At 71.6% G+C, this 54,739-nt stretch carries 59 protein-coding genes (1 of these 59 cut by a window edge); 39 read left to right on the top strand and 20 right to left on the bottom strand.

Annotation, left to right across the window (positions count from 1 at the left end; genetic code table 11):
* The 3 genes from DEJ17_RS11850 to DEJ17_RS18165 form a co-directional block, all read left to right on the top strand.
* Positions 1–392 carry the 3' portion of an SMP-30/gluconolactonase/LRE family protein gene (locus tag DEJ17_RS11850; RefSeq protein WP_110894129.1) on the top strand. 472 nt of this gene lie to the left of the window's left edge, so 392 of the gene's 864 nt are visible here — the last part of the coding sequence; its start codon lies beyond the left edge, outside the window; its stop codon occupies positions 390–392.
* Between the two features lie 7 nt (positions 393–399).
* Positions 400–1,551, top strand: a complete 1,152-nt coding sequence (rlmC, locus tag DEJ17_RS11845; protein WP_110894093.1) for a 23S rRNA (uracil(747)-C(5))-methyltransferase RlmC — start codon at positions 400–402, stop codon at positions 1,549–1,551.
* Between the two features lie 302 nt (positions 1,552–1,853).
* Positions 1,854–2,558: a transglycosylase family protein gene (locus DEJ17_RS18165; protein WP_110894091.1), complete on the top strand. Its 705-nt coding sequence runs from the start codon at positions 1,854–1,856 to the stop codon at positions 2,556–2,558.
* Between the two features lie 74 nt (positions 2,559–2,632).
* On the opposite strand, the gene DEJ17_RS11835 is transcribed toward DEJ17_RS18165, so the two are convergent.
* Positions 2,633–3,676 carry an LCP family protein gene (locus tag DEJ17_RS11835; protein ID WP_110894090.1) on the bottom strand — a complete coding sequence of 348 codons (1,044 nt, stop codon included), beginning with the start codon at positions 3,674–3,676 and terminating at the stop codon, positions 2,633–2,635.
* A gap of 75 nt (positions 3,677–3,751) precedes the next feature.
* Complete coding sequence (locus DEJ17_RS11830) at positions 3,752–4,159, bottom strand: MarR family winged helix-turn-helix transcriptional regulator (protein WP_110894088.1); 408 nt, start codon at positions 4,157–4,159, stop codon at positions 3,752–3,754.
* Positions 4,160–4,236: 77 nt separating this feature from the next.
* Between DEJ17_RS11830 and DEJ17_RS11825 the strand changes: the two genes are divergently transcribed.
* The 4 genes from DEJ17_RS11825 to DEJ17_RS11810 all read left to right on the top strand — a co-directional run bounded on the left by DEJ17_RS11825 (position 4,237) and on the right by DEJ17_RS11810 (position 9,478).
* Complete coding sequence (locus DEJ17_RS11825; RefSeq protein WP_110894085.1) at positions 4,237–6,351, top strand: efflux RND transporter permease subunit; 2,115 nt, start codon at positions 4,237–4,239, stop codon at positions 6,349–6,351.
* A 12-nt stretch (positions 6,352–6,363) separates the two neighbouring features.
* Complete coding sequence (locus DEJ17_RS11820; protein ID WP_110894083.1) at positions 6,364–7,014, top strand: GntR family transcriptional regulator; 651 nt, start codon at positions 6,364–6,366, stop codon at positions 7,012–7,014.
* A gap of 146 nt (positions 7,015–7,160) precedes the next feature.
* Positions 7,161–8,657: an LCP family protein gene (locus tag DEJ17_RS11815; protein ID WP_110894081.1), complete on the top strand. Its 1,497-nt coding sequence runs from the start codon at positions 7,161–7,163 to the stop codon at positions 8,655–8,657.
* A gap of 38 nt (positions 8,658–8,695) precedes the next feature.
* Positions 8,696–9,478 carry an endonuclease/exonuclease/phosphatase family protein gene (locus DEJ17_RS11810; protein ID WP_110894079.1) on the top strand — a complete coding sequence of 261 codons (783 nt, stop codon included), beginning with the start codon at positions 8,696–8,698 and terminating at the stop codon, positions 9,476–9,478.
* A 32-nt stretch (positions 9,479–9,510) separates the two neighbouring features.
* Here the strand turns inward: DEJ17_RS11810 and DEJ17_RS11805 are convergent, their stop codons facing one another.
* A complete protein-coding gene (locus DEJ17_RS11805) occupies positions 9,511–10,257 on the bottom strand; it encodes a hypothetical protein (RefSeq protein WP_110894076.1) in 747 nt (248 codons plus the stop codon).
* A gap of 198 nt (positions 10,258–10,455) precedes the next feature.
* On the opposite strand from DEJ17_RS11805, the gene DEJ17_RS11800 reads away from it, so the two are divergent.
* Positions 10,456–11,382 carry an SDR family oxidoreductase gene (locus DEJ17_RS11800; RefSeq protein WP_027467175.1) on the top strand — a complete coding sequence of 309 codons (927 nt, stop codon included), beginning with the start codon at positions 10,456–10,458 and terminating at the stop codon, positions 11,380–11,382.
* Positions 11,383–11,512: 130 nt separating this feature from the next.
* On the opposite strand, the gene DEJ17_RS11795 is transcribed toward DEJ17_RS11800, so the two are convergent.
* A complete protein-coding gene (locus DEJ17_RS11795) occupies positions 11,513–11,830 on the bottom strand; it encodes a hypothetical protein (protein WP_110894073.1) in 318 nt (105 codons plus the stop codon).
* 169 nt (positions 11,831–11,999) lie between these two features.
* Here DEJ17_RS11795 and DEJ17_RS11790 point away from each other — a divergent pair, with 169 nt between their 5' ends.
* Both DEJ17_RS11790 and DEJ17_RS11785 read left to right on the top strand, forming a co-directional pair.
* Positions 12,000–12,683 (top strand): TetR/AcrR family transcriptional regulator, encoded by a 684-nt coding sequence (locus DEJ17_RS11790; RefSeq protein WP_110894071.1) that lies wholly within the window; start codon positions 12,000–12,002, stop codon positions 12,681–12,683.
* 91 nt (positions 12,684–12,774) lie between these two features.
* Entirely contained in the window at positions 12,775–12,969 is a 195-nt protein-coding gene (locus tag DEJ17_RS11785; RefSeq protein WP_110894069.1) for a DUF2795 domain-containing protein, read from the top strand.
* A gap of 94 nt (positions 12,970–13,063) precedes the next feature.
* Here the strand turns inward: DEJ17_RS11785 and DEJ17_RS11780 are convergent, their stop codons facing one another.
* The 3 genes from DEJ17_RS11780 to DEJ17_RS11770 form a co-directional block, all read right to left on the bottom strand.
* Complete coding sequence (locus tag DEJ17_RS11780) at positions 13,064–14,581, bottom strand: threonine/serine exporter ThrE family protein (RefSeq protein WP_110894067.1); 1,518 nt, start codon at positions 14,579–14,581, stop codon at positions 13,064–13,066.
* A gap of 58 nt (positions 14,582–14,639) precedes the next feature.
* The gene (locus tag DEJ17_RS11775; RefSeq protein ID WP_110894065.1) at positions 14,640–14,894 is read right to left on the bottom strand and encodes a hypothetical protein; all 255 of its coding nucleotides are present in this window, start codon (positions 14,892–14,894) and stop codon (positions 14,640–14,642) included.
* Positions 14,895–14,990: 96 nt separating this feature from the next.
* Positions 14,991–15,431, bottom strand: a complete 441-nt coding sequence (locus tag DEJ17_RS11770; RefSeq protein ID WP_027467170.1) for an OsmC family peroxiredoxin — start codon at positions 15,429–15,431, stop codon at positions 14,991–14,993.
* Positions 15,432–15,676: 245 nt separating this feature from the next.
* On the opposite strand from DEJ17_RS11770, the gene DEJ17_RS11765 reads away from it, so the two are divergent.
* Entirely contained in the window at positions 15,677–16,720 is a 1,044-nt protein-coding gene (locus tag DEJ17_RS11765; protein ID WP_110894062.1) for an NAD(P)-dependent alcohol dehydrogenase, read from the top strand.
* Between the two features lie 129 nt (positions 16,721–16,849).
* On the opposite strand, the gene DEJ17_RS11760 is transcribed toward DEJ17_RS11765, so the two are convergent.
* Positions 16,850–18,718, bottom strand: a complete 1,869-nt coding sequence (locus DEJ17_RS11760; RefSeq protein WP_110894060.1) for a gamma-glutamyltransferase family protein — start codon at positions 18,716–18,718, stop codon at positions 16,850–16,852.
* Between the two features lie 159 nt (positions 18,719–18,877).
* On the opposite strand from DEJ17_RS11760, the gene DEJ17_RS18160 reads away from it, so the two are divergent.
* The 10 genes from DEJ17_RS18160 (at position 18,878) to DEJ17_RS11710 (ending at position 27,030) form a co-directional block, all read left to right on the top strand.
* Positions 18,878–20,074 (top strand): peptidoglycan DD-metalloendopeptidase family protein, encoded by a 1,197-nt coding sequence (locus DEJ17_RS18160; RefSeq protein WP_146239708.1) that lies wholly within the window; start codon positions 18,878–18,880, stop codon positions 20,072–20,074.
* A 159-nt stretch (positions 20,075–20,233) separates the two neighbouring features.
* Entirely contained in the window at positions 20,234–21,037 is an 804-nt protein-coding gene (locus DEJ17_RS11750; RefSeq protein ID WP_110894056.1) for a sulfite exporter TauE/SafE family protein, read from the top strand.
* Positions 21,034–21,675 carry a DNA alkylation repair protein gene (locus DEJ17_RS11745; RefSeq protein ID WP_110894054.1) on the top strand — a complete coding sequence of 214 codons (642 nt, stop codon included), beginning with the start codon at positions 21,034–21,036 and terminating at the stop codon, positions 21,673–21,675. Before DEJ17_RS11750 ends, DEJ17_RS11745 begins: the two co-directional genes overlap by 4 nt.
* A gap of 26 nt (positions 21,676–21,701) precedes the next feature.
* Complete coding sequence (locus tag DEJ17_RS11740) at positions 21,702–22,619, top strand: aminoglycoside phosphotransferase family protein (protein ID WP_110894052.1); 918 nt, start codon at positions 21,702–21,704, stop codon at positions 22,617–22,619.
* Between the two features lie 145 nt (positions 22,620–22,764).
* Positions 22,765–23,958, top strand: coding sequence for a zinc-dependent alcohol dehydrogenase (locus tag DEJ17_RS11735; RefSeq protein WP_110894050.1), 1,194 nt, complete (start codon positions 22,765–22,767; stop codon positions 23,956–23,958).
* Positions 23,958–25,046 carry an NAD-dependent epimerase/dehydratase family protein gene (locus DEJ17_RS11730; RefSeq protein ID WP_110894048.1) on the top strand — a complete coding sequence of 363 codons (1,089 nt, stop codon included), beginning with the start codon at positions 23,958–23,960 and terminating at the stop codon, positions 25,044–25,046. Before DEJ17_RS11735 ends, DEJ17_RS11730 begins: the two co-directional genes overlap by 1 nt.
* Positions 25,047–25,253: 207 nt before the next feature.
* Positions 25,254–25,610, top strand: a complete 357-nt coding sequence (locus tag DEJ17_RS11725; protein ID WP_110894046.1) for a hypothetical protein — start codon at positions 25,254–25,256, stop codon at positions 25,608–25,610.
* Between the two features lie 14 nt (positions 25,611–25,624).
* A complete protein-coding gene (locus DEJ17_RS11720; RefSeq protein ID WP_146239707.1) occupies positions 25,625–25,861 on the top strand; it encodes a hypothetical protein in 237 nt (78 codons plus the stop codon).
* 9 nt (positions 25,862–25,870) lie between these two features.
* On the top strand, positions 25,871–26,329 hold the full coding sequence (locus tag DEJ17_RS11715) for a DUF6314 family protein (RefSeq protein WP_110894042.1): 459 nt from the start codon (positions 25,871–25,873) through the stop codon (positions 26,327–26,329).
* Positions 26,330–26,364: 35 nt separating this feature from the next.
* The gene (locus DEJ17_RS11710) at positions 26,365–27,030 is read left to right on the top strand and encodes a pentapeptide repeat-containing protein (RefSeq protein ID WP_110894040.1); all 666 of its coding nucleotides are present in this window, start codon (positions 26,365–26,367) and stop codon (positions 27,028–27,030) included.
* A gap of 60 nt (positions 27,031–27,090) precedes the next feature.
* Here DEJ17_RS11710 and DEJ17_RS11705 read toward each other — a convergent pair whose 3' ends face one another.
* On the bottom strand, positions 27,091–28,086 hold the full coding sequence (locus DEJ17_RS11705) for an NAD(P)/FAD-dependent oxidoreductase (RefSeq protein WP_110894038.1): 996 nt from the start codon (positions 28,084–28,086) through the stop codon (positions 27,091–27,093).
* A 58-nt stretch (positions 28,087–28,144) separates the two neighbouring features.
* Here DEJ17_RS11705 and DEJ17_RS11700 point away from each other — a divergent pair, with 58 nt between their 5' ends.
* Positions 28,145–28,762 carry a helix-turn-helix domain-containing protein gene (locus tag DEJ17_RS11700; protein WP_110894036.1) on the top strand — a complete coding sequence of 206 codons (618 nt, stop codon included), beginning with the start codon at positions 28,145–28,147 and terminating at the stop codon, positions 28,760–28,762.
* Between the two features lie 9 nt (positions 28,763–28,771).
* Here DEJ17_RS11700 and DEJ17_RS11695 read toward each other — a convergent pair whose 3' ends face one another.
* Together DEJ17_RS11695 and DEJ17_RS11690 are read right to left on the bottom strand one after the other, a co-directional pair.
* Positions 28,772–29,401: a hypothetical protein gene (locus DEJ17_RS11695; RefSeq protein ID WP_110894034.1), complete on the bottom strand. Its 630-nt coding sequence runs from the start codon at positions 29,399–29,401 to the stop codon at positions 28,772–28,774.
* A gap of 80 nt (positions 29,402–29,481) precedes the next feature.
* Entirely contained in the window at positions 29,482–30,267 is a 786-nt protein-coding gene (locus DEJ17_RS11690; protein ID WP_110894032.1) for a glycosyltransferase family 2 protein, read from the bottom strand.
* Between the two features lie 147 nt (positions 30,268–30,414).
* Between DEJ17_RS11690 and DEJ17_RS11685 the strand changes: the two genes are divergently transcribed.
* The 9 genes from DEJ17_RS11685 to DEJ17_RS11645 all read left to right on the top strand — a co-directional run bounded on the left by DEJ17_RS11685 (position 30,415) and on the right by DEJ17_RS11645 (position 37,128).
* A complete protein-coding gene (locus DEJ17_RS11685) occupies positions 30,415–31,266 on the top strand; it encodes a hypothetical protein (RefSeq protein WP_110894030.1) in 852 nt (283 codons plus the stop codon).
* Positions 31,263–31,706 carry a phage holin family protein gene (locus tag DEJ17_RS11680; protein ID WP_051597109.1) on the top strand — a complete coding sequence of 148 codons (444 nt, stop codon included), beginning with the start codon at positions 31,263–31,265 and terminating at the stop codon, positions 31,704–31,706. Before DEJ17_RS11685 ends, DEJ17_RS11680 begins: the two co-directional genes overlap by 4 nt.
* Positions 31,703–32,275 (top strand): DUF3618 domain-containing protein, encoded by a 573-nt coding sequence (locus DEJ17_RS11675; RefSeq protein WP_110894028.1) that lies wholly within the window; start codon positions 31,703–31,705, stop codon positions 32,273–32,275. Before DEJ17_RS11680 ends, DEJ17_RS11675 begins: the two co-directional genes overlap by 4 nt.
* Positions 32,276–32,354: 79 nt before the next feature.
* Positions 32,355–32,780, top strand: coding sequence for a MarR family winged helix-turn-helix transcriptional regulator (locus tag DEJ17_RS11670; RefSeq protein WP_110894026.1), 426 nt, complete (start codon positions 32,355–32,357; stop codon positions 32,778–32,780).
* 58 nt (positions 32,781–32,838) lie between these two features.
* Positions 32,839–33,480, top strand: coding sequence for an MBL fold metallo-hydrolase (locus tag DEJ17_RS11665; RefSeq protein ID WP_110894024.1), 642 nt, complete (start codon positions 32,839–32,841; stop codon positions 33,478–33,480).
* 54 nt (positions 33,481–33,534) lie between these two features.
* Entirely contained in the window at positions 33,535–34,224 is a 690-nt protein-coding gene (locus tag DEJ17_RS11660) for an HAD family hydrolase (protein ID WP_110894022.1), read from the top strand.
* A gap of 75 nt (positions 34,225–34,299) precedes the next feature.
* Positions 34,300–34,782, top strand: a complete 483-nt coding sequence (locus DEJ17_RS11655) for a GNAT family N-acetyltransferase (protein ID WP_258366782.1) — start codon at positions 34,300–34,302, stop codon at positions 34,780–34,782.
* 52 nt (positions 34,783–34,834) lie between these two features.
* Entirely contained in the window at positions 34,835–35,455 is a 621-nt protein-coding gene (locus DEJ17_RS11650; protein ID WP_258366781.1) for a TetR/AcrR family transcriptional regulator, read from the top strand.
* Complete coding sequence (locus DEJ17_RS11645) at positions 35,452–37,128, top strand: MDR family MFS transporter (protein WP_110894020.1); 1,677 nt, start codon at positions 35,452–35,454, stop codon at positions 37,126–37,128. Before DEJ17_RS11650 ends, DEJ17_RS11645 begins: the two co-directional genes overlap by 4 nt.
* A 241-nt stretch (positions 37,129–37,369) precedes the next feature.
* Here DEJ17_RS11645 and DEJ17_RS11640 read toward each other — a convergent pair whose 3' ends face one another.
* Positions 37,370–38,368 (bottom strand): LacI family DNA-binding transcriptional regulator, encoded by a 999-nt coding sequence (locus tag DEJ17_RS11640; RefSeq protein WP_258366780.1) that lies wholly within the window; start codon positions 38,366–38,368, stop codon positions 37,370–37,372.
* Between the two features lie 162 nt (positions 38,369–38,530).
* Between DEJ17_RS11640 and DEJ17_RS11635 the strand changes: the two genes are divergently transcribed.
* Genes DEJ17_RS11635 through DEJ17_RS11620 form a run of 4 tightly spaced genes read left to right on the top strand, consistent with a single transcriptional unit; the run spans position 38,531 to position 42,890 of the window.
* Positions 38,531–39,607, top strand: coding sequence for a nucleoside hydrolase (locus DEJ17_RS11635; protein ID WP_258366779.1), 1,077 nt, complete (start codon positions 38,531–38,533; stop codon positions 39,605–39,607).
* A gap of 5 nt (positions 39,608–39,612) precedes the next feature.
* Positions 39,613–41,043, top strand: coding sequence for an MFS transporter (locus DEJ17_RS11630; RefSeq protein WP_110894018.1), 1,431 nt, complete (start codon positions 39,613–39,615; stop codon positions 41,041–41,043).
* Positions 41,040–41,900 (top strand): ribokinase, encoded by an 861-nt coding sequence (locus DEJ17_RS11625; protein ID WP_110894016.1) that lies wholly within the window; start codon positions 41,040–41,042, stop codon positions 41,898–41,900. The genes DEJ17_RS11630 and DEJ17_RS11625 overlap by 4 nt, the downstream gene beginning before the upstream one ends.
* Before the next feature lie 48 nt (positions 41,901–41,948).
* The gene (locus DEJ17_RS11620) at positions 41,949–42,890 is read left to right on the top strand and encodes a Ppx/GppA family phosphatase (RefSeq protein WP_110894014.1); all 942 of its coding nucleotides are present in this window, start codon (positions 41,949–41,951) and stop codon (positions 42,888–42,890) included.
* 12 nt (positions 42,891–42,902) lie between these two features.
* Here DEJ17_RS11620 and DEJ17_RS11615 read toward each other — a convergent pair whose 3' ends face one another.
* Positions 42,903–43,547, bottom strand: a complete 645-nt coding sequence (locus tag DEJ17_RS11615; RefSeq protein ID WP_110894012.1) for an antibiotic biosynthesis monooxygenase — start codon at positions 43,545–43,547, stop codon at positions 42,903–42,905.
* 81 nt (positions 43,548–43,628) lie between these two features.
* Between DEJ17_RS11615 and DEJ17_RS11610 the strand changes: the two genes are divergently transcribed.
* Entirely contained in the window at positions 43,629–44,138 is a 510-nt protein-coding gene (locus tag DEJ17_RS11610) for a DUF6328 family protein (RefSeq protein WP_110894010.1), read from the top strand.
* A gap of 42 nt (positions 44,139–44,180) precedes the next feature.
* Here the strand turns inward: DEJ17_RS11610 and DEJ17_RS11605 are convergent, their stop codons facing one another.
* A complete protein-coding gene (locus DEJ17_RS11605; protein ID WP_110894008.1) occupies positions 44,181–45,188 on the bottom strand; it encodes a Ku protein in 1,008 nt (335 codons plus the stop codon).
* A gap of 135 nt (positions 45,189–45,323) precedes the next feature.
* Between DEJ17_RS11605 and DEJ17_RS11600 the strand changes: the two genes are divergently transcribed.
* The 3 genes from DEJ17_RS11600 to DEJ17_RS17810 all read left to right on the top strand — a co-directional run bounded on the left by DEJ17_RS11600 (position 45,324) and on the right by DEJ17_RS17810 (position 49,059).
* A complete protein-coding gene (locus DEJ17_RS11600) occupies positions 45,324–46,214 on the top strand; it encodes an SDR family oxidoreductase (protein WP_110894006.1) in 891 nt (296 codons plus the stop codon).
* Complete coding sequence (locus DEJ17_RS11595) at positions 46,211–48,745, top strand: ATP-dependent DNA ligase (protein WP_110894004.1); 2,535 nt, start codon at positions 46,211–46,213, stop codon at positions 48,743–48,745. Before DEJ17_RS11600 ends, DEJ17_RS11595 begins: the two co-directional genes overlap by 4 nt.
* 158 nt (positions 48,746–48,903) lie before the next feature.
* Positions 48,904–49,059 (top strand): hypothetical protein, encoded by a 156-nt coding sequence (locus tag DEJ17_RS17810; protein WP_181421150.1) that lies wholly within the window; start codon positions 48,904–48,906, stop codon positions 49,057–49,059.
* 302 nt (positions 49,060–49,361) lie between these two features.
* On the opposite strand, the gene DEJ17_RS17805 is transcribed toward DEJ17_RS17810, so the two are convergent.
* From DEJ17_RS17805 to DEJ17_RS11575, 6 genes are all read right to left on the bottom strand, one after another.
* Positions 49,362–49,538, bottom strand: coding sequence for a hypothetical protein (locus DEJ17_RS17805; RefSeq protein ID WP_181421149.1), 177 nt, complete (start codon positions 49,536–49,538; stop codon positions 49,362–49,364).
* 10 nt (positions 49,539–49,548) lie between these two features.
* On the bottom strand, positions 49,549–50,523 hold the full coding sequence (locus DEJ17_RS11590) for a sugar phosphate isomerase/epimerase (RefSeq protein WP_181421148.1): 975 nt from the start codon (positions 50,521–50,523) through the stop codon (positions 49,549–49,551).
* Positions 50,524–50,676: 153 nt separating this feature from the next.
* Positions 50,677–51,360 carry a fumarylacetoacetate hydrolase family protein gene (locus DEJ17_RS11585; RefSeq protein WP_110894000.1) on the bottom strand — a complete coding sequence of 228 codons (684 nt, stop codon included), beginning with the start codon at positions 51,358–51,360 and terminating at the stop codon, positions 50,677–50,679.
* A gap of 33 nt (positions 51,361–51,393) precedes the next feature.
* The gene (locus DEJ17_RS11580) at positions 51,394–51,609 is read right to left on the bottom strand and encodes a hypothetical protein (protein WP_110893998.1); all 216 of its coding nucleotides are present in this window, start codon (positions 51,607–51,609) and stop codon (positions 51,394–51,396) included.
* A 157-nt stretch (positions 51,610–51,766) separates the two neighbouring features.
* Positions 51,767–51,919 (bottom strand): hypothetical protein, encoded by a 153-nt coding sequence (locus DEJ17_RS17800; protein ID WP_181421147.1) that lies wholly within the window; start codon positions 51,917–51,919, stop codon positions 51,767–51,769.
* Between the two features lie 93 nt (positions 51,920–52,012).
* Positions 52,013–54,469, bottom strand: coding sequence for a phosphoketolase (locus tag DEJ17_RS11575; RefSeq protein WP_110893996.1), 2,457 nt, complete (start codon positions 54,467–54,469; stop codon positions 52,013–52,015).
* Positions 54,470–54,739: the final 270 nt, after the last annotated feature.

Here is a 54,739-nt window from a genome sequence, read left to right as displayed (position 1 = left end):
TGGCGACCGACCTGGACGAGCCGAACGGCCTGGCGTTCGCCCCGGACGAGCGGGTGCTGTACATCGCGAGCTCGTCGGGCGACGAGCCGGTCATCCGCGCGTACGACCGCCGTGGCGACCTGCTGAAGAACGGCCGGGTGTTCGCGCGTCTCGAGCCCGGAGAAGGAGCGCCGGACGGCATCCGGGTCGACGTGCACGGGAACGTCTGGTCGTCCACCCACCGCGGCGTCGTCGTGTTCGACCCCGAGGGAGCCCGGATCGGAGAGGTCGCAGTGCCGGAGGTCACGTCGAACCTGTGCTTCGGCGGCGACGACGGCACGACGCTCTTCCTGACCGCGACGACGTCGGTGTACCGGATCGCCACGACGACGCGGGACGCTGCCGTATCCTGACTCGGCCATGCAGTGCGACTACTTCGACCGCGGGGTGTGCCGGTCGTGCACGCTCATGGGTCAGCCCTACGCCGACCAGGTCCTCGACAAGGAACTCCGGACGCGCGAGCTCCTGCACGACGCGGTCGAGGCTGCCGGGGGCCCCGGTACGGTCTCCTGGGCGCCCGCGATCACGAGCCCGGAGTCGGGGTACCGGAACAAGGCGAAGATGGTCGTGGGCGGATCCGTCCAGCACCCGACCGTCGGCATCCTCGACCACCGGCAGCGCGGGGTGGACCTGCGGCACTGCGGGATCTGCTCGCCCGGCATCCGGCACGCCTTGCCCGTGCTGGCCGAGTTCGTCTCGACCGCGGGGCTGATCCCGTACGACGTCGCCGCGCGCCGGGGCGAGCTGAAGTACGTCCTGGTCACCGAGTCGCCCGACGGCGAGCTGATGATCCGGTTCGTGCTGCGCTCCGAGGGACAGCTGCCGCGGCTCCGGCAGCACCTCGGTGCCCTGCACGCAGCACTGCCGAACGCGGTCGTGGTGACCGTCAACCTGCTGCCCGAGCACAAGGCCGTCACGGAAGGCGACCGCGAGATCGTGCTGACCGAGCAGGAGACGCTGCCGATGCGGCTCGGCGGGATCACGATGCACCTGCGGCCACAGAGCTTCTTCCAGACGAACACCGGCGTCGCGACCGAGTTGTACGCGCAGGCGACGGCCTGGATCGACGAGCTCGATCCCGCGACGATGTGGGACCTGTACTGCGGCGTCGGCGGGTTCGCGCTGCACGCAGCCCGCCCCGGCCGCGTGGTGACCGGCATCGAGACGAGTGCCGAGGCGATCCGCTCCGCCGAGCAGTCCGCTCGTGAGGCCGGCCTCGAGGGCCTCCGGTTCGCCGCCGACGACGCGACCGAGCACGCACTCCGGGCCCGTCCGGACGCGGTGCCCGAGCTCGTCGTGGTGAACCCGCCGCGTCGCGGGATCGGAGAGCGGCTGTCGACCTGGCTCGAGGAGTCGGACGTGCAGCACGTCGTGTACTCGAGCTGCAACCCGGTGACCCTGGCGAAGGACCTGGCACGCATGCCGTCGTTCCGGCTGCGTCGGGCCAGGGTGCTCGACATGTTCCCGCAGACCGGTCACCTCGAGGCCGTGACCCTGCTCACACGGGGTTGATCCCGAGCACCAGGCGGCATTGCCAGCGAATTGCCAAGGACACGTACCCGGGTACGGCTCGATCACCATGCCCATGGGGATGCGCCCGTTCAGGTTCGGGGTAGGGGTACATAGCATACACGGGTAGAACCGTTTGTCTCGGTTTGATAACGGTCAAGAGTTTCCTATGGTTGCCGACCGAGGTGCCGCCGGCCCGATGACCACTGCCCCCGGTGGCGCACCCCCACAATTGACCGCGATCGGTCGGGGTGGGCAGTGGATTCCGCAGCAGATGCGGCTCGTGACCCCGGTGGAGCAATCACATGAAGAAGCTTTCCCGTACCCGCACCATCGTCGGTGGCCTGGCGTTCGCAGGCATCGCCGCGACCGGTGTCGGCCTCGCGGCAGCCCCCGCGAACGCAGCGGCCGGTTCGACCTGGGACCAGCTCGCGCAGTGCGAGTCCGGCGGCAACTGGGCCATCAACACCGGCAACGGCTACTACGGCGGCCTGCAGTTCAACCTCGGTACCTGGCAGGCGAACGGTGGCGCGGGCAACCCCGCCTCCGCCAGCCGCGAGGCCCAGATCGCCGTCGCCGAGCGTGTCCTCGCCTCGCAGGGTTGGGGTGCATGGCCCGCCTGCTCCGCCCAGCTCGGGCTGAGCGGCACCAGCGGCGCAGCCCCCGCCGCGGCGGCTCCGGCCCCCGCACCGGCTCCGGCCCCCGCCGAGCAGGCCGCCCCGCAGCCGGCCGCTCCGGCTCCGGCTCCTGCCGAGCAGGCCGCCCCGCAGCCGGCCGCGCCGAGCACGACCGAGTCGACGCCCGCCCCGGCGGCGACGACGCCGAGCAAGCCGGCCCCGGTCAAGACGAGCGGCAAGACGTACACGATCGCCTCGGGTGACACGCTCGACACGATCTCGACGAAGCTCGGGATCGACGGCGGATGGAAGCAGCTCTGGGCCGCGAACACGTCGACCATCGACGACGCGAACCTGATCTACGCCGGCCAGGAGCTCCAGCTCCCCGCCTGATCTCTCCGCAGACCGAACACGACGACGCCCCACGACCTCGAGTCGTGGGGCGTCGTCGTGCGCGCGGCGTTGCGTCACTGCGGGTTGTCGGCGAGCCAGCCGGCGACGTCGTCGGAGCGGAGCGCCTGGGACAGGGATCCGACGGCGAGCTGGTTCAGGGTCACGATCGACTGTCCGTCCGGGGACGTCCCGGCGCCCGCGGTGGGCACGGTGAAGGTCACGAGGTCGTCGGCGCGGACCGCTCGGAGCGACCACCCGAATTCCGCCATCCGTGCGAACGAGAACCCCGCGTCGACCGACAGGTGCTCGCTCGTCGCGGCGACGAAGTCCTGGATTCGCCCGGGGTTGGTGACGGTGCCGCGGGACAGCAGCCCGTTCACGACGCCGCGCATGAACGCTTGCTGGTTCCGGACCCGGGTGTGGTCGGCGTCGGCGAATGCGTGGCGCTCCCGCACGAAGGCGAGCGCGTCGGAGCCGTCGAGGTGGTTCTTCCCCGCCGCGAAGTCGTGGTGGCCGGTCGAGAAGGCCTGCGGGGACGACACGGTCACGCCGCCGAGCGCATCGGTCATGTCCTCGAACCCCGTGAAGTCGATCTCGGCGACGTGGTCGACCCGGACGTCCAGGAGATGCTCGACCGTCTGCACGGTGAGGGGTACCCCGCCCCAGGCGTACGCGGCGTTCATCTTGGCGCGCCCGTGCCCGGGGACCTCGACCCAGGAGTCCCGCATGATCGACATCAGGTAGACGTGCTGACGATCGGCAGGGACGTGCGCCAGCATCAGGGTGTCCGAGCGGCCGCCGGCCACCGCAGGTCCACCGTCTGGGCTGCCCTGCGCCCGGGAGTCGGACCCGATGAGCAGGATGTTCTCGCCGACCGTGGGCGTCGGTCGGGCACCGCTCGGGAACGGGTCGGTGATGGTCGATCGTCCGGCGTCGAAACTGCGTGCGAGCCCGCCGACGAACACGCTCGCGACGACGGCGACGACCAGGGCGACGCCGACGAGCGAGGCGAGCGTCGCCACCAGGGCGACCAGGAGCGGTCGCCGTCGTCGCGTGCTGCGGCTGGGAGCGCGGTGGACGTGTGCTGCGGCAGCTCGGGCGGCTCGGCGTTCGGACATGCAGTGCTCCTGTGGTCGGGTCGGCACGCACCGACCACAGGATCTTATCGCATGTGGTATTTCAAGAACAGTGTGTCACTCGGACTGCGGCTTTGCGAGCAGTTCGCCCAGCGCTGCCCGGAGTGCCGGGTCCTCGGGGAGGACCTCGCGCTCCATGTGCCGCGCGGTCTCCCACGCAGAGCGACCGGCGGGTGTCACGCTCACGACGCGGCGCCGACGATCGGCTGGGTGCGGGGAGCGCTCGACCAGGCCGTCCCGCTCCATCCGTTCGAGGGTGCGCGACATCGTCTGCGGCTGGACCCGGGCCGTGCGCGCGATGGTGTCCGCGCCGGTCGGACCGGTCCGGATGAGGATGTCGATCGCGACGACCGCGGCGTGCGAGAGCCCGATGGCACGGAGGCGCTCGTCCCAGTCCCGTTCGACGGACCGTGCGGCCGCGGACAGCAGGCGCCCGAGGGGCCACTGCTCGGTCGTGTCCTGCATGTCGTGATTCTACGGTCGGCAGGGGCGCTCGACCGTCAAGTAATCAGCATGCTGACGATCGGTGTACGCTCGCCGACGTGTCCCGCTTCCTCCGCATCGTCCTCCCCGCGCTCGTCATCGTGGTCTGGCTCGGCATCGCCTCGGTCGGCGGTCCCTTCTTCGGCAAGATCTCCGAGGTCTCCACCAACGACCAGACCTCCTTCTTGCCCGCCTCGGCCGACGCCACCAAGGTGCAGGAACGGTCCTCCGAGTTCCGCGACGAGTCGGGGGCGCCCGCGATCATCGTCCTCGAGCGTGACGGCGGGCTGACGTCGACCGACCTCGGCGACGCGAAGGCGCTCGCCACGACACTGTCCGACCGCGCGGACGTCGAGGCCGTCAGTCCGGTGATCCGGAGCGAGGACGGCGACGCGGTCGAGATCGTCGCCACGCTCACGCAGGACGCCGAGACCGGGGACGCGGTCGAGGCCATCCGGGCCGACGTCGACGGTGCGCTCCCGTCCGGTGTGAGCGGCTACGTCACCGGTCCCGCCGGGTTCACGGCGGACCTGACCGAGGCCTTCGCCGGCATCGACGGACTGCTGCTCGGGGTGGCGCTCGCCGCGGTGTTCGTGATCCTGATCATCGTCTACCGATCACCCCTGCTGCCCGTCCTCGTGCTCGGTACCGCGACCTTCGCCCTGTGCGCCTCGATCCTCGTGGTCTGGTGGCTCGCCAAGGCCGACATCGTGACGGTCAACGGGCAGGTGCAGGGGATCCTGTCGATCCTGGTGATCGGCGCGGCGACGGACTACGCGCTCCTGTACACCTCGCGCTTCCGAGAGGCGCTGCGCGACCACCGGACCGGTTGGGACGCGACGAAGGCCGCCCTGCGTGGGAGTCTCGAGCCGATCCTGGCCTCGGGAGGCACGGTGATCGTCGGGGTGCTCTGCCTGCTGCTCTCCGACCTCAACTCGAACAAGGCGCTCGGCCCCGTCGCGGCCATCGGCATAGCGTTCAGCCTGCTCGCTGCCCTGACACTCCTGCCCGCGCTGCTGCTCGCGTTCCGTCGCGCGGCGTTCTGGCCGCTGCGTCCGGCGTTCGGCAGCGCCCACCCCGAGCTCACCGGTCCGGACGCCCGAGGCATCTGGGCGCGCGTCGGCCGGCTCGTCGCCCGTCGGTCCCGGGTGGTGTGGATCGTCTGCACGGTCGGCCTGCTCGCAATGGGTGCCGGCCTGTTCGGACTCAAGGCGGACGGGGTTCCGCAGAGCGATCTGATCATCGGGTCGTCCGAGGCCCGTGACGGTCAGGACGTGCTGGCCGACCACTTCCCCGGCGGTTCCGGCAGCCCCGCGCAGGTCATCGGCGCGGAGCGCGACCTCGACCAGCTCGTCGACGCGATCACCGCGGTGGACGGGGTCGACGGTGTGGTCGCCGCAGCGAAGGACAGTCCCGCCGGTACCGTCCCGCTGACCGGGGACGCCGCCGGCAGCGGCACGCCGACCGTCTCCCGCGGTGACGTCCTGCTCGAGGCCACGCTGTCCGACGCCGCCGACTCGGACGCCGCCGAGCAGACCGTCCGCGACCTCCGCACCGCCGTCGAACGGGTCGACCCGGGAGCGATCGTCGGTGGCGTCACCGCGACGGCGGTCGACACGAACGACACCGGGATCCGTGACCGCACGCTCATCATCCCCGTGGTGCTCGTCGTGATCCTCCTGATCCTGATGCTCCTGCTCCGCAGCATCGTCGCGCCGCTCGTCCTGATCGGCAGCGTGATCGTGTCCTTCGCGGCGGCCCTCGGTGTCGGTGCGCTCGTCTTCGACCACGTGTTCCACTTCCCGGGAGCCGACCCGAGCGTGCCGCTGTACTCGTTCGTGTTCCTGGTGGCCCTCGGCGTCGACTACAACATCTTCCTCATGACCCGGGTGCGCGAGGAGGCGCTGCGACACGGTCCACGCGAGGGTGTCCTGCGCGGACTCGGGGTGACCGGCGGGGTGATCACGTCGGCTGGCGTCGTGCTCGCTGCCACGTTCGCCGCCCTCGGCGTCATCCCGATCCTGTTCCTCGTGCAGATCGCGTTCGTCGTCGCGTTCGGCGTCCTGCTGGACACGATCGTGGTCCGCTCGCTGCTCGTGCCGGCGCTGGCGTACGACCTCGGGCACCGGGCCTGGTGGCCGTCGCGCCTCTCGCGCACCGACCCTGACATGTGACACGCTGGGCGCATGCCAGTTCCCTCGACGCAGCCCGCTGCGGAGCGCAAGCTCCTCCGTGACACGGTGCAGGACAAGATCCGCGACGCCATCATGGACGGCACGCTCGAGCCCGGCGAACGGCTCAACGACGACGACCTCATCGCGTGGCTGGGCGTGTCCCGCACCCCCATCCGTGAAGCCCTCGCCGAACTCGCCCGGGCCGGGTTGATCGAGATGGCGCCGAACCGCTACACCAGGGTCGCGGCGCCCACGAAGGAAGAGCTCCTCGACGCGTACCGCACCCTCGGCGTGATCTACGGCGGCGTCGTGCGGCTCGCGGTGCCCCGGTTCACGGACGCGCAGCGCAAGAAGATCGTGAAGATGCTCGACGACGTGCACGCACGGGTGAGCGCCGACGAGCAGGACCAGGTCGCGCGGGACGGCGCGAACGTCTACTCGATGTGGGCGGACGCCTGCGGCAACCCGTCCCTCGTGCAGCTCTGCAACGCCACCACCGACGGGCTGTCCTTCAAGCTCCGCGTGCCGGAACTCGCCGAGCTGCTGCCTGCCGACGTGATCCTGCCCGAGCTCACCAAGCTCCGCGAAGCGGTCCTGGCGAAGGACCCCATCGCGGCCGAGCTCGCCATGGAGGCGATCCACCTGCTCCCGTCGCGCGACTAGCGCGACGAGCGCGACCAGGGGACGGACGGGAGGCCCGTGGCGACGCCGCCACGGGCCTCCCGTCCGCCATGGGGTGACGGCGACTACGGGGCGACCTTCCAGGCGCATCCCATGTCCGTTCCCCGCGCGGCGGTTATGGTTTCCCGGTGAGCAACGAACCCGAGCAGACGACCGAGCCCGCGCACCGCGGTGCTGCGACGCCGCGCCACGGGCGCCAGAAGCGACGAGCGGGAGTGGTGTTCCCGGCGATCGCGGGTGTGCTCACCATGGCCGTCGTGCTGAGCGGCGGGTACGCGGCGTACGCGTACAACCAGCTGTCCGACGGCGTCACGATCGTCAACGCGATCACCGGCAACAAGGACAAGAAGGACGACGTCGACGGCAAGGCGCAGAACATCCTGCTCGTCGGTGACGACCACCGGCCGGAGAACGCCACCCCCGAGCAGATGGCTGAACTGAGCACGACGTCGGACGGTGGCGCGACGAACACGGACACGATGATCGTCCTGCACATCAACGCCGACGGCAGCCAGGCGACGATGATCTCGTTCCCCCGCGACTCGTACGTCGACATCCCGGACGTCGGCAAGGGCAAGCTCAACAGCGCCTTCTACTACGGCACGCTCAACGGTGGCGGCGACACCGGTGGTGCGAAGATGCTCATCAAGACGATCGAGAACCTGAGCGGTCTGCAGATCGACCACTACGTCCGCGTCTCGCTGCTCGGCTTCTACCAGGTGGTCAAGGAGCTCGGACCGGTGCAGGTCTGCCTGAACCAGGCCACCAGCGACCCGTACTCGGGCGTGGACCTGCCCGCGGGCAAGTCCTCGCTGAACGCGAAGGAGGCGTTGTCCTTCGTGCGTCAGCGCCACGGCCTGCCGAACGGCGACCTGGACCGCAACGTCCGCCAGCAGTACTTCCTGTCGCAGGAGGCGCGGAAGGTCACGTCCGCGGGAACGTTGCTCAACCCGGTGAAGATGGGCAACATCCTCAAGGCCGTCGGCGGATCGATCCAGACCGACACCAACCTGGTCGACCTCGCCTCACAGATGCGGAACCTTCGACCCGGGAACATCCAGTCGGCCACGATCCCGACCCTCGGCACCCCGACGATCTACGTCAACGGCTCCGCGCTGTCGATCGTCGAGGTCGACACCGTCGGCCTGCCAGCGTTCGTGCAGGGCCTGGTCGGCGAGCCCGAGGCCTACACCAAGGCCGGTCGGGCGCAGCCTGCGAACACGTCGCTCACCGTGCTGAACGGCAGCGGCGTCGAGGGTGCGGCCACCAGCGCCGGACAGGTCCTGACGGCCCGCGGGTTCCAGGTCGCCCCCGCCGGGTCGTCGCCCACCACCAAGGTCACCCAGGTGCAGTACCCCGCCGGCCAGGAGTCGCAGGCGAAGGCCGTCGCGTCCGCAGTGCCCGGCGCCGTCCCGGTCCGGACCAGCGCGGTCGCCGGCGTGACGCTGGTGCTCGGTACCGACGGCAAGACCGCGAAGCCGATCGCGACCGAGCCGACCGCCGGTGCCTCGACCCCGGCCGCCGGCGGTTCGGCCTCGAAGCCGACGAAGCAGCCCGCGAAGGAGCCGACGCCCAAGTCGACCGACGTGCACAACTACGGCACCGAGGGCACCTGCATCAACTGATGGGAACCCGCCGGGCAACCGATCGGTAGGTTCACGGTGTGACCAGCGCCGCACGCCCGATCGTCCTGATGACCTACAACATCAAGAACCCGGACCCCGCGCACGACTGGCCGGCCCGCCTGCCGGTCGTGCTCGACCTCATCCGCCGGCACGACCCCGACCTGCTGTGCGTGCAGGAGGCCTTCGCACACCAGATGGACGACCTGCGTGCGGGCCTGCCGGACCACGCCGACGTCGGGCAGGGGCGCGAGGGCGGCGACGCCGGCGAGCACGCGGCCGTCTTCTACCGTCGCGACCGGTTCCGCCCGTCCGATGAGGGATCGTTCTGGCTGTCGGACACCCCGGACGAACCCGTCTCGAACACGTGGGGCAGCCTGTACCCGCGGATCGCCAACCACGCCCGGTTCCTCGACGCCGAGGGGTCCGCGTTCACCCTGCTCACCACGCACCTGGACCACGAGCCCGGCCCGCACGGTGACGAGGTCCGGGGTCGGAGCGCCGCCCTCATCGCCGAACGCCTGGCGGGCACCACCGGCCCGGTCGTGTTCGCGGGGGACTGCAACGAACCCGCGGGGAGCGGCGCGGCCTCGCGGGTGTTCGCCGAGGCCGGGTTCGCCGACGCCTGGCTGACCGCGGGGGACCCGTCCGACCGCACCGCCACGTTCAACGACTGGCAGCCGCCGGCCGACTCGGGCGAGCGGATCGACTGGGTGCTCACCCGGGGCGTCAGCGCTGTGGACGGGGCCGTGATCGACCACGACGGACCCGAGACGTGGTTCGCCAGCGACCACTTCCCGGTGGTCACGACCCTGCGGGTCTGAGCCGCCCCAGCAACTCCGCGCTCTGCTTGCTGTCAGCAGCTCCGCTGCGCGTGGACGGGCATCGGCGAACCGAGCACCGTGACGGTCGTCTCGTTCGTCAGGGCGGAGACCCCGTTGGTCCCGGGGTCGACCCCGTGCTTGGTCGACTCGTCGTCGTCATCGTCGTCGCGCCGGTCGGCCCAGCCTTCACGGAGCAGGAGCTGCCAGGCACGCGAGTCGTCCGAGCCGTAGGAGACCCGCTCCGAACGGGGAGCGTCAGCGATCTCGTCCGCGATGTCGTCGCCCACCCGGACGCCGCCCGGGCCGGTCAGCTCGATCCGCTTGCCGAGCGTGCTGCGGACCGAGTCGCGCAGCACCCGGATCTCGACGGCGTTGCCGGCCGCGGCGTCGGTGGTCAGTGCTGCGACGCGGATCGCGCCGCCCCAGGTGTAGGTGGTACCCGCGGGGAAGCACGCTCCGCCGTCGCCCTCGGCCGTCTGCGTGCGCGACGGTGTGCCGAGCAGGCGGTTCAGCACGCTCACGGTCAGGCCGGAGTCGCGCATCGAGGACTCGACCACGGTGTCGTCGCCGTTCCGGAGCACCAGGGCTTCGGCGTCGAGCTCGATCGAGTCCACCCGCCGGAGTTCCGCCTTCGTCACGTGCACCGGGGCGGCGTCGTGCGAGGTCTCGGCGGCCACTGCCACGTCGCCGCCGATGCCGGTGCCGCCGTCGAACGCGAGCGCACCGGCCGAGAAGGCCAGCACGGCGGCGCCGAGCGCCAGCAGGGTCCGAGGAGTCACCGTTCGACGGTACGACCTCGACCCGGGCAGAACGACAGGTGTTACCGAATCGGGGCCTGCCCGTCACCGGACCGTGACAAACGAGGATCACGCACCTGCAGCCCTGGACCGGTGCGGTCGGCGGACGCAGGCCGCTCCGCGCGGCGGGGGACAGCCTCCTGGACGGCCCGTAGCGACCCCCTGCGTACCGTCGGCGGCATGACGGACCAGCAGAACGACCAGACCGGGCCTGACCAGTACGTGATGCAGGACCCCACGAAGATGTACGCCGACAAGAAGCCCGACGAGCAGTACCTCGAGGGTGCGGGTACCGACGCGGAGATGGCGCAGAACGTCCCCGCCGACCACGGTGAGGACACCTACCGCGGCTCCGGTCGTCTGACCGGCCGCAAGGCGCTCGTCACCGGTGGTGACTCCGGCATCGGCGCCGCCGTGGCCATCGCTTACGCCCGTGAGGGCGCGGACGTCGCGATCTCGTACCTGCCCGAGGAGCAGGAGGACGCCGACCGTATCGTCGGCCTCATCGAGGCAGCCGGACGCAAGGCGGTGGCGCTGCCGGGCGACATCACCTCGCTCGAGGTCTGCGAGCAGCTCGTGGCCGACGCCGTCGAACAGCTCGGCGGCCTCGACATCCTGGTGAACAACGCCGGCAAGCAGCAGAACGTCGACGACATCACCAAGATCTCCGACGAGGAGTTCGACGAGACCTTCAAGACGAACGCCTACGCGACGTTCCGGATCACGAAGGCAGCGGTGCCGCACCTGCAGCCCGGCTCCACGATCATCAACACGACGTCGATCCAGGCGTACGCCCCGTCGCCGCACCTGGTGCACTACGCGGCCACGAAGGCGACCGTGAACAACCTGGCGAAGGGCCTGGCGGCGCAGCTGGCACCGAAGGGGATCCGTGTCAACGCGGTCGCCCCGGGCCCGATCTGGACGCCGCTGCAGCCGGCCGGCGGTCAGCCGCCGGAGGCGCTGCCGAGCGCGGGCGAGCAGACCTACCTGGGTCGCTGGGGTCAGCCGGCCGAACTCGCACCGGCCTACGTGTTCCTGGCCAGCGGTGAGTCGTCGTACGTCGTGGGCGAGACGCTGCACGTCGACGGCGGGATGCCGACGCCGTAGGGCTCCTGCCCCTGACGGGGTTCTGACGGGAGGCGCGGTGCCGGCGGGTACCGCGCCTCCCGTCGTCCGTGTGGTCGGGTCGACGGCTCCGGTCGCGTCGGCGGGTCCGCTCCGGATCCGGGTCGTGGCGTCAGCAGCTGACGGAGCGCGCCATCCGCTCGAGGAGCTCACGCGCTGACATCGCGGCGACCAGCTCGACCTCGACGGGGTTGATGCCGATCGCCCGCTCGAACGCGCGACGGCGGGCCTGGTCGGCGATCGGCACCTCGGGGCGCTGGGGCAGCACGGCGATGGCCCGGGCCGCCGCCTCGAACGCACCGGCGGGCTGTCCGAGCTGCTCCCACATGGCCCGGACGTCGTGCGCCACCTGCTCGGGGTCGCCGCCGAACTCGAAGCCGGTCGAGGCCATGGTCGCGAGTCCCTGGGCAGTGGGGTCGTTCGGGGTCATGTCGGCATGGTCGCACGGACGGCCGCGAACCGGCTCGACGTCGTGGTCTGTCCCCCCTTGTGCCGACACCCGTACCGGGGATTCTGGTGTCCCCCGTTCTGCGTTTGGATGGACGTGCCCCGGATCCGGGGTGACACGGACAGGACGTCCGGGGACGACGGAGGGCACGATGCTCGAACACACCAGCGCCGACACGCAGGCCGCAGTGGCCGCGGCGGCCACACTGCACCTGCGGATCACGATCGTGGGCGCCACCGTCGACCTGCTCCGGGACGTCCCCTTCCACGAGGCCCGGCCGGTGCAGGTCGCCGAGCGGATGGGCATCAGCGTCGCGGAACTGGAGCAGCACTTCCCGTCGTGGGACGGCCTGGTCCTCGCCGCACTGGACCGCTGGAACGGCGCCCGGATGGACGAGGTCACGCGCGAGGTCGGTGACGGCTCGACGGTGGACCTGCTCCGCGCCATCGTCGCCTCGAACGCCGAGGACCCGGCCCTGATGCGCCTGCTCGTCGCCCTGCTGTCCGTCGCGGGCAACCCGGCGCACCCGATGGCGACCTACCTGCGGTCGCGCTACCAGCTCTTCTTCGCACAGATCAAGCGCGGCCTGGAGCACGACGTCGCGATCGGCCGTGCCCCGCACACGATGGACCCCCGCCGCGGCGCCGAGCAGCTCATCGCCCTGTACGAGGGGCTGCAGCTGCAGGCCCTGCTCCGTGCCGAGCTCGACCTCGTGGCGGCGTTCGACCGCGCGGTCGCCCGGCTCGAGCGCGGCTGGATGGAGCGGTACGAGCCGCAGGCCGCCCGCCGTCTGGCGATGTGGAACGACGACGACTCGGGCAGCTGGGAGATCTGACGGCGGTTCGTCCGCGGAGCGCGTTCCTTGCGTCGTCGTGCAGCGTCTCGCGGGTACTCCGGGGAGTCGCAACCTGACGGAAGGAACCGACATGGCAGCACCGAACCCCATCCAGGTCCAGAAGTACCTGAGCGGCATCGACTACCCGGCGTCGAAGGACGAGGTGGTCTCCACCGCCGAACAGGAGGGCGCCCCGGACGGCGTCCTCGAGGCACTCCGCGCGATCCCGGACGGCGAGTACGACGCCCCGACCGCGGTGTCGAGCGCGGTGTCCGACGCCGGCTGAGCGCGGCACGCCCACCTGGTGAGCAGAAGCGGTCGGGTGCGTGCATCGCACCCGACCGCTTCTGCTCACGAAGCGTCTTCCGGCTCGGCGCCGCTCACGAAGCGCCGCCGCTCCGTGACCCGCGCGGCACCGACCCGTCGCCGGGGTCGTACCCGGTGTCGCGGATGACCCGCAGCGCCCGGGTGTCGTTGTGGACCGAGTGCACGACGACCCGACGCGTCCGTCGGAGTGCTCGCCGGGCACCCGGTGTCGCGAAGAGCCCACCGAGCACCAGGCCCGCGCCGATCCCCAGTGCCACGGACACCGCCGCCACGAAGTCGAGCGCGGCGCTCGACGACCCGGACATGAAGTTCAGCAGGGCGTTCGACACGGCGACACCGGGCAGCAGCGCCCCGCAGAACGCGGGCACCGCGATCGCCGCCACGGCCGTGCGCATCCGGACGGCCGCGTAGGTCGAGAGCACCCCGAGCAGCACCGCCGCCAGGAACGTCGCACCGAGGAGCGGCAGCCCGGCCTGCCGCAGTGCCCAGAGGGATGCAGCGGCGGCGACGGAGAACACCACGGCGACCGGGATCACCCGAGCGCTGGCCTGCTGCACGAAGCAGTTCGCGCCGGCCGACACCACGGTCAGCGACAGTGACGCCCAGAGCGGCAGGGTCTGCGTCACGATCCCGGTCGGGTCGACCTCGATCCGCAGCCAGTGCGTCATCGCGATCCCGGCCGGCACCCCGACCACGATCGCCGCGATGACCAGCCCGATGTAGAACGCCCGGGCCACCGCCATCGCCCGGAACCCGGAGATGGCGTCCTGTGCCCAGGTCACCAGGGACGGGTGCGGCAGCAGGAGCACCACGAGCGCCGCGACCATCGTCGCCGCACCGTTCGCGTTCAACACCCCGGCCCAGATGGCCAGCGTGCCGATCGCCGACGCCGCCGCGCCCTGCGCTCCGGACACGAAGAACTGCGGGTACCCCCGGTCCGTGAGCCAGCGCCCGGAGACGATGATCCCGAGCATCAGCACGAACGCCCCGAGTCCGGCCCGCCACCCGCCACCGGCCTGCACGGCGATCGAGATGCCGAGGATCGACAGGCCGACGTCGGACAGCCACATCGGCCACCGCGGCGGGAGTCGCAGCACGGCGACCAGGGCGCTCACACCCGATGTCATGTCGCGGTCGTCGTGGATCAGGTCGTCGACGATCTGGTTCGCCCGCGCGAGCTTGTCGAGGTCGGAGCCGTCCGACCGCACGGTGCGGAACTTGACGAGTGGCGGGACGTCGGCCGGGGCGTACTGGATGGTGACCGAGCTGCCGGAGAAGTCGAGGTCGAGCGGTGCGAGGTTCCACTTCGTCGAGACCGCGACGACGGCAGTCTCGACGCTGCGGGTGTCGGCACCGGAGGCCAGCATGACCTCGGCCAGGTCGAGGCAGAAGTCGACGATCTGCGTCGCCGTGTACTGGTCGCGCCCCTTCGCGTCGGGCTCGACGTGCTCGTAGATCGTGCCGCGCAAGCGGGCTCGTGCGTCCCGCAGGTCGTGCTGCGCCAGACTGCGGCGGCGTGACCGGGGCGGGCGGCCCGGCTTGTGCGGGCCCGGGAGGTGCTGCTCGGCCATCACGCCATGGTGCCAGTCGACGGCGTGCGAGTCCGGACGTCCGCTGGACGCCCTGGTCTCAGTCCCTGCGGCGGGTGCTCAGGCGGCCGAGCGCGAAGGCGGCGACGACCGCGCCCACCAGCACGAGGACCGGTCCGACGGTCAGCTGCCAGGGCCGGATGCCCCCGACGAACGCGTAGTCGGACAGCGGTGCGTACGCGAACCACCCGAAGGACGACGGCGGAGCCGTCAGCACGAACACGATCCCGACGACGACGGCCAGCAGGCCGAGCCAGAGGGCGACGAGGGTCGGGGTGGCGAGGAATCGGGGCACGGCACCCAGCGTAGGTGGGCGACGGACCGGAGGCCCGTGGCGGGGTCGCCACGGGCCTCCGGTCCGTCGGGTGCTGACGGCTCCTGCGTGCTGCGCTTACTGCTCGAAGGTCGCGTGCAGCGTGATCTCGACGCCGGTCAGCGCCTTGCTGACGGGGCAGGTCGCCTTGGCGTCCTCGGCGGCCTTGAGGAAGGCTGCCTCGTCGATGCCGGAGACCTCGCCGCTGACGGTGAGGACGATGCCGGTGAGGCGGAAGCCGCCGGCCGGGTCCGGGCCGAGCGAGACGTCGGCCTTGACGTCGAGGGCCTCGACCGTGCCGCCGGCCTCGCCGAGCACGGCGGAGAACTGCATGGCGTAGCAGGCCGAGTGGGCGGCGGCGATGAGCTCCTCGGGGCTCGTGGTGCCGCCGGCGTCCTCGGCGGTGCGCTTCGGGAACGAGACGTCGTACGTGCCGACCTTCGAGCTCGAGAGTTCGACCTGACCGGAACCGTCCTCGAGGCCGCCGTTCCAGGCGGTGCGTGCGGTGCGAGTGGGCATGCCCGCTCCTTTCGTGTGGGGGAGTGGCCCCGAACGGGACCACCGCTCCCGAGTCAATCGGAGAACGATCGTTCTCGCAACGGGCTCACGGCGAAGACGCAGGGTCGGGGCCTGCTGGCGACAGGTGTTGCGCAAAGCAACAGGTGTAGGCTAAGTCCCGGATCGTTCGATCCGCCGCGACGCCGCACCCCTCCTGACGCCCGACGGATCTCCGTCGACCCGCCGTCCACAGCAAGGAGACCCACATGCGCGCCGTCGTGTTCGAGCAGTACCAGACCTTCCCGTCCCTGACCGAGGTCCCGAAGCCTGCACCCGGGCCCGGTGAGGTCCTGCTGAAGGTCGCCGGCGCCGGTGCCTGCCACTCGGACGTCGCCGTGTACCGGGAGTTCCAGCAGGGGCAGCCGGGAGCCCAGGCCCCCGCGTTCGTGCTCGGCCACGAGAACTCCGGCTGGGTCGAGGCCGTCGGCGACGGGGTCACCGGCTTCACCGAGGGTGACGCCTTCCTGGTCTACGGGCCGGTCGGCTGCGGGCACTGCTCGTACTGCTCGAAGGGGCAGGACACCTACTGCGAGAACGCCGCGACGAACCCGTACATGGGGATCGGCCTGGGGCGCGACGGTGGCATGGCGGAGTACGTGAGCGTCCCCGCCCGGAACCTCGTGCCGCTCGGTGACGCCGACCCGGTCGCCGCCGCACCGCTCAGCGACGCCGCGCTCACGCCGTACCACGCGATCAAGAACTCCCTGCCGAATCTGGCCGGGGGCGGTCGCTTCGCGCTCGTCGTCGGGCTCGGCGGCCTCGGGCAGATCGCCGTGCAGATCCTCACGGCGCTCACCGGTGCCACGGTCATCGCGACCGACATGAAGCAGGACGCGATGGACCGCGCTGCCGCCCGCGGCGCGATCACCGTCCCCGGCGGCCCGGACCAGGCTGAGCGCATCCGCGAGATCACCGGCGGACGCGGCGTGGACGCGGCCTTCGACTTCGTCGGTGCCACCCCCACGATCAAGGTCGCGCAGGCCTCGATGGCGGTCGGCGGGCGGTTCACCGTCGTCGGGATCGCTGGCGGCACCACCGAGTGGAACTTCTTCTCGACGCCGTACGAGTCGACGATCACCAACACCTACTGGGGCACCATCGAGGACCTGCACGAGGTCGTCGCGATGTACCGCGCCGGCCAGATCGTCCCCGACGTCGAGCGGTACGCGTTGTCCGACGCGCTCGAGGCGTACCGGAAGCTCGAGGCCGGGGAGCTCTCGGGCCGCGCGGTGGTCGTCCCGACGCTCTGAGGCGCGGGCGTACCCGGTCGGATCGGGCGTACCCGGTCGAATCGGGCATACCTGGTCGGAAGTTCTGACCAGGTATGCCCGATTCCCCTTTCCAACGCGGGTGTCCTGGGAAGGAACGAGCGCCGAGGGTCAGCGTCCCGCCGCGTAGCCCTGCGCGCCGCGGGGGTTCGCGGCGGCACCGAGGACCCCGGTCTCCGGGTCGCGGGTGACGCACGACAGTCGGCCCAGGCTCCAGTCACCGCCGCGGGTCACGACGTGTCCGCGGGCCTCGAGTGCCGCGATGACGTCGTCGCCCAGGCGGTCCTCGACGACCAGGCCCGCGGGCTCCCACGTTCGCGGCCAGAACGACCCCGGGAACGACGTGGTGTGCAGCGCCGGGGCGTCGATGGCCTGCTGCGGGGAGTACCCGCCGACGATCCAGCGCAGCAGGAACAGCAGCTGCCACTGGTCCTGCTGGTCACCGCCGGGGGAGCCGAGCGCGGCGACCGGCTGCCCGCCGCGGAGCACCAGGGTCGGCGTCAGCGTGGTCCGGGGGCGCTCGCCGGGGCGCAGGGTCGACGCCGTGCCCGGTTCGAGCCACGTCATCTGCAGGCGGGTGCCGAGGCAGAACCCGAGCTCGGGGATCGTCGGCGACGACTGCAGCCAGCCGCCGGACGGGGTCGCGCTGACGATGTTGCCCCAGCGGTCCACGACGTCGATGTGGCACGTGTCGCCGCGGGTCTCGCCGTCGGGGGTCACGAACGGCTCGCCGCGGTCCTCGAGCGGAGCGGCCGGCGGGACGTCGGCGTCGCGGGCGACCTGCACGGTCGGTTCGCCCACGCCCACCGACCCGGCGGAGTCGTAGGCGGTACGGACGGGAGGCATCGCGTGCTCGACCCCTGCGACCGTGCCGGGTCGGAGCTCGGCAGAGGCCCGCTCCCCGATCAGCGCGCGGCGCTCGTCGGCGTAGGCGTCGGAGAGCAGGACGTCCATCGGGACCTCGCCGTCACCGTAGAACGCCTCGCGGTCGGCGAGCGCGAGCTTCTGCGCCTCGACGATCGTGTGCGCACCGAGCTCGGTCGACGGGTCGAGCAGGGCGTCGTCGAGCGGTTCGAGCAGCCGCAGGGTCTGGAGCAGCGCCGGACCCTGGCCCCACGGCCCGGTCTTGGCGATGGTGCAGCCGCGAAACTCGACGGTCGTCGCGGGTTCGTACGACGCCCGGAACGCTGCCAGGTCCGACGCCCGGATGACGCCGGCGTGGTCGGTGCCCGACGCGTGCCGGTGCGGTTCGCGGACGAACCGGTCGATCGCCTCGGCGACGAAGCCCTCCGCCCACTCGGACCGGGCCGCGTCGATGCGGCCGGTCCGGCTGCCGGCACCGTCGCCGGCTTCGACCAGTCGGTCGAGCACTGCAGCGAGTGCCTCGTTGCGCACCAGGTCGCCGGGGGCCGGCACCGCGCCTCCCGGCAGCCACTGCGTGGCGGAGGTGGGCCAGTGCTGCTCGAACAGGTCGCGCACGGCGGTGATCGTCCGGATCACCGCAGATGCGACCGGGTGGCCGTCGCGGGCGTACCCGACGGCGGGGGCGAGGACGTCGGCGAGCTCCCAGGTACCGTGGTCGCGGAGCAGGAGCAGCCAGGCGTCGACCGCGCCGGGGACGGTCGCGGCGAGCGCACCGGAGCCGGGGACCAGGTCGAGGCCCTCGGCGCGGTAGTGCTCCGGGGTGGCACCCTCCGGGGCCGGACCCTGCCCGACCAGCACCGTCGGTGTGGGGTTCGTGGCCGTCGCGAAGACCGCCGTCAGGTCGCCGCCCGGACCGTTCAGGTGCGGCTCCACGACGTGCAGGACGAAGGCCCCGGCGACGGCGGCGTCGAACGCGTTGCCGCCGCGCTCGAGCACGGACTGGGCGGTCGCCGTCGCGATCCAGTGCGTCGAGGCCGCCATCCCGAACGTGCCCTGCAGGTCCGGACGAGTGGTCTGTGCTGTGGGCGGGACGAAGGCGGGGTTCGGCGTCGACATGGTCCCATCCTGTCCCGCCGTGATCGACCTCGTGCTGTACACCCCCAGTCCAAGGGGTTGTGCACCCCGTGCAGAAAAGCGAACATCGTTCGGCGACTCGTGCAGGGCGAGCGCCGCACGACCGTGCGCTCGCACGGTCGGTTCCAGGGCAGGGGATCCATGACCACCACTCCGTCGACCGTCGCACGTGCGCGCCGACTCCCACGCATCGCCGGCGCCGTGACGGCACTGGCCCTGGCGGCGGGGGCGCTCGTCGCGACAGCCGAACCGGCAGCGGCCTCTGCCGTCTGGGTCGGCTCGGCCCCGGCCGGGACGAAGATCCTGCCCGGCGACCAGGTCACGTCGCCGAACGGCCAGTTCAAGCTCATCATGCAGGGCGACGGCAACCTGGTCGAGTACGGCATCGGCAACCGCGTGCTGTGGGCGTCGAACACCGCCGGGAACTCCGGCGCGATCGCCGTGGTCGGCAAGAACCGCGCCCTCGACATCACCAAGAACGGCAAGCGCGTGGCGCGCTGGGCGTCCGCCGGCACCGTGAACTCGACGGCGTTGAAGGTGCGCGCCGACGGCACGATGGCGCTGCTCGCCGGCAAGACCGTCGTCGTGAGCTGGAACGGCTACCAGGACCGGGTCCCGTCGGGGAACACCATCCTGGGTGGGACCGTCCTGCGTTCCGACACCTCGAACACCCGCATCCTCAACATGCGCACCGACGGCAACCTGGTGCAGAAGGTCAGCGGCCGCGTCGTCTGGCAGTCGCGGACCGGAGGACACCCGGGCGCCTGGGCCGAGCTGCAGGCCAAGGGCAACTTCGTCATCTGGACCCGCGACGCGTCGCGCAAGAAGGTCGCTCTCTGGAGCTCGCGCACCAGCACCGCCGGGTCGGGCAACCTGCTCGTGCAGGTCGACGGCAACGTCGTGCTCTACGGCGCGAAGGACACCCGGGTCTGGTCGAGTCGACCGGTCACCGGCTTGGCCTGGCCCGTCAACGGCACGAAGATCACCGGCCGGTACGGCGACGACCGCGGCGCCGGGCACGTGCCGCGCTACCACCAGGGCACCGACGCTCCGGTGCCGGTCGGGACGCCGGTGTACGGCTCCGGGACCGGGACGGTCACCAAGACCATCGCGAACGACGCGGCCTACGGCAACTACATCGTCGTGACGTACGGCATGACGACGGTGCTGACGGCGCACCTCAGCAAGATCGAGGTGAAGCAGGGGCAGATCGTGAAGCTCGGCACCGAGATCGCGAAGTCCGGCAACACCGGACAGTCGACCGGGCCGCACGTGCACGTCGAGACGCGCCGGAACGGCACCCTCGTCGACCCGCTGAAGAACATGCACTTCCGCTGACGCGGGCGCGTTCGCGCGCGGCGGGCGTCGGCGCCGGCATGCGCTTCGTGAGCAGAAATGGTCGGGTGACCCACGGGGACCCGACCATTTGTGCACTGCAAGCGCGGGCGACCTCGCACGGTGCGAGAGCACGCCCGCGGCGCGGATAGCCTGGGCGGGATGAGGAAGCGCGGCGGAACGGTGCTCGTGTTGGTGGCGATCGGGGCGCTGGCGGGAGTGCTGTCCGGCCTGTTCGGCGTCGGTGGTGGTGTCATCGTGGTGCCGGCGCTGATGGCCTTCGTGCAGATGGACCAACGTCGGGCTTCGGCCACCTCGCTCGTGGCGATCGCCCCCGCGGCCGTCGTCGGTGCGGTCACCTACGCCGTGCAGGGCGAGGTGCACTGGCTCGCGGCCCTGACCCTGGCGGTCGGCAGCGTCATCGGCGCCCCGATCGGTGCCCGGCTGCTCCGTGCCCTGCCGCTCCGCGTGCTGCCGTGGATCTTCGTCGGGTTCATCGCCGTCGTGCTGGTGTCCCTGTTCACCACGGTGCCGACCCGCGGCGGCGAGGTGCACTTCGGGATCGTCGAGGCGATCGTCCTGCTGGTGCTCGGGCTGCTGTCGGGGGTGCTGTCCGGGCTGGTCGGGGTCGGCGGCGGGGTCGTCATCGTGCCGGGGCTCGAGGTCGTGCTCGGCGCCGGCGACCTGCTGGCGAAGGGCACGTCGCTCCTCACGATGGTGCCGACGTCGGTGTCCGGGACGGTCGCGAACCTACGGCGTCGCGCGGTCGACCTCCGGGTCGGGCTGACGGTCGGCATCACCGCCGCCGTCTGTTCGCCGGGTGGTGCCGTGCTCGCGCGCCTGGTCGACCCGCAGGTCGGCACCTGGCTGTTCGCGGCGTTCCTGGTGGTCGTCGCGGTCATCGTGCTCAGCCGCGGGCGTCGGAGTGCACCGAAGGACGACGCGACCGTCGGCGAGGTCGCATGACGGGCCTGCAGGCTGGGAACGGGCGCGACGCGGAAGCCGTGCTGGCGGCGTTCGCGCGCACCAACGGCGACGTCGCCGCGGCCCGCCGGGTCGCGCGGCAGTTCCACGACCTCGACGAGGGGGAGCGCTCGGCGCTGCTCTGGAGCGAGGACGACGGCGCGAAGCTCGTCGCCGTCCTGCTGCTCGTGCAGGCGATGCGGGCGAACCCCGACCCGGAGCTGACGGACGAGTACCTCTCGGCGGCGAAGGCCGAGCGGTTCGAGGACCCCGTCCTCGTCGACCTGGCTGCCGAGGAGCTCGTCGGTGCCCCGCTCGTGGGCGGTTCGACCGGCCCGCTGTTCGCGCTGGCGAAGTCCGACGTGGCGATGGTCCGCCGGATCGCGGTCGTGGCGACCCTGGCGTTCGTGAAGCAGGGCGACGCCGAGGCAGCGCTCGGCATCGCCGGCCGTCTGGTTCGGGAGCGGAGCGAGACGGTGCAGTCGGCGCTCGGGTGGGTGCTGCGCGAGACCGGGAAGCGGGCGTCCGAGCCGGAGCTCGTGGCGTTCCTCGAGAAGAGCGGCCGGTTCCTGACGCCGGCGGCGCGACGGACGGCGTCCGAGCACCTGCCACCGAGCGAGCGCGACCGCCTGCGGGTCTGAACTCCTCGGCGGCCTAGGCTGCGGGCATGCACACCGAAGTGCCCCGGATCGACGCCGGACTCATCGAACGACTCGTCGCGGCGCAGTTCCCCGACTGGACCGACCTGCCCGTGCGGGAGGTCGACCACCAGGGTTGGGACAACCGGACGTACCGGCTCGGGGACGCACTGTCGGTGCGACTGCCGAGCGCGGCCGGCTACGTGCCCGCGGTCGAGAAGGAGCAGGACGTCCTGCCGTACCTGGCCCGTCGGTTGGACGTCGCCGTGCCGGAACCCGTGGCGCTCGGTGAACCGGGTCTGGGGTACCCGTTCCCGTGGTCGGTGCGGCGGTGGCTCGACGGTGTGCCGGCCGTGCAGGTCGACGACCTCGACCACGAGCGCTTCGCGGCCGAGGTCGGTGCCGTGCTCCGGCAGCTCCGGAGCGTCCCGGCGACGGGTGGCCCCACCGCCGGCGCGCACTCGTTCCACCGCGGAGAACACCCGTCCGTGTACGACGCCGAGGTGCGGGCGGCGCTCGACACGCTCGGCGGCGGCGGCGGCGGCGGCAGCGGCAGGGGCGGCACCGGCGGCTCCGTCGCCGACCGCGGCGCGTGCGAAGCGGTCTGGGCCGAGGCCCTCGCCAGCCGGTGGGACGGGCCGGCCGTCTGGTTCCACGGTGACGTCGCCCCGGGCAACCTGCTGGTCGACGACACCGGGCGGCTGTGCGCGGTGATCGACTTCGGCACGAGCGGCGTGGGGGACCCGGCGTGCGACCTCGTGCTCGCGTGGACGATGCTGGACGGCCCGGCGCGACGGGTGTTCCGGCAGTTGGTCGACCTGGACGACGACACGTGGGCGCGCGCACGGGGATGGGCGCTGTGGAAGGCGCTCATCATGCTCGCGGGCAGTGCCGGACCCGGCGACCGCGACGAGCACGAGCGGGTCCTCGCAGCCGTCCTCGGCTGACGTCGAGCGCACCGCCGCCCGCCCGCGCCGACGTGCGCGAGGGGGACGCGGGGCTGGGAGCGTCCACGGGGCGGGCGCGTACCGAGGAGGAGAACGCGAGTCGTGCCTCCAGGCCGGCTCGAAGCGACCACGAGAGGAACGCGACGTGCGCGCACTGACCTGGCAGGGCACCGAGAAGGTGTCCGTCGAGACCGTCCCCGACCCGACCATCCAGGAGCCGACCGACGCGATCGTGCGGATCACCTCCACGGCGATCTGCGGCTCCGACCTGCACCTGTACCGCGTGCTCGGCCCGTACATCGACCGCGGCGACGTCCTCGGCCACGAGCCGATGGGCGTCGTGGAAGAGGTCGGGTCCGGTGTCACGAACCTGAAGGTCGGCGACCGGGTCGTCATCCCCTTCAACATCTCCTGCGGCCACTGCTGGATGTGCCAGCACGGGCTGCAGTCGCAGTGCGAGACCACCCAGGTGACCGAGTACGGCAGCGGCGCGTCACTGTTCGGCTACACGAAGATGTACGGCCAGGTCCCCGGCGGCCAGGCCGAGTACCTGCGCGTGCCGCACGCCGACTACGGCCCCATCGTGGTGCCGGACGACGGCACCCCCGACGACCGCTGGCTGTTCCTGAGCGACATCCTGCCGACGGCGTGGCAGGCCGTGCAGTACGCCCAGGTGCCCGAGGGCGGCACGCTCGCCGTGCTCGGCCTCGGCCCGGTCGGCCAGTTCGCCGCCCGCATCGGCAAGCACCTCGGCTACCGCGTGCTCGCCGTCGATCCCGAGCAGGTCCGCCGCGACCTCGGGGCGAAGCACGGCGCCGAGGTGTTCGACCTGACGAAGGACCTGGTGCCCGAGCTCGTCGACCTGACCGACGGCCGGGGCCCCGACGGGGTCGTCGACGCCGTCGGCATGGAGGCCCACGGCAACCCGATGGCGGGCTTCGCCCAGCGTGCAGCCGGCCTGCTGCCGGACAAGCTCGCGCAGAAGGCGATCGAGACGGCGGGTGTCGACCGCCTGGCGGCCGTCCACGCGGCCATCGACCTGGTCCGCCGTGGTGGCACAGTCTCGCTGAGCGGTGTGTACGGCGGCATGGCTGACCCGATGCCGATGATGACGCTGTTCGACAAGCAGATCACCATCCGCGAGGGCCAGTGCAACGTGAAGCGCTGGATCGACGACATCATGCCGCTCGTCTCCGACCCGTCGGACCCGCTCGGCACGCTCGACCTGACCACCCACCGCGTCTCGCTCGAGGAGGCCCCGCACATGTACGAGGTCTTCCAGAAGAAGCAGGACGGCTGCGTCAAGGTCGTGCTCGACCCCGCGATGGCCGCGGCCTGATGCGCGTCGTCGTCGTCGGCGCGACCGGCAACGTGGGGACGGCGGTGCTCCGTCGGCTCACGGCGGTGCGGGCCGACGGCGACGGCGCTGCTCCTGCGCCCGCAGGTGCGTCGGCTGGTGGCCGCGACGCCGCCGGCGTCCAGATCGTCGGCGTCGCCCGACGGCTGCCGGACCTGCGCGCGGAACCGTACGCCGCCGCCGTCTGGCACGCCGTGGACGTCGGCGCCGCGGACGCCGTCGACCAGCTCGCCGCCGTGTTCCAGGGCGCCGACGCCGTCATCCACCTGGCGTGGGCGCTCCAGCCCACGCACGACATCCCCGCGCAGCACCGCTCGAACGTGACCGGGACCGCGAACGTCCTGGCGGCCGTCGCGCGCGCCGGGGTGCCCCAGGTCGTCGTGGCGTCCTCGGTGGGCGCGTACCGCGGGGTGGACGTCGACGGCAAGCGCACCCCCGTGGACGAGACCTGGCCAGCCGACGGCATCCCGACGGCGACGTACTCGATCCACAAGGCCGCCAACGAGGCCGCGATGGACGCGTTCGAGGCCGACCACCCCTCCGTGACCGTCACCCGGCTGCGCCCGGGGCTGATCTTCCAGCGGGACGCCGCCGCCGAGATCCGCGGGCTGTTCCTCGGACACCTCGTGCCGATGTCGATCGTGCGGTGGATCCGTTGGCTGGTGCTGCCGCTGCCGTACCCGTTCGTGTTCCAGGCCGTGCACGCCGACGACGTCGCCGACGCCTACTGGCGCGCCGTCGACCGACGGGCAGCGGGGGCGTTCAACATCGCCGCGTCGCCCGTGCTCAATCCGCCTCGCCTGGCTCGGGCCTTCGGCATGCTCGGTGCCGTGCGGATCCCGCTGCGCCTGCTGCGCGGGATCGTGACGGTGACGTGGCGGCTGCGGTTGCAGCCGACGGACGCCGGGTGGATCGACATCGCCGCTGGCGTGCCGATCATGCGGACCGACCGTGCCCGGGCGGTGCTCGGATGGGAGGCCCGGCACACCTCCGAAGAAGCGTTGCGTGCACTCGTGGCCGGCTTCGCGGACGGTGCGAACGTGCCGGGGTCGGGGCCGCTGCGCGGCTGAGCGGGCTGGGGCTGGCCGGGGGGTGGTGGGGGTTGTGCTGCCGGGTCGAATCGGGCGTACCGGGTGCTTTCGGGCGTACCGGGTCGGAAGTTTCGACCAGGTACGCCCGTTTCCACGTTCCATCGCGGGCGTTCTGGGAAGGAACACCCGCTCGCATCCTCCGTCTCGCGCTACGCTTCGCTCGTCGTTGTGAGAAGGGGGAGCGCGATGGTGCTCAGTTGGTCCGCGTTCAGTGAGCTCGAGGGTCCGGGGGAGTCGGGGATGCCCGACCTGTTCGACGGCTGGTTCGGCATCGCGTTCGGGGTCGTCGCGGCGCTGACGATCCTCACCACCCTGACGATCGTCATCCTGACGCTCTACCGGGGCAAGCGGATGGCCGATCGCGGTCAGAACCCCCTCACCATGCAGGAGGACATCGCGTACCAGGCGATGCAGAGCCGCACGTTCGCGCCGGACAAGCCGCTCGAACAGCGGCTCGCCGAACTCGACGACCTGCACGCGCGCGGCGTGATCTCCGACGAGGAGCACGGCAGTGCCCGAGCCGAAGCCCTGCGCGGACGATGATCGCCCGGGAAGAAGTGCACAACCCGCTGGTCCCGCCGGTCTACGACCTCGTCTGGACCCTGCTGATGGCGCTCATCGTCGTCGCGGTCATCGCCGCCGTGTGCGTCGCGGTCGTCCGCAGTCGGCGCCCGCACGGTGCGCCCCGGAGCTCGCCGGAGCAGCGGCTCCTCGAACTCGACGAGCTGCACGCCCGCGGGGCCATCACCGACGACGAACGCCGAGCCGCGCGGGCCGAGGCCCTGCGCGGCTAGCCTGGGCGGGTGCTGCTGCCGACGGACCTGCTCGGGGTGTGGGACCTCCACCGGACGGTGCACGACCACCGCGCCGGCGTCGCTGGGATCGTCACCGGGACCACCACCTTGACCCGGGTCGGCGACGACGAGGTGCGCTGGGACGAGACCGGCGTGATGACGTTCGACGGGCGGACGACCCCGGTGTCGCGGACCCTCGTGCTGCGGCGGACGAGCAGCGGTACGGGCACGGCCGCCGCGACCGCGGACCGCGCGGACCACGCCGACGGCGCCTGGACCGTGCACTTCTCCGACGGTCGGGTCTTCCACGACTGGGTCTGGGGCACGAGCGTCGCCCACGCCTGCGCTCCGGACGACTACACGGGTGCCTTCGACGGCGACCAGGACCGCTGGACGGTGCGGTGGGAAGCGCGAGGCCCCGCGAAGGACTACCGGCTGGACAGCGTCCTCACCCGACCCCGGCCGTGACCTGCGAGGTCGGCGGTCACCGCCAGACTGGGAGCATGGCACGCTCCTCCGGCACCGACGCCCCGCGCATCACCCTGACCGAACCGACGAACCTCGAGGACTGGGCGCCAGCACCCGGTGACGTCCTGACGGGTGACCGCATCGAGGGCAAGCGCATCGACGTCCTCGACCTGGCCGGCGAGCGATTGCCCGACCTGGAGATCGAGGAGTGCGTCATCGACACGTTCCGGGGCGACGACGCGGACCTCCGTGGGCTCCGGGTCCGTGACTCGGTCGTCGACTCGCTCGACGCCCCGATCCTGCGGGCGTCGAGCAGCGCGTGGCGCGAGGTCCGGGTCTCCGGCGGTCGGGTCGGCTCGGCGGAGCTGTACGACTCCGGGCTGAACGGCGTCGAGTTCATCGGCATGAAGTTCGGGTTCGTGAACCTGCGCGGCTCGACGATCACCGACGTGGTGTTCCGCGACTGCGTCATCGACGAACTCGACATCGCCGACGCGAAGCTGCTGCGGGTGTCGTTCGACGGCAGCAGCATCCGCGCCGCCGAGGGGTCGAACACCCGCATCGACCACGTGGACCTGCGTGGTGCGGACCTCGATCGGGTCGAGCGGCTCGAGGGGTTCCGCGGGGCCACGATCGGCGCCGACCAGCTGTACACGCTCGCGCCGCTGCTGGCCGCGCAGGCCGGCTACCGCGTCGACTGACCGAGCCCGGGTTTCGCGCTCACCGACACTGCACGCCCGCCCGGCCCCGCGAACTGTCGCTCAGCCCGAAACAGCGCCCGAGCCGACGCCCGCGCCGACCCCGGCCAGCGCCGCCGCCAGGTCGGCCTGCACCAGGTCGCCGTGCACCGCCGCGCCCGTCTGGGTGCCGGCAGCCGCCGACGCGATGACCGTCGCCATCGGGGCCGCCACGTTGCCGGCCGCGTAGACACCGCGCACCGCGGTCTGCCCGGCGGCGTCCACGGTCAGCGCGGTCGCGAAGCGGTGGTCGCCCATGAACTGGTCGGTGGCGGTGAGGCCGAGCCCGGACAGGAAGTCCACCCGCGCCTCGGGTCGACTCGCCGTGGCCAGGGCATCGAGCTCGACGAACGAACCGTCGCCGAGCCGGACCCCGATCAGCCGGTCACCCTCGGAGACCACGGCGGCGACGGGGCCCTCGATGACCTTGATCCCACGGGCGGTCAAACCGGCCAGGGTGGTGTCGTCCATCAGTGCGGGATCGGTCAGGAACGCCGTCACCCGATCGCTCAGCGCCCGGAACATGAGCGCGTGGTGCGAGCCGTTCGGTGTCGTGACGAGGACCCCGATCCGCTGGTCGCGGATCTCCCACCCGTGGCAGAACGGGCAGTGCACGACCCCGCGCCCCCACTGCTCGGCCAGGCCCGGGACCTCGGGCAGGACGTCCACGGCGCCGGAGGCGACGAGCAGCCTGCGTGCCGTGACGACCGCGCCGGACTCCAACGTGACCGAGAAGCCGACCGGGTCGTGCGCGTCCCCGGTCGTGGCGGACGTGGCCACGATCCTCCCGGCCGTGACCTGGACGCCGTAGGCGGCGACCTCGCCGCGACCGATGCGGATCAGCTCGGCTGGCGCGACGCCCTCGTGCCCGAGGTAGTTGTGGGCACCGGCTGCCGGGGCGTTGCGGGGCTCGCCGGAGTCGACGACGAGCACCGAGCGGCGCGAGCGTCCGAGGATGAGGGCGGCGGAGAGGCCGGCGGCCGAGCCGCCGATGACGATGACGTCGAAGTGATCAGGCATGCGGTGATCATGTGCTCGATCCCGAAGAAACGGCAAAGAAGATTGCTGATGTGGCAACATGGCCGGCATGGGACACGGCAAGGACGAACGCATCGCGCCGCGGACGACGTCGGAGGTCGTCGACGGCGTCGGCCCCCGCCTGCGCGCACTGCGCGCCCACCGCGACGTCACGCTCGCCGCGCTGTCCGAGGAGACCGGGGTCTCGGTGAGCACCCTGTCGCGGCTCGAGTCCGGGCAGCGGAAGCCGACGCTGGAACTGCTGCTGCCCCTGGCCCGGGCGTACCAGGTGCCGCTCGACGACCTGGTCGGCGCACCGCAGACGGGCGACCCGCGCGTGCACATGAAGCCCGAGGTGCACGGTGGCCGCGTGGTCGTGCCGCTGACGAAGCGGACCGGCGGCGTGCGCTCGTTCAAGCAGCTGTTCCCGCCGAACACCCCGGGCGGAGAACCGTCACTCAAGACGCACGAGGGCTACGAGTGGCTCTACGTGCTGTCCGGGCGGCTCCGGCTGGTGCTGGGGGAGCACGACCTCGACCTGGGTCCCGGTGAGGTCGCCGAGTTCGACACCCACACCCCGCACTGGATGGGCAACGTGACCGGCTCCGTCACCGAGGTGCTGTGCCTGTACGGGCCGCAGGGCGAGCGGGCGCACGTCCGGTCCCGCCCCGCCCGGTGACCGGCTGCGCTACGGCGTGAACACGTGCGCCACGACGTCGTCGAGCAGATCGGTCGTCTCGATGTTCGACTGCTGGATGCGGATGCCGATGTCGCCCCGGGTGAAGTACGTGTCGCCGTCCGTGACCGGGTACTGCGAGTTCTTCGAGACCTTCTGGCACAGGTACCCGTCGGACTCGTCGCCGCAGTCGTAGCCCTTCGCAGAGAGCTGCTCCAGCGCGTCGCGGGCTGCGGCCGGGTCGACGGCGTCGACCGCGATGGACAGGTACGAGATGTCGGCCTGCGGCTCCCGCCACACGCAGTACAGCCGCTTGCCGTCACCCTGCAGCGCCGGGGTGAACGAGCTCTTCGGGATCGCGATCGGGTCGCCGACGACCGACGGGTCGTTGAGCGGTGCCGATGCGAACTCCTCGTCCCACCTGCCGGGGGTGACCAGGTCGGTGCAGCTGGTCGGGACGGTGGCGGTGTCGTCGTCGACATCCGCGTCCTCCGAGCTGGTGGGGCTGGGGCTTGGTGCGGTCGTCGGGTCAGCGGCGGTGGTCGCGGTGGCGCTCGCCGGTCCCGCCGGGCCGGCCTGTGCGCAGCCGGTCAGGGCGAGGCCCGCAGCCAACAGGGCCGCGAACGTGATCGTGTGGCGCATGGTTCCCCTTCGTGCGGTCGCATCGAGTCGTGACCGTCACTCATGAACGTACCGACCGTCGGCCGCGATGGCTGGGAGCGTCACCGCATCGTCGTCCCCGACCCCGCCGGTCGGCGGCTACGCCACCACCGCCGCGACCGCGACCCCGCGCGCAGCCGTCGCGCCCAACGGCGCACCGGGTTCGCCCGGCGGCCGTTCACCCGGAACGTGTGGAAGGCACGTCGCGTCCGCACCCAGACGGACCGGAGACCCGACAGCGGTCGAGCAGACACCTGCACCGTGAGCACGGGGTCGGCCACCACCCGCCAGGCCGGGTCGAGCTGCATGCTCAGGTCGACGTCGTCGTGCACCTCGGCGTCGTCGCGGTGCACCCGCCCGCCGACCGCGACCCAGGTCGACCGCCGCATCGCCATGGCGGACCCGAACAACGGCGGGTGTCCGAGGGCGCTCCACATCAGCACGAAGTACGGACCCATGTAGACGGCGTCCCACAGTCGTCGCACCACGGGGCCACCGCCCCGGGGCCGGCCCGGACCGGTGACCGCGACCACCTCGGGGTCGGCGAGCAGCCGGACCGCGTCGGCGATCCAGGACGGCGGTGGGACGGAGTCGGCGTCGAGCCGCACGACGACGTCGCCGGACGCCTGGTCGTAGCCGCGCGCCGAGGCTCGGGCGATCCCGGGCACCGGCTCCGTGAGCACGACCGCACCGGCGTCCCGGGCGACCGCCGCGCTGTCGTCGGTGCTGCCGTTGTCGACCACGACGACCTCGTCGGCCGGCCGGGTCTGGGCCGCGAGGGCGGTGAGGCACCGTCGCAGGTGCACGGCGTCGTCCCGCACGGGGATCACGACCGAGACACGGGGCATCCGTCGATACAACCGGTTGCCGCCTGTGCGGATTGCCGGACCGCGTTTCCCGGCATTCCTGGGTCCTGACCCAGAGGGCAGCGCGCACGTTCGGTGGCGAAACGCCCCCGGTGCACGCCGGGGACGACGACAACCGGAAGGCCGACCATGACCACGAACCCACCCGGGAACGACTCCGGGACGCCCATCCACGACCGCACGGCAGCCTCCGAGGGGCACGAGGTCGCTCCCGGCGTGACCGTGCCGTCGTACGCCAGCGGCACCCCTGCTGCGCGACCCGCTGACCCCGGTGCGCCGCAGACGTACGACCCGTACGGCGACAGCGCCGCCGAGGTGCCGTTCGACGCGCCGCTCGACGCCGTCCCGGCCGACGAGCAACTCCCCGCCGTCCCGTCCGCCGCGTCCAGCGGCAGCACCGGCGGTACCGGCAGCACCGGCGGTACCGGCAGCATCGGTGACGCAGGCAGCACCGGCGGCGACTCCGGCTCCGGCAAGGCCGACGCGGCGAAGGGTGCCGCGCAGGACGTCGCCGGCGACGCCAAGGAGAAGGCCGCGAACGTCGCGGGCACCGCCAAGGAGCAGGCGTCGAAGGTGGCCTCCGAGGCGACCGACCACGCCAAGCAGCTCTACGGCCAGGCGTCCGAGAACCTCAAGCAGCAGGCCGGCGAGCAGCAGCAGCGCGCCGCCGGGGGCCTCCGCAGCCTCGGCGAGCAGCTCGGACGCATGGCCGAGAACGACGACGAGCAGGGTGTCGCCTCGAAGGTCGTCCGCGACCTCTCCGGCCGTGCCACGTCGGCCGCCGGGTTCCTCGAGAACCGCGACCCGGGCTCGCTGCTCGACGAGGTGAAGACCTTCGCCGCGAAGCGCCCCGGCACCTTCATCGCGATCGCCGCGGGCGCCGGCCTGCTCGCCGGCCGCCTGACCAAGGCGCTCGCGACCGAGGTCAAGCACGAGAAGGAGGCCGGCGACGGCACCACCGGATCGGGGAGTGGCGTATGAGCCAGTCCGTCCCCGGCGCCACACCCCTGGGCGAACCGACGCCCGAGGAGCGCGCCGCGACCACGCCGCTCGGTGAGCTGCTGTCCGACGTGTCGCGTGACCTCTCCAGCCTGTTCCGGCAGGAGGTCGCCCTCGCGAAGGCCGAGCTGACCGACTCCGCGAAGAAGGCCGGCAAGGCGGGCGGGATGTTCGGCGGCGCCGGGCTCACTGCCGTGTTCGCCCTGCTGTTCCTGTCGATCGCCGCCTGGTGGGGCCTCGGCTACCTGATCGGCAACGCCTGGTCCGCCCTGATCATCGCGGTCGTCTACGCCATCGTCGCCGCCATCCTCGCCGTCCGTGGACGCAAGGAGATCAAGGAGATCAAGGGCGCCCCGCAGACGGTCGAGACCGCCAAGGAAGTCCCCGAGACACTCAAGCCCAACACCGGGAGGAAGCCATGAGCACCCCAGACGAGATCCGCGCCGACATCGAGCGCACCCGCGGCGAACTCGGCTCCGACGTCGACGCACTCGCCGACAAGGTCAGCCCGTCGTCCATCGCCCACCGCCAGAGCGAGAAGGTGAAGGGCCGGTTCCAGGACGTCCGCGAATCCGTGATGGGTGCCGCCCACTCGGCTCGCTCGAGCGCCTCCGGTTCCGCCTCGGGCGCGACCGGTCAGGCGAAGGACGTCGCGCAGAAGGGCGTCGAGAAGGCGAGGGGCAACCCCCTGGCCGTCGGCCTCATCGCGTTCGGTGCCGGTTGGCTCGTGTCGTCGCTCCTGCCGACCACCGACAAGGAAGAAGAACTCGCCGGTGAGCTGAAGGACAAGGCAGCGCCGCTCGTCGACGAGGTCAAGGAGCAGGCGAAGGACGTCGGTTCGCAGCTCGGCGACGTGGCGAAGGGGCACGCGCAGGACCTCGCGGGCACCGCGCAGGAAGCCGCGCAGACGGTCAAGGGCGAGGCGCAGGGGGCCGCGTCCGACGTCAAGGACAACGCGCAGGGTGCCGCGGACGACGTCCGCAGCAGCTGAGCGGAACCCCATGACGGTCTGGAGGCCCGTGGCGACATCGCCACGGGCCTCCGGTCCGTCAGGCGGTAGCGTTCCGGGCATGGACCCGATCGACGAGCTCGCCGCCGAGCTGCGGCAGTCCATCGGACGGGTCGTGCGTGCCGCACGACGCGAGGCGGACGCGCTGCCGGCCACGCACACCACCACCCTCGGGTTCCTGCACCGCGAGGGCCCGATGACGATCGCGGAACTCGCGCGCCGCCGCGGGGTGAAGCACCAGGGGCAGTCCCGCACGGTCGGCGAACTGGCCGAGCTCGGCTACGTCGACCGGACGGCGTCGGACACCGACCGCCGAGCGTCGGTCATCCGGGTCACGGACGCCGGCCGGGCCGCACTGCAGCGGGACATGGACGCCCGCACGGACTGGCTGGCCGACGCGATCCGCGAGGAGACCGACGCCGAGGAGCGTGCGCTGCTGCGCCGCCTGCCCGAGCTGTTCGAGCGGGTCGCCCGCCGGGCCGACTGAACGACCCCTCACCTTCCCGGCGCCCGTAGAAGTACAACACCGCTGTACAGTCGTGTGCATGGAGCTGACGAAGTACAACCACGCCACCGTCGTCCTCGAGCAGGACGGCGTCACCCTCGTCATCGACCCCGGGGTGTTCACGCCCGAGGCCGTCGACCTCGTCCGCGGAGCCGCGGGTGTCCTCGTCACGCACGACCACCCCGACCACTTCGACATCGACGCCCTCCGTGCAGGGCTCGCCGCGAACCCGGACCTCGTCGTCCGCGGCCCGGCGACGGTCGTCGAGCAGCTCGGTGAACACCACGGCCGGGTCGCAGCGGTGCACGCTGGCGACACGATCGCGGTCGGGCCGTTCTCCGTCCGGGTCTTCGGCGAGCAGCACGCGGTCATCCACCCCGACATCCCCTCCACCGCCAACGTCGGGTACCTGGTGGACGACGCCGTGTTCCACCCCGGTGACGCGTACCTGCAGCCCGGCGTCCCCGTGCAGACCCTGCTCCTGCCGACGAGCGGTCCGTGGACGAACACCGCCCACGCCGTCGACTACGTGCGTGCCGTGGCACCGGAGCGGGCCGTGCAGATCCACGAGGCGATGCTGAGCGAACTCGGCCAGCAGTCCGCCGCGCGCTTCCTCGGGCCCGACGGTCTCGGGCCGGTGCCCGTCCTGATCCTGCCGGCGGGGGAGACGATCACCGTCTGACGGACGCGGGCGGCCCCTGGGAGGCGATCCGGGCCTCCCGAGCAGCATGGTGGGATGGCCGACGCACCCACGACAGCAGTCCTCTTCGACATCGACGGCACCCTCGCCGACTCGAACTACGCGCACATCGACGCCTGGTGGCGAGCGTTCCTGGCGGCGGGGGAGTCCGTCGACGCCTGGCGCATCCACCGCGCGATCGGGATGGACTCGGCGAAGCTGCTCGAGACACTGCTGCCGGACGCGTCCCAGGAGACCCGCGACACCGCGAAGCAGTTCCACACCGCCTACTACGCCGAGCAGATGCCGCGGCTCCGGCTGCTTCCGGGTGCACGCGAGCTCCTGCAGGCCGTCGCCGAGGCCGGGCACGCAGTGGTCCTGGCGACCAGCGCGCCCGAGCACGAACTCGCCCGCCTGCGCGAACTGCTCGACGCGGGCGAGTGGGTCACCGCCGAGACCAGCTCCGAGGACGTCGAGCAGGCGAAGCCGGACCCGGGCATCATCCGGGTCGCGCTCGACAAGGTTGGCGTGTCCGCCGACGACGCCGTGATGGTCGGCGACGCCATGTGGGACGTCGAGTCCGCCGGCAAGGTGGGGGTGCGGTGCGTGGGCGTGATGACCGGCGGCATCGGCGGTGACGAGCTCCGGGGCGCCGGGGCGGCCGAGGTGTACGACGACGCGGCAGCGCTCCTCGCGGCCTTCCGCGCCGGCGAGGGCCCGATCGCGGCGCTCGGTCAGCGCGCCTGACGGGCGGCGCCGGTCGCGCCCGACGGGCGCCTCGGGTTTCCGCGTCGTCGGTTGCCCGTGCCAGGATCGACGTTCGTGATCACGATCGAACGCGTGTCCTGGGACGACCCCCGCAGCGTGGTGCTCCGTGCCCGCATGGACGACGAGATGCACGAGCGCTACGGGTCGGCGAACGCCGGCGAGGACCCGGCGGTCACCGCCGAGCGGGGTCGTGCGCTCAGCGTCGATCCGTCGACCGTCGTCACGTCGGTCCTGGCCCTCGACGACTCCGGTGAAGCGGTCGGGCACATCGCCGTCCGGCGTCTGGGTGACGAGGTCGAGCTGAAGCGCCTCATCGTGCTGGCCTCGGCGCGCGGCAAGGGTGCGGCCACCGCGCTGCTCGACGAGTGCGAGCGCGTCGGTCGCGAACTCGGCGCCCCGCGGCTCATCCTGCAGACGGGCGACAAGCAGCCCGATGCCGTCGCGCTCTACCGCAAGACCGGCTGGGACCAGATCACGGTCTACGAGCCCTACGTCTCGACCATGCCGTGGTCGTTCTGCTTCGAGAAGACGCTGTAGACCGGCCGAAATCCACATTGCACTTTCAGCGCGAGAGTGCAATTCTTGGTCGGTGAGCACCACCGAACGCACCCGCGCGCTGCGTCGACGCATGATCGTCGAAGCACGCCGGGCGACGGTCGAGCACGGGCTGCACGGCTTCACGATCGAGCAGCTCTGCGAGACCGTCGGGGTGTCGCGCCGCACGTTCTTCAACCACTTCGGGTCGAAGGACGACGCCGTGCTCGGCATCGAGCTCAACGCCGACGTCGAGGCGATCGACGCCTACGCCGCGGGCGGGATCGTCCCCGGCGAACTCGACCCCCTCGGGTCGATCGTCGCGCTGGCGATCGACCAGTTCCACCGGGTCGGCATCGCCCGCGCCGACGAGGCCCTGGTCCGCCGCGTGTTCGAGCGGGAGCCGGCACTCGTCGCACGGTTCCTGTCGGCGACCGACGTGCAGCTCGCCCGGATCACCGTGGCCCTGCGGCGCCGGTTCGGGTGGGACGACCCCGCCGACCGCCGACCACGCCTGGTCACCGAGGCCGCGGCCGCGTTGATGAAGGCCACCGCGACCGAGTACTTCGACGACGCGTTCGACGAGGCCACGGGGCCGACGTTCGATGCGCTGCTCACCGAGAACCTCCGCCTGCTCAGGGCGGTCACCACGATCGAACGGGAACACACCACATGAGCGCCACCGCGCCGGGCACGACCAAGCGTGCCCGCCCAGGCTCCGACGGGCCGCTGCTCCTGACGCAGCGTCGCATCTGGATCATCTTCTCCGCGCTGATCGCGGGGATGCTGCTCTCCAGCCTCGACCAGACCATCGTCTCCACCGCGATGCCGACCATCGTCGGCGAGCTCGGCGGCGTCGCGCACCAGGCCTGGTTGACGACCGGGTACCTGCTCGCCTCGACCATCGTGATGCCCGTCTACGGCAAGTTCGGCGATGTCCTCGGGCGCCGCAACCTGTTCCTCATCGCCATCGCGCTGTTCACCATCGCGTCGGCCGGGTGCGCGTTCGCCACCGACTTCACGCAACTCGTGGCGTTCCGTGCCATGCAGGGGCTCGGCGGGGGTGGCCTGATGATCCTGTCGCAGGCGATCATCGCGGACATCGTGCCCGCCTCGCAGCGTGGCAAGTACCTCGGCCCGCTCGGTGCGATCTTCGGCCTCTCCGCCATCGGTGGCCCGCTGCTCGGTGGCTTCTTCGTGGACCACCTCACCTGGAACTGGGCGTTCTACATCAACATCCCCGTCGGCATCGCGGCGTTCTTCGTGGCGTGGTTCGCGCTGACCCTGCCGAACAAGAAGGCGACGAAGCGCATCGACGTCCTCGGCGTGCTGTTCATGTCCGCCGCGACCACGTGCCTCGTGTTCTTCTCGGAGTTCGGTGGCAGCAAGGACCACGGCTGGGACGCCCCCGAGACCTGGGCCTGGTTCGCCGGTCTCGTCGTCTCGGCAGCACTCCTGGTGTTCGTCGAGTCGCGTGCCCAGGACCCGGTGCTCCCGCTGTCGTTCTTCCGCAACCGCACCTTCCTGCTGGCGACCGGCATCGGCCTCGTGCTCGGCATCGGCATGTTCGCCGCGATCGGCTTCGTCCCGACCTTCCTGCAGATGGCCTCTGGCACCTCGGCCGCGGTCTCCGGCCTGCTCATGCTGCCGATGATGGCCGGTCTGATCGGGACGTCGATCGCCTCGGGTGTCCTGATCACCAAGACCGGCCGCTACCGGATGTTCCCGATCGTCGGCACGGTCCTGGTGGCCATCGCGATGCTCGCGATGACCCAGCTGGCCGCCGACACCCCGATCTGGCTCATCTGCGCCTACCTGTTCGTCTTCGGTGCGGGGCTCGGCCTCATCATGCAGGTGGTCGTCCTCGTCGCGCAGAACGCCGTGCCCGCCGAGCAGGTCGGTACCGCCACCTCGACGAACAACTACTTCCGCGAGGTCGGTGCCTCCCTCGGCACCGCCGTCTTCGGTGCGCTCTTCACCGCTCGGCTCACCACGTCGCTGACCGACGTGTTCCGCGGGGCGGGCGGCTCCGCGACCGACGCAGCGTCCTCAGCGGGCAGCATCGACCCGGCGACCGTCGCGAAGCTGCCGGCGGCGGTGCAGGACGGCATCGTCAACGCCTACGCCGACTCGCTCGCGCCCGTGTTCTGGTACCTGCTGCCCTTCATCGCGATCGCGTTCCTCCTCGCCCTGTTCCTGCCGCAGATCACGCTGTCCGACACTGCCGGCATGGTCGCCCGTGGCGAGGCCGTCGGCGGTGAGGAGGCCGACGAGCTCGAGCGCGCCCAGCGCGCGGCCCGGGCGGAGCACGCGCAGCCGGTCGAGCCCGCGGACCGCACGCAGCAGTAGCTTGCCTCGCGAAAGCGACAGATCTGCGCGGAACGTCCGCGGACATCTGTCGCTTTCGCGTCGGCGGGTGCGGCGGCACCCTCCTCGCGAAAGCGACAGTCTGCCGCGGAACATCGGCGGCGCACTGTCGCTTCCGCGGAGATGACGTGAGCGCCTCGGGGAGAAGCGTCGCTTCCGCGTGCAGGACCGGGCCGGACTGGACCGGCAGCGCCAGCGCCAGCGCCAGCGCCAGCGCGGGGCGCTACGCGCCGGTGCTCGCGCGCGGCACGAGCCGCGTCGGCAGGGCCGCGGGCTCGGCGGCCGTGCCGTCGAGCGTCGCGAGGAGCCGCAGTGCCGCAGCCCGACCGAGGTCGGCGCCGGGCAGCGCCACGCTCGTCAGGGCCGGCGCGGTGACCGACGACGATGGCAGGTCGTCGAAGCCCGCGACCGCGAGCGCTCCGGGGACGGCGATGCCGAGCGCACCGGCGACCCGCAGCACTCCGTAGGCCAGGGTGTCCGCGGCCGCGACGACGGCGGTGACGTCGTCGTCCTGCCAGGCCTCGATGACGTGCTCGGTGGCCGAGGCCGCGGCCTCCACGGTCAGGTCGGCACGCGCGGTGACCTCGGAGACGGTGATGCCGGCGTCCGCGCAGGCCTGCTCGAACAGTTCGCGGCGCACGCCGAACGTCGTCGCTCGTGACGTGCCGTCGAGGTAGCCCACGTGCCGGTGCCCCTGGGCGTGCAGGTGGGCGACGAGGTCGTGCACGCCGGTGGAGAGGTCGTAGTTGACCGCTTCGGGCCCCCCGGGTGCGTCGAGCAGCACCACGGGGACGCTCGCCGACATCGGCTCCCCGGCGGCAGGTGCGTCGACCAGGATGCCGGCGGGCCGCAACCGTTCGAAGCGCCGGACGTCGGCCGCGACGGGCTGCGCGCCCCGCTCGGTGACGGAGAGCACGAGTTGGAACCGGTCGCCCAGGGTGTCGCGGACACCGCGGATGACCTCGGCGAAGAACGGGTTGGACAGGTCGGGGGCGATGAACACGACGAGGTCACCGCTGCCGCGCGCCAGTGAGCTCGCCGCGTGGTCGACGACGTAGCCGAGGTCGTCCACGGCGTCGCGGACCCGCGCGGCGATCGGCGCGGAGACCCGTCCGCGGTCCTTGCCGTTCACGACGAGGGAGACCGTGGCGATGCTCGTGCCCGCACGCTCGGCCACCATCGCAGCGGTCACACGACGGCTCGGAGCGGCGGGGGAGGGCACCCGTCGATGCTAGCGAGCGTGGTACTCGAACTTGACGTCAAGCGTTTGACGTGTTTCGATGTCAAACGCTTGACGCGCCGCGTCGCCAGCGTTCTGCCGGCTCGTGGACCCCCACCACGTCGAGCACTCACCTCGATTCCCCGAAGAAGTGGAGCGCCCAGCGTGCCCGATGCGACCCAGACCGCCGCGAAGATCATCCTCGACTGCGACCCCGGCCACGACGACGCCGTGGCGCTCCTGCTCGCCCACGGCAGCCCGGCCATCGAGCTGCTCGCCGTGACCACCGTCGTCGGCAACCAGACCCTGCCGAAGGTCACCCGCAACGCCCTCGCCGTCGCCCGCATCGCCGGAGTCACCGGGGTGCCGTTCGCCGCCGGCGCGGCCCGCCCGCTGCTGCGCCATATCGAGGTCGCTCCGGACATCCACGGCGAGAGCGGGCTCGACGGGCCGATGCTCCCCGAGCCGTCGTTCGACCTCGACGAGCGCCACGCCGTCGACCTGATCATCGACACCGTGATGGAGCACGAGCCCGGCACCGTCACCCTCGTGCCGACCGGCGGCCTGACGAACATCGCCCTCGCCGCCCGCAAGGAGCCCCGCATCGTCGAGCGCGTCAAGCAGGTCGTGCTCATGGGCGGCGGCGTGCACGTCGGCAACTGGAGCCCGGTCGCCGAGTTCAACATCGTCATCGACCCCGAGGCCGCGGCCATCGTGTTCGAGGCCGGCTGGGACGTCGTGATGGTCGGCCTCGACCTGACGCACCAGGCCCTCGCCACCCCCGAGGTCGCCGCGCGCATCGCCGGCGTCGGCACCGCCCCCGCCGCGTTCGTCGGCGAGCTGCTCGACTTCTTCGGCCAGACCTACAAGGACGCCCAGGGCTTCGACGCCCCGCCGGTCCACGACCCCTGTGCCGTTGCGTACGTCATCGACCCCACGATCGTCCGTGCCGTGAAGGTCCCGATCCGCATCGAGACCCAGGGCGCCCTGACCCTCGGCATGACCGTCGCCGACTTCCGCGCCCCCGCGCCCGCGGACTGCCGGACGAGCGCCGCGATGGAGCTCGACCACGGCCGGTTCTGGGACCTCGTCGTCGACGCCCTCGAGCGCATCGGTGAGACGGCCGACACCGGCTGGACCCCGCGAGCCGCTGCCGACGCCGTCGAAGCCGGCATCGCCACGGTGCCGAGCACCACCACGACCACCACGACCACCTCCAAGTCCACGTCCACGGAGATCTGAACACCATGACCACCACATCGACGAAGAAGTCGATCGGCGCCCTCACCGCCGCGCTCCTCGCCGCGTGCATCGCGTTCCAGCTGAACGCGAGCATGCTCAGCCCGGCCCTCGTCACGATGGCGCGCGAGCTCAACACCGACGACGCCACCATCGGCCTGTCGCAGACCCTGTACTTCACGCTCGCGGCGCTGTTCTCGCTGTTCCTGCCGCGGCTGTCCGACATCGTCGGCCGCAAGCGCGTGCTGATCGGCATGCTCGCCGTGATGCTCGTCGGCAGCATCGTCGCGGCACTCGCGGTGAACGTGCCGATGCTGTTCGCCGGCCGCATCATCCAGGGCGTCACCGGTCCGGTCGTCCCGATCTGCCTGCTCGTCCTGCGCAACGAGATCAGCGACCCGAAGCGCTACGGCGCCGCCCTCGGCCTGCTCACCGCGGTGAACGGCGGCATCGCGGGCGTCGACGCCCTGGCCGGCGGCTGGATCGCGACGAACTTCGGGTTCCGCGGGATCTTCTGGGTCATCGCCGTCGTCACCGTGGTCGCCCTGTTGCTGGTCGCCGTCTGGGGTGTCGAATCGAAGCCCTCCGCCGGCACCCGGATGGACTGGATCGGTGTCGTCCCGCTCGTGGTCAGCGTCGGCGCCCTGCTCACGGCGTTCAACGAGGCCGGCAAGCTCGGCGCCGCGAACCCGGTGCTCGTGGTCGGCGGCGTCGTCGTGGCGCTCGTCGCCTTCGCGGTGTTCTGGGCCGTCGAGTCGCGCGTGCGGGAGCCCCTGGTGGAGACGCGGTTCCTGAAGCGTCGTGCGACCTGGGCGCTGCTGGCGACGACGTTCCTCACCATGACGGGCGTCTTCGCGGTCGTGAACGGCCTGGTCACCTCGCTCGCGCAGAACGGTGACGCCGGCTTCGGGATGGAGCCCGACCTGGCATCGCTCGTGTTCCTGACCCCGTACGCACTGGTCGGCTGGATCGTCGGACCCTTCGCCGGGCGCCTCGCCCCGACCATCGGGTACCGCGCCGTCCTGCGGTTCGGGCTGATCGGCAGCATCGTCTCGACCGTCCTGATGGCGCTCGTCGGCGTGCACTCGCTGCCCGTCCTGGTGACCGCGACCGTGCTGATCGGCGTCACCTACGCCGGCATCGCGAACATCATCCTGAACGGCCTCGGCATCGTGCTGTCGCCCGAGTCGAACCCCGGGTTCCTGCCCGGCCTGAACGCCGGTGCGTTCAACCTCGGTGCCGGGGTCAGCTTCGCTGTCCTGCCCGCGCTGCAGATCGCGCTCGGCGTCGGCGGTTCCGCGGGCACCGCCGGGTACTCCGGTGGCATGCTGCTCGGGGCCGCGATCACGACCGTCGCGCTCGCGATCTCGTTCCTCATCCCCCGTCCGGAGAGCGCCGAGACCACGTCCGTCGCCCCGCAGAAGGAGACCGTCCGTTGACCGAGAGCATCGTCGTCGTCGGGTCGCTCAACGCGGACCTGGTGGTCCGCACCGAGCGCTTCCCCCAGCCGGGTGAGACCCTGCAGGGCTCCGACCTCGCGATCCTGCCCGGGGGCAAGTCCGCCAACCAGGCGGTGGCTGCCGGGAGGCTCGGGGGCACGGTGCGCATGATCGGTGCGGTCGGCGACGACGGGAACGGTGCGCTGCTCCGCGACTCCGTCGCGGCTGCGGGTGTCGACACGACGCACGTCGCCGTCCGGGAGGGCGTGGCCACCGGCACCGCCGTCATCACGGTCGACGCCGCAGGCGAGAACACCATCGTGATCTCCGCCGGGGCGAACGGCACGCTGACGCCCGACGACGTGCCGACCGATGCCCTCGACGACGCCGCGGTGCTCGGGCTCTGCCTCGAGGTCTCGATCGACGTCGTCCTCGCCGCCGCCCGGGCCGCTCACGCCGCCGGGGTCACGGTGCTCACGAACCTGTCGCCGTTCGGCGCCGTGCCGGCCGAGCTGCTCGAGCTGACCGACGTCCTGCTGGTGAACGAGCACGAGGCCGCAGCGCTCGGTGACCACGGCGTCGCGCGGTCGATCGTGACCCGGGGCGGTGCGGGCTGCGTCGTGCACGACGGGGGAGCCGCGCCGGTGTCGATCGACGCCGTGCGGGTCGAGCCGGTGGACACCACGGGCTGCGGCGACGCCTTCATGGGTGCGGTGGCGCTGCGCCTGGCCGCGGGGGACACCCTCGTCGAGGCCGCTCGGTTCGCGGTGGGGGTCGGGGCGTACGCCGCGACCAAGCCGGGCGCTCAGGCCTCGTACCCGACCACCGCCGCGCTGGAGGCGTTCCTGCGGGCGTAGGGCGGCCTCCCGTCGGCCCATGCCGGTGCAGACCGGTATCTTGCACGCATGCGCGTGGGAGTCCTCGACATCGGGTCCAACACCGGCCACTTGCTCGTGGTGGACGCGCACGGCGGAGCCGCGCCACTGCCGGCGTCGTCGTTCAAGCAGCCGCTGCGGCTGGCCGAGCACCTGGACGCCTCGGGCGCGGTGACGCAGCAGGGCATCGACGCGCTGACATCGTTCGTCGCCGACGCCGTCCGCGTCGCCGAGGAGCGCGGCTGCGAGGACATGCTCGCGTTCGCCACCTCGGCGGTGCGCGACGCCGGCAACTCCGAGGCCGTGCTCGCCCACGTCGAGTCGTCCACCGGGGTCGAGCTGGCTGTCCTGTCCGGCTCCGACGAGGCGCGGCTGACGTTCCTGGCCGTGCGCCGTTGGTTCGGGTGGTCGGCCGGCCGACTGGCGGTCTTCGACATCGGCGGTGGCTCGCTCGAGATCGCAGGCGGCGCCGACGAGGCACCGGACGTCGCGTGGTCGATGCCGATCGGCGCCGCACGTCTGGCGCGCTCGTACTTCGCCGCCGGTACCCCGTCCGACGACGACGTCCGTCGGATCCGGCACGAGATCCGCGTCGAGATCGCCCGGGACGCCGGGCTGCTGCTCCGCGCGGGGCGACCGGACCGCGCCGTGGCGACGTCGAAGACGTTCCGGTCGATCGCCCGCATCTGCGGCGCCGCGCCGTCCGCCGCCGGGCCGCTGGTGCCACGTGCCCTCGACGGCGACGTGCTGCGGCAGCGACTGCCCGGGCTGCTCACGATGTCGGTCGACGAGCTCACGGCGCTGCCGGGGGTCTCGGCGAGCCGGGCGCACCAGGTCGTGCCCGGGGCGCTCGTGGCCGAGGCGTGCCTGGACATCTTCGACCTGCCGGCCCTCGAGATCTGCCCGTGGGCGCTGCGCGAGGGCGTCATCCTCGAGCGGCTCGACCAGCTGTCGGTGCTCGGGACTCCGTGACAGCCGGTCGGTCTAACCGCGCGGCTGCCGGTCCGGCTGCCGGTCCGGCTGCCGTCGCTGCCTCGGCGGTGCGAGCAGCCACGGACGGATCAGCTTCGTCACGAACGGCAGCACCCAGAACGTCATGATCGGCGTGAGCACGACCGTCGTGATGAGCACGCGGGGCAGGATCGCGACGTGCGCGAACGCGGGGACGAGCCAGGCCATCAGGTACGTGAACGCGAGGTTCACCGGGAAGAAGCCGAGCCAGATGCTCACGGACTGCTTCCACCGCGGGGGAGCGCTCGAGGCCGGGGCGTCCTGCGGGACGTCGAACCACCCCTCGATGCCGGTGCGCTTCTCGACGCGGGACTCCACCACCAGGTCACGGCCCAGGTCGAGCCAGCGCAGCCGGTCGTCGGAGTTCTCCCACGTGGCCAGGGAGTCGTGGTCGGCGAACCGGTAGAGCATGTGCCACTCGCGGGACTGCGCCCGGGAACGCACCCACCCGGAGCCGAGGAAGCCGGGGTAGCGGTTCGCCAGGTTCACCCCGGACTGGACCCAGCGGGTCACCTCGGGGATCCGGTCCGGTTCGACCAGACGGGTGATGGAGACGGTGACGGGTGGGCCTGCGGTCTCGGATGACGACTGCAGGCTCCCAGGCTCTTGTGGAGTCATCCGACCAGTGTCCCCGATCGGTGTTACCGGCTCGTGTCGCAGCTCGTCAGTCGTCGGCGCGCCAGTGGGTAGGTTCGCGGTATGAGCGAGACCGAGCGGGGTCGGCACGAGACGCCGACGGAACGGTGGGACCGGAACTGGGCCGACATCCAGCAGGAGCTCCGGATCGTGCAGACCGGGACGCAGATCCTCGCCGGGTTCCTGCTGACGCTGCCGTTCCAGCAGCGGTTCACGGACCTGTCCGACCGGCAGGAGACGGTCTACCTCGTCCTGGTCGTCCTGGCGGTCGTCGTCACCGTGGTGGCGCTGTCCGCCGTGGCGACGCACCGGCTGGTGTTCCGCCAGCGTCAGAAGCACGACCTGGTCCGCGCCGGCAACGTCATCCTGCTCGCCGCACTCATCGCGAGTGCGCTGCTCTTCTCGGGAACGGTCTACTTCGTGTTCGACGTGGTGCTCGGCGGTGCGGGCGGTGTGATCGGCGGGGTCGCGGTGTTCGTGGCGACGGCGGCACTCTGGACCGCCCTGCCGTTCGGGTTGCGCCGGACCGAGCGGAACGCCGACCACGAGCACGAGCGTTCGTCGTCCGGCTGAACGGGTCCTCCGACGCGAGGAACGGGACGACCCCCGGAGCGGTCAGCTCGCCTGCTTCTTCGCGGCGGGCTTCTTGGCTGGTGCCTTCTTCGCCGGTGCCTTCTTCGGTGCCGTCTTCGCGGGGGCCTTCTCGGTCGTGCTCTCGGCAGCCTTCTTGGCTGGCGCCTTCTTCGACGGCGCCTTCCTGCCGGAGCCGGACGTGCCCGAGCCAGAACCCGACGACGACCGTGCGGTCGACGACGAACGCGACCCCGCGCCTCCTGTCCGCTTCTTGTCGACGGACGCACGCAGGGCGGCCATCAGGTCGAGTACGTCACCGCCCTCGTCGTCGTCCTCGTCGGCCTGTTCGCCGAACGTCTTCTCGGTGTCGATGTCGTCGCCGGCCTCGAGCTTGGCGTCGATCAGTTGCTGCAGCTCCTCCTGGTAGGAGTCGGTGTAGCGGTCGGGGTCGAAGTCGGTGGACATGCTCTCGACCAGCGATGACGACATCTTCAGCTCGTTGGCGCTGACCTTCACCGACGTGTCGAGCGTCTTGAAGTCGGCCGCGCGGACCTCGTCGCCCCAGAGCAGTCCCTGCAGCAGGATGACCTCGTCGTGCACTCGGAGTACCCCGAGCCGGGTCTTCTGGCGCAGGGTGAACTGCACGATCGCGAGCCGGTCGGTCTTCGCCAGGGTCTCGCGCAGCAGCACGTACGCCTTCGGGGAGCGCGAGTCGGGCTCCAGGTAGTAGGTCTTCTCGAACATCATCGGGTCGACCTGCTCGACGGGCACGAACTCGAGCACCTCGACCTCGTGCGACTGCTCCTCGGGGAGCTGCTTGAAGTCGTCCGCCGTGAGCACCACGGTCTTGTCGCCGTCGTCGTAGGCGCGCTGGATGTCGGCGTACTCGACCTCGTGGCCGAACTCGCACACCCGCTTGTAGCGGATGCGCCCCTTGTCCTCGTCGTGGACCTGGTGCAGGGACACGTCGTGCGTCTCGGTGGCCGCGTAGACCTTGATGGGCACGTTGACGAGCCCGAACGCGATGGAGCCCTTCCAGATCGACCTCATGGGCACATGATGCCCGCCCGTACGCGTCCGTGCCCGGAGCAGACGGCTCCTCCACAGGTCGGGCGCCCGGAGGATCGTTCCACGGATGCCTGGTTCGCTGGACCGCCGCGCGGCCGGCACGAGCACGATGGGCCCATGAGCCAGCTCGACAAGCAGGACCCGCGCGACCAGTTCCCCCGTCCGCCGTTCCCCGCGCAGACCCAGCAGGGGTCCGGGTTGGCGAGTGCGATGGACCCCGCCCCGGACCACGGGGAGACGAGCTACCTCGGCACCGGGCGGATGCGTGGGTACCGCCTGCTCGTCACGGGGGCCGATTCGGGCATCGGTCGCGCTGCGGCGATCGCGATGGCGAAGGAGGGCGCCGACGTCGCCCTGAACGCCCTGCCCGAGGAACGCGAGGACCTCGAACAGGTCCGCGACGTCATCGGTGACCTCGGGCGCAAGGCGGTGCTGCTGCCCGGTGACCTGACGGACGAAGCCTTCTGTGACGTCCTGGTGCAGGACGCCGTCAGCGAACTCGGTGGCCTGGACGCGCTCGTGCTGGTCGCGGGGCACCAGCAGGTGCACGAGGACGTCACGGAGCAGACCACCGAGGACTTCGACCGCACGATGAAGGTCAACCTGTACTCGCTGTTCTGGCTCGTCCGCGCGGCCGTCCCGCACATGGCACCGGGGAGCTCGATCGTCACGACCAGCTCGGTGTCCGCGTACCAGCCGCAGGACCGCATGATCGACTACGCCGCGACGAAGGCGGCGATCATCACGTACACGAACGGGCTCGCGCGGCAGCTCGCGAGCAAGGGCATCCGGGCCAACACGGTGGTGCCCGGGCCGGTGTGGACGCCCCTGCAGCCGATCAGCTACCCGGGCGACGAGATCGCCGCCTACGGCCAGGACACCCCGTTCGGCCGTCCTGCTCAGCCGGTCGAGCTCGGCAGCGCCTACGTCTACCTGGCCGGGCCCGAGTCGTCGTACACGTCCGGCACGACCCTGACGGTGGCGGGAGCGACCGGGGTGGCGCTGTGAGTCCCGCCTCGCGCAAGACCGTCGTCCTCGTCGGGGACCGGCGGCTCGCGCTCACGAACACCGACAAGGTGCTCTACCCCGAGACCGGCACCACGAAGGGTCGGGTGATCGAGTACTACGAGCGGGTCGCGCCGTGGATGATCCCGCACATCAAGGACCGTCCCGTGACCCGCAAGCGCTGGGCAAACGGTGTCGAGGGCAAGGTCTTCTTCGAGAAGAACCTGCCCGACTCGGCCCCCGACTGGGTGCGGCACCACACCATCCACCACTCGGAGCACGACAACGAGTACCCGATCGTCGATGACCTGCCGACCCTGGTGTGGATGGCGCAGCAGGCCGCGCTCGAACTGCACGTCCCGCAGTGGCGGTTCGGTCCCCGGGGCGCGCAGCAGAACCCGGACCGGCTCGTCCTCGACCTCGACCCGGGCGACGGCGTCGGGCTGCCCGAGTGCGTCGAGGTCGCCGTGGCCGCGCGCGAGATCCTGCACGGCATGGGGCTCGACCCGTACCCGGTGACGTCCGGCTCCAAGGGCATCCACCTGTACGCGGCCCTCGACGGCAAAGCCACGACCGCGCAGGTCTCCGACGTCGCCCACGAGCTGGCCAAGGCCCTCGAGACGGACCTGCCGGACCTGGTGCTGTCGTCGATGAGCCGTGCCGAGCGGAAGGGCAAGGTCTTCGTCGACTGGTCGCAGAACAACGGCAACAAGACGACCATCGCCCCGTACTCGCTGCGCGGCCGCGAGCGGCCGACGGTCGCAGCGCCCCGCACCTGGAAGGAGCTCGAGGAACGTGGGCTCGCGCAGCTCACGTTGGACGAGGTCCTCGAACGGCTGGAGGCCCGTGGGGACTTCCTGCACCCGGTCGCCTCCGCCTCACTGGCGGTCGGGCGTGACGACCACGGTCACTGGGACAGCGACCGGACCGAGCGCGCGAACGACGCCGAGCAGCCCGCACGTGACCGGCTCGCCGCCTACCGGGCGAAGCGGGACGCCTCGAAGACGCCGGAGCCCGTGCCCGAAGGCGCACCCACCGTGCGGAAGGACGGCACACCGACCTTCGTCATCCAGGAGCACCACGCCACCCGCGACCACTACGACTTCCGGCTCGAACACGACGGGGTGCTGGTGAGCTGGGCCCTGCCGAAGGGTGAACCCACCGACCCCGGCAAGAACCACCTGGCCGTGCAGACCGAGGACCACCCGCTCGAGTACGGCTCGTTCGAGGGCACGATCCCGAAGGACGAGTACGGCGGCGGCACCGTCACGATCTGGGACGACGGCACCTACGAGCTCGAGAAGTGGCGCGAGGGGCAGGAGGTCATCGTCACCCTGCACGGTCGGGCCGGTGGCGCTCGCCGCCTCGCGCTGTTGCACACCCGAGGCCGGGGCGGTGGTGACGAGAAGAACTGGCTCATCCACCGCACGAAGGAGCAACCCGAACGGCTGGCGGACGGCGGCGGCTCTGCCGGGCCGGCGGTCGCGCGACGGGCGGACCGGCCGTCGGACGGGCACGGCGATGCACACCGCGCCGGGCAGCGACGGATCAGCGGGGCCGCGGACGCCGAGACCCGGCCATCGGAGCGCCGGACGATGCAGGCGACCCTGGCCAAGGGCGAGCCTCGGCTGGACCCCGCCGACTGGGCCTTCGAGATGAAGTGGGACGGGGTGCGCGCGCTGGCGACGGTCCGCGACGGGTCGGTGACCCTGCGCAGCCGCAACGACAACGACCTGACGGCCCAGTACCCCGAGCTGCAGGAACTGGGCGAGCGGGCCGGCGTGGACGGCGTGTTCGACGGTGAGATCGTGGCCGTCGACGATCGTGGCCGACCCTCGTTCCAGCTGCTCCAGAACCGCATGGGCCTGACGAAGGCGCGCGAGGTCCGGAGCGCGCAGGAGACGACGCCCGTGCGGTTCCTGCTGTTCGACGTGCTCGAGGCGGACGGGCACGAGCTCACGCGGCTCGGCTACGACGCCCGGCGGCAGGCACTCGAGACGGTCGTGGAACCCGGCGGTGCGATCGACGTGCCGCAGGCGGCGCAGGGCGACCTCGACGCGGTGCTGGCTGCATCGCGCGAGCAGGGCCTCGAGGGCGTGGTCGCGAAGAAGCGGTCGTCGAAGTACGCCGAGGGCCGGCGGTCCGAGGCCTGGCTGAAGCTCAAGCACCACGCCACGCAGGAAGTCGTCGTCGGTGGCTGGAAGCCGGGCAGCGGGCGGCGTGCCGACGGGATCGGGTCGCTGTTGCTCGGGGTGCCCGGCCCTGACGGGCTGGAGTACGTGGGCAAGGTCGGCACCGGGTTCCGTGACCGCGACCTCGACGAGATCGCCGCTGTCCTCGCACCGCTGGAACGGAAGACCCCGCCGTTCGTCGACGTCCCTCGACCTGACGCGCGGGATGCGCACTGGGTCACGCCGAAGCGCGTCGGCGAGGTCGAGTTCGCCGAGTGGACCGGCGACGGACGGCTCCGGCAGCCGTCCTGGCGCGGGTGGCGGGTGGACAAGGACCCGGACGACGTCGTGCGGGAGACCTGACCCGCGCTTCGGGCTCGGCCCCGCATGCGTGCGCATGGGGTCCGCCACTGGCGAACATCCGTCCCCCGTACCGAGTCTGCGCGGGGGACAGTATCGGCACCGCTGGCCACGATCGGCCATCGGCTGTTACGTTCGCCGGGACGAAGGGGGCTTCGAGGATGAACTCGAGCAAGTACCTGCCGCCCTACACGGCCGCAGAACGCGTCGCGATCACGGGGGACGACCTGTCGCAACGGACCGTCGAACCGGGTAGCGGCACCACGGAGACCGAGGTCCGGTACGCGGACTTCCTCGCCGACGAGGACGACGACTGACCGGGACGGCCTGGATGCCTGACCGGGACGGCCTGTACACCTGACCGCTCGACGGGCCCGACGGCCCGCACGCTGGATCAGGGAGCGCACGGACCGTCGCCGAGGCACGTGACCAGCCGGTTCAGGGAGACCGACCACGAAGCCCCGCACCGGGCTCGCCGCAGCGCAACCGGTGGGTCCACTGGTGAGACGTGCCGAGTGGCCGGATCGTCACACGAGCGGCAAGAAGAATCGCCGGGCGACCTCGATAGTCGCCCGGCGATGTCGTCGATCCGGGGGGATCCCGTCGGATCAGGACGGGGTCAGGCCGCTGGTGCGGGGCCGTCGGCGGGCACCGCGTGGTCGGCCACGGGCGCGTCTTCCTCGATGAGCTCGTCCTCTTCCGGCTCGACCACCTCGGCCGCGGCGGCCTTGGCTTCGTCGATGGACTCCTGGGAACGGCGGAGCAGGTCGTCGTCGTGTGCTGCCTGATCGGTCATGCCCAGGAATCTACGCGGGCGTCCCTGTGCCGGCGTCCCGACGGCGGACACCGTGCGTCGGGTCGTGCCGGCCGATGTGCGGTGGCTCGAAGTCCACCGCGGACGTCGGTGCTGGTGTTGAGGGCATCGCCGGGGCGGCCGGCGCGCCGAACGCGTCGGCGGCGTCGAGCACCGCACGGGTGGCGGCGACAGCGGTCCGGAGCGCATCGCGGACGGGCATCGCCCGGTGCGCCGGGGTCCGGACCTCGACGCCCCACGGCTCGTCGAACCCGAGCTCGCGCACGGTCCGCACGAAGCCGGGCAGGTCCCACGCTCCGGCGCCGGGCAGGTACCGGGCCGTCCGGGACTCCTCGGCGAGGGTCATCCCGCTCGGTGTGTGCAGCAGTCCGTCGCTCAGTTCCACGGCTGCGAGGACCCCCGGTGCGACGCCCTGCCGGATGGACGCCAGGGTGGAACCGCCGCGGAGCGCGTGCATGGCGTCGATGAGCAGGCCGCCGTTGGGGTGTCCGGCAGCGGCGACGAAGCGGGAGGCCCGTTCGATCGTGGGCAGTTTCGACCATGGTTCCTGTTCGAGCACGAGCTGCGCTCCGACGGCCTCGGCCTGGTCGGCGAGCACGACCCAGTCGTCGGCCATCGTCGCGGGGGAGGCTCCGGCCAACGAGGTGTCGGCGCGCGCCACCACCTGCCAGGCGCTCAGCGTCGCCGCGGCCTCGAGCACGACCCCGCGGTCGGCGTCCTCGTCCTGCGTGCGGCTCGTGCACGTCCACCACCGGTCGAGCGGTCCGAGCTGGACCCAGACGATGCCGGCGGCGTCGAGCATGCGGCGCAGTTCGGCGAAGCCCGTCGTCGCACGGACCTCGTGCAGGTCGTCGAGGGACAGCGACAGGCCCGCGAACCCCGCGGCACCGACGGCGTGCACGCGGTCGCGGACGCTCTCGTCGCCCGCCCACGTCCAGGACGTGGCGAGCAGATCGTGTTCCAGCACGGTGGTACCTCCGGCAGTCCCGAGGTGTCCGCGTCGCCCCGTCGCGATGCGCCGCCTCGTGTCCGTCGCAGGCCCCACCCGCGACGATGCCCAAGACTTACCCGTGCTGCCTGCGAACGCTCCCAGCCCGTCGACACATCGCCGACACGTGCTTCAGACGATCCGGGTCCGGACCTCGCCGACGCCGGCGATCGTGCCGACGAGCACGGCGCCGCGTTCCAGCACGCCGACACCCTCAGGAGTACCGGTCATCACGAGGTCGCCGGGCGCGAGCGCCACGGACCGTGACAGGGCCGCGATCGTCTCCGCGACCGACCAGATCTGGTCGGCCAGGTCGCCCGACTGCCGGAGTCCCCCGTCCACCGCCAGCTCGATCGCGCCGCTGGTCGGGTCGACCTCGGCCGCCGGGGTGAGCGCCCCGATCGGTGCCGAGGCGTCGAAGCCCTTGGCCGTGTCCCACGGTCGCCCGAGTCGCTTCGCCTCGGCCTGCAGGTCGCGGCGGGTGAGGTCGATCCCGACGGCGTACCCCCAGACGTGTGCGAGGGCGTCGCCGACGGCGATGTCCGTGCCGCCGGTGCCGATCGCGACGACGAGCTCGACCTCGTGCTCCAGTTGCTGCGTCAGCGGCGGGTACGGGGTGTCGGCGCCGTCGACCACGACCGCATAGGCCGGCTTGGTGAAGAAGAACGGCGGCTCGCGGTCCGGGTCGTGGCCCATCTCGCGCGCGTGAGCGGCGTAGTTCCGGCCGACGCAGAACACGCGGCGGACGGGGAAACGCGCGCCCGTCGTCGTGGGCACGGTCGGGAGGCTCGGGGCCGGGATGACGAGTTCGGTCACGGTCCCAGCGTGGCAGGCTCGCAGGGCATCGGTTCAGCTCTCGCCGAAGGACGCCTCGTCCTTGAGCTTCCGCGCCCGGGCGCGCTCCTGCCGTTCGCGCCATTCGATCCGCGCCTGGCGGAGTTCTTCCTCGGCGCCCTTCGCCCGCATCATGGGACCGTAGTGCGGGTCTGCCAGCAGTGCGGGCGTCGTCAGTTCGCGTCCGTCGAGCCAGCGCTTGAAGTCCTTGTCACTCAGCTTCGAGATCATCGTTCGCTCCTTCGTTCGTCGCTGCGGTCAGGTCGTCGAGTGCCTGGCCGACCCAGCGGTCGTCAGCGGTCGTCCAACTGCGGGTCACCAGCGCAGCGGACATCACACCGGCAGCCGCGCGCTCTCCTTCGTCGTCCGAGGTCGCCCGGTCGGCGACCTATGACCAACGCTGCCACCACAGGTCGCGGTGCACCGAGAACTCTGCATTTCGCCGTGCTGCGCGCCCCTCGAGCACCGAGGCGACGAGCGCGCCCAGCGCGACGGACGCGCTCGTGACCGACACGAGCGCGCTGATCCAGCCGATGTCCATGCCGGAACCCTGACAGCACGGAACCGGCCACGCGGCGGGCGTGACCGGTCCTGTGGAAGGTGCTCCGGGCCTCCGGGCCTGTGGAGGAACGCGTCAGTTGCCGGGCGCAGCCGCCTCGGTCTCGCCCGCACCCGGGTCGCCGCCGGTGCCGCCGCTGGCCGGCTCGTCCTGCGGCCAGCCCGCGAACTCCCAGCCGGCGAGCGACGGGTGGTCCTCGCCCCTCGTGTACGCGAACGTCCGTGCAGCGTCACGCGCCTCGGACAGCTTCGTGAGCAGGTCGGCGTGCACCTCGGCGTCCACCCGCGTCAGGGCGTCGTGGGCCAGGGCGAAGCGGTCCATCTCGTTGCGCATGAGCATGTCGAACGGCGAGGTCGTCGTGCCCTGCTCGAGGAACCCGTGCACGTGCAGGTCGTCGTGTCCGTTCCGGCGGTACGTCAGCTGGTGCACGAGGGTCGGGTACCCGTGGAACGCGAAGACCGTGGGCGTGCCGGGCAGGAAGAGCGCGTCGTACTGCTCGTCCGGGATCGGGTGCTCGTGCTTGCGCGGGTCGCCGAGCGCCAGCAGGTCGACGACGTTGAGCACGCGGACCCCGACGCCGGGAGCGTGCTTCCGGATGATGTCGGTGGCGGCGATCGCCTCGACCGTGGGGACGTCACCGGCGCAGGCGAGCACGACGTCGACCTTCCCGACGGCCTGCTCGGTGCCGGCGAAGTCCCAGACGCCGAGTCCGGCCTCCACGTGCGCGACCGCGTCGTCGAGGGACAGGAAGACCGGTTCCGGGTGCTTGCCCGCGACGATCACCTCGATGCGGTCCGTGGTCTCCATCGCGTGCGCGGCGACGGCGAGCAGCGTGTTGGCGTCGGCCGGCAGCTTGATCCGGACGAGGTCCTGCTGTTTCGACGCGACGACGTCGAGGAACCCGGGGTCCTGATGGGAGAACCCGTTGTGGTCCTGTCGCCAGACGTGCGACGACAGCAGCAGCGACAGGTTGGAGACCGGGACGCGCCAGTCGATGTCGGTCGAGGACTCCAGCCACTTGGCGTACTGCCCGACCATCGAGTCGATGATGTGGGCGAACGCCTCGTAGGTGTTGAGCATCCCGTGCCGACCGGACAGCACGTAGCCCTCGAGCATTCCCTCGAGCAGGTGCTCGGACAGGACCTCGGTGACCCGCCCGCGTGCGGCGAGGTGCTCGTCGCCGGCAGCGCGCTGGGCCCGCCACACGCGCGAGGTCACGTCGAACACGGCGTCGAGCTTGTTCGAGATCGTCTCGTCCGGACCGAACAGCCGGAAGTTCGAGGGGTTCTTCTCGATGAGCGCGGCGAGCCAGGGGCCGAGCGTGCCCGTCGCCGAAGCCGTCGAACCGGCCTCGGCCGCGTACGGCTCGAGCGGCGGCCGGTCGAGCGCGGTCCGGATCCGACCGCCGTTGCCGTGCGGCGTGGCGCTCATCCGCCCGTCACCGGTCGGGCGGATCGTGGTCATGATGCCGACCGGGTGGCCGTCCTCGTCGAAGAGCTCCTCCGGACGGTACGAGCGCATCCACTCCTCGAGCTGGGCACGGTGACCGTCGTCCTCGCGTACCGCGGGCAGCGGCACCTGGTGGGCGCGGAAGGTCCCCTCGACCTGCTCGCCGTCGACCTCCTTCGGGCCGGTCCAGCCCTTCGGGGTGCGCAGCACGATCATCGGCCAGCGCGGACGCAGGTCCGTGGCGCCGGCGGGCTGCCCCGCGGCGGCACGGGCGGCCTGGGCGCGTGCGGCGGCCTGGATGTCGTCGATGCCGGCGAGGGCGCGTCGCAGGGCACCGTCGAACAGGGCGTGGACCGCGTACGGGTCGTCGTCGACGCGTCGGGAGTCGACCACGATCGGGTCGTAGCCGAGCCCGCGGAAGTACGCGGTGAGGTCCTCGTCGGGGATGCGGGCCAGAACGGTCGGGTTCGCGATCTTCCAACCGTTGAGGTTGAGGATCGGCAGGACGGCTCCGTCGGAGACCGGGTCGAGGAACGTGTGCGCCTGCCACGACCCGGCGAGCGGACCGGTCTCGGCTTCACCGTCACCGACCACGCACGCGACGACGAGGTCCGGGTTGTCGAGCGCCGCACCGTAGGCGTGCGACAGCGAGTAGCCGAGCTCACCGCCCTCGTTGATGGAGCCGGGGGTCTCCGGGGCGGCGTGTGAGGGGATGCCGCCGGGGAACGAGAACTGGCGGAAGAACCGCTGCAGGTCGGTGTCCTGGTACAGCTCGTTCCACGTGCCGTCCAGCCAGGCGTTCGCGTTCATCGCCGGGCCGCCGTGCCCCGGGCCGCAGATGTACAGGAACTCGCGACCGGTCTCCGTGATCAGCGCGTTGCAGTGCGCGTACACGAGGTTCAGTGCCGGCGATGTGCCCCAGTGGCCGAGCAGACGCGGCTTGACGTCGTCCGGTTCGATCGGCCTGGTGAGCAGCGGGTTGTCCAGCAGGTAGATCTGCCCGACCGTCAGGTAGTTGGCGGCGCGCCACCAGGCGTCGACCGCCCGGAGCCGGTCGGTGGTGGAGATGTGTGCTGGAGCCATGGGTACACGGTACGAAACAGCGGGTTGCAGCACCTCAGGAAACTCGTCCCAAACCGTTCGGGCGGGGGTGCCGAATCACTTGCACAGGGCAAAAGCCCAGGGCGCTCTCCGGTCACAGTTGGCCGGGCTGCAGCTTGCTCACAGCAAGCGTGCACACAGCGTGCACGTTCGGCCACCGGCCGGAGCGCCCCAGAGCAAAGGACTGATCACGATGCGTACGAGCCTCAAGACCTCCATCACCCTCGCCACGACCGGCGCCCTCGTCCTCGG

The sequence above is a fragment of the Curtobacterium sp. MCSS17_011 genome (assembly GCF_003224275.1).
GTDB lineage: Bacteria > Actinomycetota > Actinomycetes > Actinomycetales > Microbacteriaceae > Curtobacterium.
Note: the sequence above shows the minus strand (reverse complement) of the source record. Positions and strands in the feature narration are given on the sequence as shown.

Excerpts from the sequence above, each read along its gene's own strand:
- DEJ17_RS11740 (WP_110894052.1), top strand. The coding sequence starts at position 21,702 with ATGCACACCGAAGTGCCCCGGATCGACGCCGGACTCATCGAACGACTC.
- DEJ17_RS11765 (WP_110894062.1), top strand. The coding sequence starts at position 15,677 with ATGCGCGCCGTCGTGTTCGAGCAGTACCAGACCTTCCCGTCCCTGACC.
- DEJ17_RS11760 (WP_110894060.1), bottom strand. The coding sequence starts at position 18,718 with ATGTCGACGCCGAACCCCGCCTTCGTCCCGCCCACAGCACAGACCACT.
- DEJ17_RS11750 (WP_110894056.1), top strand. The coding sequence starts at position 20,234 with ATGAGGAAGCGCGGCGGAACGGTGCTCGTGTTGGTGGCGATCGGGGCG.
- DEJ17_RS11620 (WP_110894014.1), top strand. The coding sequence starts at position 41,949 with ATGCGCGTGGGAGTCCTCGACATCGGGTCCAACACCGGCCACTTGCTC.
- DEJ17_RS11790 (WP_110894071.1), top strand. The coding sequence starts at position 12,000 with ATGCTCGAACACACCAGCGCCGACACGCAGGCCGCAGTGGCCGCGGCG.
- DEJ17_RS11705 (WP_110894038.1), bottom strand. The coding sequence starts at position 28,086 with ATGCCTGATCACTTCGACGTCATCGTCATCGGCGGCTCGGCCGCCGGC.
- DEJ17_RS17810 (WP_181421150.1), top strand. The coding sequence starts at position 48,904 with ATGAACTCGAGCAAGTACCTGCCGCCCTACACGGCCGCAGAACGCGTC.
- DEJ17_RS11745 (WP_110894054.1), top strand. The coding sequence starts at position 21,034 with ATGACGGGCCTGCAGGCTGGGAACGGGCGCGACGCGGAAGCCGTGCTG.
- DEJ17_RS11575 (WP_110893996.1), bottom strand. The coding sequence starts at position 54,469 with ATGGCTCCAGCACACATCTCCACCACCGACCGGCTCCGGGCGGTCGAC.
- DEJ17_RS11660 (WP_110894022.1), top strand. The coding sequence starts at position 33,535 with ATGGCCGACGCACCCACGACAGCAGTCCTCTTCGACATCGACGGCACC.
- DEJ17_RS11680 (WP_051597109.1), top strand. The coding sequence starts at position 31,263 with ATGAGCCAGTCCGTCCCCGGCGCCACACCCCTGGGCGAACCGACGCCC.
- DEJ17_RS11695 (WP_110894034.1), bottom strand. The coding sequence starts at position 29,401 with ATGCGCCACACGATCACGTTCGCGGCCCTGTTGGCTGCGGGCCTCGCC.
- DEJ17_RS11780 (WP_110894067.1), bottom strand. The coding sequence starts at position 14,581 with ATGGCCGAGCAGCACCTCCCGGGCCCGCACAAGCCGGGCCGCCCGCCC.
- DEJ17_RS11785 (WP_110894069.1), top strand. The coding sequence starts at position 12,775 with ATGGCAGCACCGAACCCCATCCAGGTCCAGAAGTACCTGAGCGGCATC.
- DEJ17_RS11665 (WP_110894024.1), top strand. The coding sequence starts at position 32,839 with ATGGAGCTGACGAAGTACAACCACGCCACCGTCGTCCTCGAGCAGGAC.
- DEJ17_RS11685 (WP_110894030.1), top strand. The coding sequence starts at position 30,415 with ATGACCACGAACCCACCCGGGAACGACTCCGGGACGCCCATCCACGAC.
- DEJ17_RS11835 (WP_110894090.1), bottom strand. The coding sequence starts at position 3,676 with ATGTCCGAACGCCGAGCCGCCCGAGCTGCCGCAGCACACGTCCACCGC.
- DEJ17_RS11795 (WP_110894073.1), bottom strand. The coding sequence starts at position 11,830 with ATGACCCCGAACGACCCCACTGCCCAGGGACTCGCGACCATGGCCTCG.
- DEJ17_RS11670 (WP_110894026.1), top strand. The coding sequence starts at position 32,355 with ATGGACCCGATCGACGAGCTCGCCGCCGAGCTGCGGCAGTCCATCGGA.
- DEJ17_RS11800 (WP_027467175.1), top strand. The coding sequence starts at position 10,456 with ATGACGGACCAGCAGAACGACCAGACCGGGCCTGACCAGTACGTGATG.
- DEJ17_RS11730 (WP_110894048.1), top strand. The coding sequence starts at position 23,958 with ATGCGCGTCGTCGTCGTCGGCGCGACCGGCAACGTGGGGACGGCGGTG.
- DEJ17_RS18165 (WP_110894091.1), top strand. The coding sequence starts at position 1,854 with ATGAAGAAGCTTTCCCGTACCCGCACCATCGTCGGTGGCCTGGCGTTC.
- rlmC (WP_110894093.1), top strand. The coding sequence starts at position 400 with ATGCAGTGCGACTACTTCGACCGCGGGGTGTGCCGGTCGTGCACGCTC.
- DEJ17_RS17800 (WP_181421147.1), bottom strand. The coding sequence starts at position 51,919 with ATGGACATCGGCTGGATCAGCGCGCTCGTGTCGGTCACGAGCGCGTCC.
- DEJ17_RS11580 (WP_110893998.1), bottom strand. The coding sequence starts at position 51,609 with ATGATCTCGAAGCTGAGTGACAAGGACTTCAAGCGCTGGCTCGACGGA.
- DEJ17_RS11820 (WP_110894083.1), top strand. The coding sequence starts at position 6,364 with ATGCCAGTTCCCTCGACGCAGCCCGCTGCGGAGCGCAAGCTCCTCCGT.
- DEJ17_RS11770 (WP_027467170.1), bottom strand. The coding sequence starts at position 15,431 with ATGCCCACTCGCACCGCACGCACCGCCTGGAACGGCGGCCTCGAGGAC.
- DEJ17_RS11630 (WP_110894018.1), top strand. The coding sequence starts at position 39,613 with ATGACCACCACATCGACGAAGAAGTCGATCGGCGCCCTCACCGCCGCG.
- DEJ17_RS11830 (WP_110894088.1), bottom strand. The coding sequence starts at position 4,159 with ATGCAGGACACGACCGAGCAGTGGCCCCTCGGGCGCCTGCTGTCCGCG.
- DEJ17_RS11725 (WP_110894046.1), top strand. The coding sequence starts at position 25,254 with ATGGTGCTCAGTTGGTCCGCGTTCAGTGAGCTCGAGGGTCCGGGGGAG.
- DEJ17_RS11645 (WP_110894020.1), top strand. The coding sequence starts at position 35,452 with ATGAGCGCCACCGCGCCGGGCACGACCAAGCGTGCCCGCCCAGGCTCC.
- DEJ17_RS17805 (WP_181421149.1), bottom strand. The coding sequence starts at position 49,538 with ATGACCGATCAGGCAGCACACGACGACGACCTGCTCCGCCGTTCCCAG.
- DEJ17_RS11600 (WP_110894006.1), top strand. The coding sequence starts at position 45,324 with ATGAGCCAGCTCGACAAGCAGGACCCGCGCGACCAGTTCCCCCGTCCG.
- DEJ17_RS11605 (WP_110894008.1), bottom strand. The coding sequence starts at position 45,188 with ATGAGGTCGATCTGGAAGGGCTCCATCGCGTTCGGGCTCGTCAACGTG.
- DEJ17_RS11615 (WP_110894012.1), bottom strand. The coding sequence starts at position 43,547 with ATGACTCCACAAGAGCCTGGGAGCCTGCAGTCGTCATCCGAGACCGCA.
- DEJ17_RS18160 (WP_146239708.1), top strand. The coding sequence starts at position 18,878 with ATGACCACCACTCCGTCGACCGTCGCACGTGCGCGCCGACTCCCACGC.
- DEJ17_RS11700 (WP_110894036.1), top strand. The coding sequence starts at position 28,145 with ATGGCCGGCATGGGACACGGCAAGGACGAACGCATCGCGCCGCGGACG.
- DEJ17_RS11710 (WP_110894040.1), top strand. The coding sequence starts at position 26,365 with ATGGCACGCTCCTCCGGCACCGACGCCCCGCGCATCACCCTGACCGAA.
- DEJ17_RS11675 (WP_110894028.1), top strand. The coding sequence starts at position 31,703 with ATGAGCACCCCAGACGAGATCCGCGCCGACATCGAGCGCACCCGCGGC.
- DEJ17_RS11610 (WP_110894010.1), top strand. The coding sequence starts at position 43,629 with ATGAGCGAGACCGAGCGGGGTCGGCACGAGACGCCGACGGAACGGTGG.
- DEJ17_RS11690 (WP_110894032.1), bottom strand. The coding sequence starts at position 30,267 with ATGCCCCGTGTCTCGGTCGTGATCCCCGTGCGGGACGACGCCGTGCAC.